Raw genomic sequence first — 57446 nt, forward strand, 5'->3', positions numbered from 1 at the left:
GACGCGGCTTTTGGACGTGGGCGGCGGCACCGGCGCCTTTGCCGAGGCCGCGGCCGAGGCAACGCCGGGCCTTGCCGTCACGCTCTTCGATCTGCCCAAGGTCATCGACGCGGCGCGCACAAGGCTTGCGGGAAGGGCGGACAGGATCATGCTGGCCGAAGGGTCGTTCCGCGATGACCCTCTGCCCGGCGACGCCGACGCCATCAGCCTGATCCGCGTGCTTTATGACCACCGCGACGACACTGTGCGTGCGCTTCTGGCAAAATGCCACGATGCGCTGCCCAAGGGCGGCCGCCTGATCGTGTCCGAACCGATGTCCGGCGGGGCGAGGCCTGACCCGGCGGGCGACGTCTATTTCGCGTTCTACTGCATGGCGATGGGCACCGGCACGGTGCGCAGTCAGGTCCGCATCGCCGCGCTGTGCCGCGAGGCGGGGTTCGACCGGGTGCAGACGCCGAGGGCCCGCCGGCCCTTTGTGACGTCGGTCGTGATCGCCCGGAAAAACTGACAACTTGTCGCAGCAAGGTGTCCATTTTCATTGACACATTGATATGTAACTTTAAACTGACACTTGAATTGTCAGAAACAAGCGACAGTCGGAATAGTCCGCCCGAAGAGATGCGGACCCAAGCGAGGGGAGGACCGAAATCATGCAAACAGACGCCGTTCTCCTGCGTGGACCCCGCGATCTGGCGCTGTCGCGCGTTGCGCTGAAGGACCCCGGACCGGACGATCTGGTGGTCGACATCAGGCATTCGGGAATTTCCACCGGTACGGAAAAACTCTTTTGGAGCGGGGATATGCCGCCGTTTCCCGGCATGGGCTATCCTCTGGTCCCCGGATACGAAGCCGCCGGCGAGGTGGTCGAGGCCGGGCCGAACACCGGCTATGCGCCGGGCGATCATGTCTTTGTGCCGGGGGCCAATTGTTATGACGGGGCCTTCGGACTTTTCGGCGGAGCTGCCGCGCGAATCGTCACCGACCAGACTCGTGTCACGCGAATCGATCCGGGCCACGGGGCCGAGGGCGCGCTGCTGGCGCTGGCCGCGACGGCGCGCCATGCCATGGCCGGGCTCGACAAGGCGGTTCCCGACCTCATCGTCGGACACGGCGTTCTGGGGCGTCTTCTGGCCCGGCTGACCATCGCCGCCGGGGCCGCGCCGCCCACGGTCTGGGAGATCGACGCCGATCGCGCGCAGGGGGCCGAGGGCTATGCCGTCATCCATCCCGATGACGACCCGCGCCGCGACTATCGCGCGATCTATGACGCCAGCGGAAATGGCGCGCTGCTGAATGATCTGGTGGGGCGCATCGCCAAGGGTGGCGAGATCGTGCTGGCGGGGTTTTACACCGCACCCCTGCAATTCGCCTTTCCGCCCGCCTTCATGAAAGAGGCACGGTTCCGCATCGCCGCCGAATGGGCGCGCGAGGACCTGACCGCGACACGGGCGCTGGTGGAAAACGGGGCGCTGCGGCTCGACGGTTTGATCACGCATCAGGCCAAAGCAGGCAATGCGGCCACGGCCTATCGGACTGCGTTCGAGGACCCGGCCTGCCTGAAAATGATTTTGAACTGGGAGAGTCCTTCGTGAAAGACGAAGTTGAAAAAGGCCGCGCGGATGCGCGCGAGGTGCCGAACCTCAAGGATTTCGACCAGCGGCTGCGGGACGAGGCAAACGAAGACCTCGCTGACGTTTTGCCCGCCGAGGCGACCAAGAAAACCCAGATCATCGCGATCTACGGCAAGGGCGGGATCGGCAAGTCGTTCACGCTTGCCAACCTCAGTCACATGATGGCCGAGCAGGGCAAGCGCGTGCTGCTGATCGGCTGCGACCCGAAATCCGACACCACCTCGCTGCTCTTCGGCGGCAAGGCCTGCCCGACGATCATCGAGACCTCGACCCGCAAGAAGCTGGCGGGGGAAGAGGTCAAGATCGGCGACGTGTGCTTCAAGCGCGGCGGCGTCTTCGCGATGGAGCTGGGCGGGCCTGAAGTCGGCCGCGGCTGCGGCGGGCGCGGAATCATCCACGGGTTCGAACTGCTTGAAAAGCTGGGCTTCCATGACTGGGATTTCGATTTCGTCCTGCTGGATTTTCTGGGCGACGTGGTCTGCGGCGGCTTTGGCCTGCCGATCGCGCGGGACATGGCGCAGAAGGTGATCCTGGTCGCGTCGAACGATCTGCAGTCGCTCTATGTGGCCAACAACGTGTGTTCGGCGGTGGAATATTTCCGCAGGCTGGGCGGCAACGTCGGCGTTGCGGGTCTTGTGGTCAACAAGGACGACCATTCCGGGGAGGCGCAGGCCTTTGCCGAGGCGGTCAACATCCCCATTCTGGCGTCGATCCCGCAGGACGACGACCTGCGCAAGAAATCCGCCAATTACCAGATCGTCGGCACCGATGCCTCGCCCTGGGGCGCGCTGTTCGCCGAGCTGGGCATGAACGTGGCCGAGGCCCCGCCGGTGCGCCCCGCGCCGCTGAGCCAGGACGGGCTGCTGGAGCTTTTCGACGGGTCGGAGACCGGCGCGGGCGTGGTGCTGGAGCCTGCCACTGACACGGATATGCGCGGCAAGAACGCGGAGCCGAAGGAGTCGCTTGAGGTGATCTACGACGACGCCTGACGGCAAGCCCCGGGGCGCTGCCCCGGACCCCGGAGTATTTGGACCAAGAAGAAGAGACGGACTTGAGCAAAGAAACCACATACGACGAGACGGCAGAGGTGGATGTCATCCGCGGCGAAGCGCGCGCGGAGACGCCGGACCTGCCGGATATGGCGGATGGGTTGGGTTGTCATTCCGGGTCCGAAATGGAGAAGGCCGCGCGGCTGGCGGGTAATTCCGAGATGCTGGACCAGTTCGCCCGGGATTATCCGGTGGGGCCCCATGACAAGCCGCAATCCATGTGCCCGGCCTTTGGGTCGTTGCGCGTGGGGCTTCGGATGAAGCGGGTCGCGACGGTGCTGTCGGGATCCGCATGCTGCGTTTATGGGCTGACCTTCGTGTCGCATTTCTATGGCGCGCGGCGGTCGGTGGGATACGTGCCGTTCAATTCCGAGACGCTGGTCACCGGCAAGCTTTTCGAGGACATCCGGGATTCGGTGCATGAGATGGCCGATCCGGACCGGTTCGACGCCATTGTGGTGACCAACCTGTGCGTGCCGACCGCGTCGGGCGTGCCGCTCCGGCTCTTGCCCGATGAGATCAACGGGGTGCGGATCGTGGGCATCGACGTGCCCGGGTTCGGCATTCCCACCCATGCCGAGGCGAAGGACGTTCTGGCGGGCGCGATGCTGAATTACGCCCGGCAGGAGATCCAGGCCGGACCGGTGGCGGCCCCCGAGGGCGGCAAGTCCGATCGTCCGACAGTGGCGCTTCTGGGTGAGATGTTCCCGGCCGATCCGATGATGATCGGCGCGATGCTGGCCCCGATGGGGCTGGCGGCAGGGCCGGTGGTGCCCTGCCGGGAATGGCGGGAATTGTACGCCGCTTTGGACAGCTCCGTCGTGGCGGCGATCCACCCGTTCTACACCGCGGCGGTGCGAGAGTTTCAGGCGGCGGGGCGGCCGGTCGTAGGGTCGGCACCCGTGGGCCATGACGGTACGGCGGATTGGCTGAAGGCTATCGGCGAGGCGCATGGGGTGCCCGCCAGTCAGGTCGCGGCGGCGCAGAACGCTTTCCTCCCGGCGATCAGGGGAGCGCTTGCCGCGGCCCCCGTGAAGGGCACGATTACCCTTTCGGGTTACGAGGGCAGCGAATTGCTGGTGGCGCGGCTGCTGGTCGAAAGCGGGGCGGATGTGCGCTATGTCGGCACCGCCTGCCCGCGCACGCCGTGGTCCGAACCGGACCGCGACTGGCTGGAGGCGAAGGGGATCAAGGTCACTTATCGCGCGTCGCTCGAGGACGATTGCGCGGCGATGGAGGCGGTCCGGCCGGACCTGGCCATCGGCACCACACCAGTGGTGCAGAAGGCCAAGGAGCTGGGCATCCCAGGGCTGTATTACACCAACCTGATCTCGGCGCGGCCGCTGATGGGGCCGGCCGGCGCTGGCTCTTTGGCCGAGGTGGTGAACGCGGCCATCGCGGGCAAGGACCGGATGGATCACATGAAGGCGTTTTTCGACGGTGTGGGCACGGGCGATACCGCCGGCATCTGGGAAGGCGATCCGAACCTGCGTCCGGATTTCCGCGCGCAACATCAGAAGAAACTGGAGAAACGGGCGCGCGCCGCCAAGGCGGAGCAGATGATATGACTTGTCTGTCGCAAAACGGTGCGCCTGAAGGCGCACCCTACGGGGCCGGGCGCAACAGCGTAGGGTGCGCCTTCAGGCGCACCGCATGGGGCGCATCATGCTGATCCAGGATCATGACCGCGCCGGCGGCTATTGGGGGGCTGTCTATGCCTTCTGCGCCGTCAAGGGCCTGCAGGTCGTGATCGACGGGCCGGTCGGCTGCGAGAACCTGCCGGTCACCTCCGTACTGCATTACACCGATGCGCTTCCCCCGCATGAGCTTCCGATCGTGGTCACTGGCCTCGGAGAGGAAGAGCTGGGTCGGGAGGGGACCGAAGGCGCGATGAAACGCGCCTGGGGTGTGCTCGACCCAGCTTTGCCGGCCGTCGTGGTGACGGGCTCTATCGCCGAGATGATCGGCGGGGGCGTCACGCCGCAGGGCACCAATATTCAGCGCTTTCTGCCGCGCACCATCGACGAGGATCAATGGGAAGCCGCGGACCGGGCGATGACCTGGATCTTCACCGAATTCGGCATGACCAAGGGCCGGATGCCGCCCGAGAAGAAACGCGAAGAGGGCGCAAAGCCCCGCGTCAACATCCTCGGGCCGATGTACGGCACCTTCAACATGCCCAGCGATCTGCACGAGATCCGCCGTCTGGTCGAAGGCATCGGGGCCGAGGTCAACATGGTCATGCCGCTGGGCGCGCATCTGGCCGAGATGCGCAACCTCGTGAATGCCGATGCGAACGTCTGCATGTACCGCGAATTCGGGCGCGGGCTCTGCGAATGTCTGGGCAAGCCTTATCTTCAGGCCCCGATCGGGGTCGAGTCGACAACGAAATTCCTGCGCAAGCTGGGCGATATGCTGGGGCTCGACCCCGGGCCGTTCATTCAGCGTGAAAAGCATTCGACGCTGAAACCGGTGTGGGATCTGTGGCGCAGCGTGACGCAGGATTTCTTTGCGACCGCCAGTTTCGGCATCGTGGCCAACGAAACCTATGCCCGCGGCATCCGCAATTATCTGGAAAACGACCTGGGTCTGCCTTGCGCCTTCGCCGTGGCCCGCGTGGCCGGCGCCAAGACCAACAACGACGAAGTGCGCCACCTGGTGCATACCAAACGGCCGCTGATCCTGATGGGGTCGATCAACGAAAAGATGTACCTGGCCGAGATGCAGGCCGGGCACGGCCCGCAGCCTGCCTTCATTCCGGCCAGCTTCCCGGGCGCCGCCATCCGGCGGCACACCGGCACGCCGATGATGGGCTACGCCGGTGCGACATACCTGCTGCAAGAGGTGTGTAACGGGCTCTTCGACGCGCTCTTCCACATCCTGCCGCTGGGCAGCCAGATGGACGCGGGCGAGGCGACGCTGACGCCGCTGCGCCGGGATTTCCCCTGGGATGCCGATGCCCAGGCCGAGCTGGACCGCATCGTCGCCCAGCACCCGGTGCTGACCCGCATTTCCGCAGCCAAGAACCTGCGCGACGCCGCCGAGGCAGCCGCGCTGAAACAGGGGGCCGAACGTGTCGTGATCGAGACGGTACAGGCCCTGACGACTTCAAAGGGAGGACCCGCAAAATGACGGACTTTACCTCAAACGACCCGCGCCCCCGGCACCACGCCAAGCGCGGGATGGAGTTCACGGTGTACTTCAGCATCATCTTCGCCCTCGCGATCCCCTTCGCGATGGTGGGCTGGATGCTGGACGTGTTCCAGAAGCAGACGCTCATGCTGCACGGCCCTCTGGCCCGTGCCTGGGCCGAGGCCGACCGGATCACACCGCTTATCTTCTCGGCCTGACCGCCGGGAGCCCGAAACTGCCCGCCCGGGGAAACCCGGGCGGGCAGGCCTGCGGGGCGCGAGCCCCAAAGGACCCAGCCGCAGGGGTTGCGGCGTCAGCAAGTACATTCCGGAGGAAAGTTCATGGCTGATAATACCGACCTGTCGTTCACAGGTCTTACCGACGAGCAGGCCCAGGAGCTGCATTCCGTCTACATGAGCGGCCTTTGGCTGTTCTCGGCGGTTGCGGTGGTCGCACACCTTGCGACCTTCATCTGGCGTCCGTGGTTCTGAGGAGACATAGAAAATGGCAAAGTTCTACAAGATCTGGCTCGTCTTCGACCCCCGTCGCGTGTTCGTGGCGCAGGGTGTCTTCCTTTTCCTGCTGGCAGCAATGATCCACATGGTCGTTCTTTCGAACGGTGTGAACTGGTTCGAAACAGCCGCCGCCGCAGGCATGTAACCACGCGCCCTCTGGGCCGTGGCCGCATGGCCAAAGAGCAAAGCTGCGGGCAGCCTTACGCGCAAGCCGGGTTGCCCGCGGCAAACCAGAACACATTGAAATGACGGTCGTCGTCCGCAGGGACGCGCGCCGCCAAACGCGGAGATCAAGAAGATGGCCTTGCTCAGCTTCGAGAAAAAATATCGCGTCCGCGGAGGGACGCTGATCGGCGGCGATCTGTTCGACTTCTGGGTTGGGCCCTTTTACGTGGGCTTCTTCGGGGTCACGACCGCCTTCTTCGCCTTGTTGGGAACGCTTCTGATCATATGGGGCGCGGCGCATCAGGGCACATTCAACCCTTGGCTCATCAACATCGCGCCGCCGGACCTGTCCTATGGCCTGGGCATGGCGCCGCTGATGGAAGGGGGGCTTTGGCAGATCATCACCATCTGCGCGACCGCCGCCTTCATCAGCTGGGCGCTGCGCGAGGTCGAGATTTGCCGCAAGCTGGGTATGGGGTATCACGTGCCCTTCGCCTTCAGCTTTGCGATCCTGGCCTATGTGACGCTGGTGATCTTCCGCCCGCTGCTGATGGGCGCTTGGGGGCACGGCTTTCCGTATGGCATCTTCAGCCACCTCGATTGGGTCAGCAACACCGGCTATGCCTATCTGCACTTCCACTACAACCCGGCGCATATGCTGGCGGTGACGCTGTTCTTCACCACCACGCTGGCGCTGGCGCTGCATGGGGGTCTGATCCTGTCGGCCGCGAACCCCGAGAAGGGCGAGGAAATGAAGACGCCCGATCACGAGGACACGTTCTTTCGCGATTTCATCGGCTATTCGGTCGGCACGCTCGGCATCCACCGTGTCGGGTTCCTGCTGGCCATCAACGCCGTCTTCTTTAGCGCCGTCTGCATCATCATCTCGGGGCCCGTCTGGACGAAGGGCTGGCCGGAATGGTGGAACTGGTGGCTTGAACTGCCCATCTGGGGCCAGAATGTGGGGATGTGATCATGAGCGGATTTCCTGAATATCAGAACATCTTCACCCAGGTGCAGGTCCAGGGCCCGCCCGAGTGGGGCATGGACGACAGCGGCAACGCCAAGGCCGAACGCGGCACAAAGGCAAGCTTTTCCACCCTGATCGGGTGGCTGGGCAACGCGCAGCTGGGTCCGGTCTATCTGGGCTGGACCGGGCTGATCTCGATCCTTACCGGGATCCTGGCGCTGAACATCATCGGGCTCAACATGCTGGCGCAGGTCAACTGGTCGATCCCCGAGTTCATCCGCCAGCTGTTCTGGCTGGCGCTGGAACCGCCGAGCCCGGAATACGGCCTGCGGATGCCGCCGCTCTACGACGGCGGCTGGTACATCATCGCCAGCTTCTTTTTGCTGGTCAGCGTGATGACCTGGTGGGCGCGGACCTGGTTGCTGGCGGCCGAGCACAAGCTGGGCAAGCACATCTTCTGGGCCTTCGGATCGGCGATCTGGCTGTTCCTGGTGCTGGGCCTCTTCCGCCCCATCCTGATGGGATCGTGGTCCGAGGCGGTGCCCTACGGCATCTTCCCGCATCTCGACTGGACCACGGCGTTCAGCATCCGGTACGGCAACCTCTACTACAACCCGTTCCACGCGCTTTCGATCGTCTTCCTCTACGGGTCGGTGCTGCTCTTTGCGATGCATGGGGCGACGATCCTGGCGGTCACCCGCTACGGCGGCGACCGCGAGCTCGAGCAGATCGTCGACCGGGGCACCGCCTCGGAACGCGCGGCGCTGTTCTGGCGCTGGACCATGGGCTTCAACGCCACGATGGAGGGCATTCACCGCTGGGCGTGGTGGTTCGCGGTCCTGACCCCGATCACGGGCGGCATCGGCATCCTGCTGACCGGCACGGTCGTGGACAACTGGTTCATCTGGGCACAGGAGCATCACTTCGCTCCGATGTATGACGGCAGCTTTGGCTACGAAGCATACGGGTCCTATGAAGCCTTCATTGGCAAGGAGAACTGATATGCTTCCCCAATGGTTCAACAATTGGAACAGGGATAACCCGACCGACATCTACGGCCCGGCGATCCTTGTGGGGGCCCTCGGGGCGGCGGTCATCGTGGTGGCGGCACTGGTCAGCTTTGGCCAGCCCTACGCCACCGACAGCCTGCAGACCGGCCCGCGCGGCACCGGCATGTCGGTGCCCGAGTTCCAGGCCGATCTGGCCACGCCGGACCCGTCCATCGAGGCGCTTTACACCGAAGCGCCCTACATCCCCGAAGGCGGAGAGCCGCTGGCCAAGGACGTCTATCAGAACGTCCAGGTTCTGGGCGATCTGACCGAGGACAACTTCAACCGGGTGATGGGCGCGATCACGCAATGGGTGGCGCCCGAGCAGGGCTGCGCCTATTGCCACGGCGATGTCGACCTTGCGGAATACGGGTCGGACGACCTTTATACCAAGGTCGTGGCGCGCAGCATGATCCAGATGACCCAGAACATAAACGAGGGCTGGGACGGGCATGTGAACGCCAACAAGCAGGTGGGTGTGACCTGTTACACCTGCCACCGCGGCGAGAACGTGCCAAGCGACATCTGGTTCCGGATCACCCCCGTGCACTCTCGTGCCGCCGAGGGCTGGTCGGCCAACCAGAACCGCGTCACGGCGCAGAGCCAGTATACCTCGCTGCCGTCAGACGCGCTCGAGGCCTATCTGCTGAACGGCGAGGTGATCGGGGTTCACGATCTCGAGGCGCATGTCGACACCAAACCCTACGAGGAAGGCTACCCGACCTGGCAGAACGCCGAGCGGACCTTCAGCCTGATGAACTACGTCAGCAACTCGCTCGGGGTGAACTGTGTCTTCTGCCACAACACCCGCGCGTTCTATGACGGGGCGCAGGTGACGCCGCAGTGGGGCACGGAATCGCTGGGCATCGCCATGGTGAATGAGCTGAACAACGACTGGCTCGTGCCGCTCAAGGACACCTATCCGCCCGAACGGCTGGGTCCGGTCTATGCCGACGCGCCCAAGGCGGCGTGCAAGACCTGCCACAAGGGCTATCAGCAGCCGCTGCAGGGCACCAACGTGATCGCCGACTGGCCGGAACTGGCCACAACCGGCGCGCCCGTTTACGAATGACGGCCCGGGGCGGGGCCCATGTCCCGCCCCGGGTATCGCCAGATTCGGGCCCGTGCATTTCCCATGAACGGTCCGGATGTCGGGGTCACAACACCCCGGTTCCCTTCCTGTTGGCTACAGGAAACTGGCGTCACGTTCAGGCACCCCCCGTGCGAACGTGACGCCTTTTTACCCTCTGGGGGGAGGAATTGACATGACGCATCCCGACACACCCCATCTGGACCGCGTGGCCGGCCCTGCCGACCTTCGGCAAATGGACGACCGCACGCTGGCCCGCGTCGCCGACGAGCTGCGATCCGAGGTGATTTCGGCGGTGTCCGAGACCGGCGGCCATTTGGGATCGTCCCTGGGCGTCGTCGAGCTGAGCGTCGCGATCCACGCGGTGTTCAACACGCCGATGGACAAGCTGATCTGGGATGTGGGCCATCAATGCTATCCGCACAAGATCCTGACCGGACGGCGCGACCGCATCCGCACCTTGCGGCAAAAGGGGGGACTTAGCGGGTTCACCAAGCGATCCGAGTCGCAATTCGATCCGTTCGGGGCGGCGCATAGCTCGACCTCGATTTCCGCCGCGCTGGGCTTTGCCGTTGGCCGCGACATGGGTCAGCCGACGGGCGACGCCATCGCCGTGATCGGCGACGGTTCGATCAGCGCTGGAATGGCCTACGAGGCGCTGAACAACGCCGGTCACGAGGGGCGGCGCCTCTTCGTGATCCTGAACGACAACGAGATGAGCATCGCCCCGCCAGTCGGCGCGATGAGCACCTACCTGTCGCGGCTTTACGCCAACGAGCCGCTGGCCAAGATGAAGAGCCTGGCCGAGGGTTTTGAGGCGGCGCTGCCGCAGCCGATGCGCGATGGGGCCAAGCGCGCGCGTCAGCTGGTGACGGGGGCTATTCAGGGGTCGGGGACGCTGTTCGAAGAGCTCGGTTTCGAATATATCGGCCCGATCAACGGGCACGACATGGGCCAGCTCTTGCCGGTTTTGCGCGCGGCACGTGCGCGGGCGACGGGCCCGGTTCTGATCCACGTCTGCACGGTCAAGGGCAAGGGATTTGCGCCGGCCGAGAACAGCTCGGACCGAGGGCACGGCGTGGCGAAATTCGACCCTGTTACAGGGCAACAAGCCAAATCCAAGCCCAATGCACCCAGCTATACATCGGTATTCGGGCAGGCGCTGACGGACGAGGCGGCGCGCGATCCGTCGATCATGGCGGTGACCGCCGCGATGCCGTCGGGCACCGGTGTGAACATTCTGGCCGACAGGTTCCCTGCCCGCGTCTTCGACGTTGGCATTGCAGAACAGCACGGGGTGACCTTTGCCGCCGGGATGGCCGCCAGCGGGCTCAAGCCCTTCTGCGCGATCTATTCGACCTTCCTGCAGCGCGGGTACGACCAGGTGGTGCACGACGTGGCCCTTCAGGGACTGCCGGTGCGCTTCGCCATCGACCGTGCGGGGCTGGTGGGGGCCGATGGCGCGACCCATGCGGGGGCGTTCGACCTGGCCTATCTGTGCAACCTGCCGGGCTTTACCGTCATGGCCGCGTCGGACGAGGCCGAGCTGGTGCATATGGTCGCCACCGCCGCCGCGCATGACAGCGGGCCCATCGCGTTCCGCTATCCGCGCGGAAGCGGCACCGGTGTGGCGCTGCCGGAGCGGGGCGAGGTTCTCGAGATCGGCAAGGGACGTGTGCTGCAGGAGGGGTCGGACGTGGCGATCCTGTCGCTGGGCGCGCATCTGGACGAATGCAAGGCCGCGGCGGGGATGCTGGAGGCGGAGGGCGTGTCTGTGACCATTGCCGATGCGCGCTTTGCCAAGCCGCTCGATACGGACTTGATCCTGCGGTTGGCGCGCCGTCACAAGGCGCTGATCACCGTGGAACAGGGCGCGCGCGGCGGGTTCGGGGCGATGGTGCTGCACGAGCTGGCCGCGCAGGGCGCGCTGGACATGGGCCTGTGCATCCGGACCATGACCCTGCCGGACCGGTTCATCGAACAGGCGAGCCCCGACGACATGTATGCGGATGCGGGTCTGACCCGGCTCGATATCGCCGATACCGTACGCCAGACGTTGGGGCTGGAGCGGAAGGTGGTTCAGTTCCGGCCTTGATCCGTCGTCGAGATCCGAAGGTGCGCGCCTATGGCGCGCGCTTTTGGTTTTGCGTTCAAGGCACGCGGCCTTTGGGGGCGCTGCCCCCAAACCCCCGGGATATTTCTGGATCAGTGAAGATCAGGCGCGGGCGAGCAGGGTGTCGCCGAAGATGCGCTGGGCGTAGGTGTCGAGATAGATGCGCAGCCAGGGGGTGAAGTCCGACGGGCTGTCCTTGACGCGTTGCAGCAGCGCCGGGTAGGCGATCCATTCGGTCGCCATGACTTCGTCAGGGTCGGGGGCGATCTGCAGGTTTTTCGCGGCCTCGGCGACGAAGATGTCGACGACCTCGTGTTCGATCAGCCCGCCGCCCACGTCGGCACGGTATTCCACGCGGTCGCGGTAGTCGGGGCTGAGCCCGGCGATGCCCAGTTCCTCGTCGAGCCGGCGGTTGGCGCAGTCGAGGCTGGATTCGTCCCATTCGGGATGGGTGCAGCAGGTGTTCGCCCAGAGGCCCGGGGTATGGTATTTGCCCAGCGCGCGCTGTTGGATCAGGACCTTGTCACCGCGGGTGACGAAGACTGACACGGCCTTGTGTTTCAGCCCGCGCTGGTGCGCCTCGAGCTTTTCCACCGGGGTCAGTGTGCCGTCGATCCAGGCGGGGATGAGGATGGTCATACGTAAGTCTCGCGTACAAGGCCGGTCAGGTGGCCGAGGTTCTTGATGCCGATGCGGATATGGGCCATCGGGCGGGCCTTGACCAGTTTCTTGTTCATATAGGCCTCGAACGTCAGGCGCTGCACGTCGATATCGTGGCACAGGCTGACGAAGCGTTCGCGGCGGCTGTCGGATTTGTAATAGGCGTCCTGCATCTGGCCGAGCACGCGGAAGACCGTTTTATGTTCGCGCATGAAAAGGCGGCGGGCCAGGGCCAGATCGGTGATCCGCCCGCTGGCCAGCGTTGCGGCGCAGGCGGAGGCGGCGGCGCGTCCGCCGACCATGGCGTAGTAGATGCCCTCGCCCGAACTGGGGGCGACGACGCCGGCAGCATCGCCGGCCAGCACCACGTCGCGGGCATTGTCCCAGAAGCGCAGGGGTTTCAGCGGGATGGGCGCGCCTTCGCGGCGGAGCGTCTCGCACGCCGCGAGGCCCGAGGCGGCGCGCAGGTCTGCGGTGGCCTGCTTGAGGTCGACGGAGGGCACATAGGTGCCCATGCCGACCGAGGCCGACGACCCGTGCGGGAACACCCAGCCGTAGAAATCGGGCGAGATCGCGCCGTCGTAGATCACGTCGCAGCGCATTGGATCGTAGCGATCCGTCTTGTCGGGCGCCGCGATGATCTCGTGATAGGCGAAGACCAGCGGGGTCTTGCCGCCGCCCGGAATTTCCTGCGCCGCCACGCGGGACTTGGCCCCGTCGGCACCGATGACAAGCCGGGTTTCGAGCCGCGCCTCCTCGCCGGTGGCCTTGTCGCGGTACACGACCCAGCGGCGTTTGTCCTGGCGGTCGATGCGCAGGAAGGTCCCGGTGAAACGCTCGGCCCCGGCGGCCTTGGACCGGTCGCGCAGGAAAGGGTCGAAATCCTTGCGGTCGACCATGCCGACAAAGCCGTTCTCGATGGGGATGTCGACCGTGCGCCCGGTGGGCGAGATCATGCGCGCAGTGTTGACCTTGGCCACGAGCTGATCGTCGGTGATGTGGAAATCCTGCATCAGCCGGGGCGGGATCGCGCCGCCGCAGGGCTTGATGCGGCCTTCGCGGTCGATCAGCGCGACGCGGTGGCCCGAACGCGCCAGATCCTCGGCGGCAGTGGCGCCTGAAGGGCCTCCGCCCACAACGACAACATCGAACATGTTCATTCTCCTGGCACGAGATCGGGACTGGTTGCGGGCCGGCCGTCCATGATGCGGGCGGCCATGTAGGCGGCGGTGAGAAAGAGGGCGGCCTCGGCCAGGAACACCGTGCCGAAGGCCGGCGCGTCGGGCAGGGCGGTGCGCATCAGGTCAACGGCGCCGGCGCCCAAGAGGCCGCCGAAACCGGCGGCGATGGCCTGCGCCGCGCCCCAAAGGCCCATGCGCGTGCCTTCGCGTTTCTCGCGCCCCTGACCGGCCAGCGCCATCATCGAGCCGATGGCGGCGACCGCGAAGACTCCGTTGAAGAAACCGAGGCTGACGGTGGCGGCGCTCAGGGCCATCTTCGACCCTGTTCCGCCCAAAGACGCGATCGCCACAAGGCAGAGAGCCGAGCCCAGGCAGCCTATCACGACCCAGTTGCGCAGGCTGCCAAAGCGCAGCCCGGTGGCGGCGATGCCCACGACCAGCATTCCGATAAACACACCGCCGTTCTGCATCCCGGAAAGCTGGGTGCTTTCCCCGGGTGAAAAGCCGAAGACGAGCCCGGCATAGGGTTCGAGGATCAGTTCCTGCATGAAATAGGCGGTCATCGACAGGAAGACGAAGATGGTGAAGACGCGCGCGGCGGGTTCGCGCCAGACCTCGGCCAGCCCTTCGCGGAAGGGGACGGGTTCGGGCTCGGGCGTGGCGATGATGCCGTGCTCGATCCGCCATGTGGCGACGAGGGCGAGCGCCAGGGCGCCGGAGGCGACGATGCCGACGACGCGCAAGAGAACAGCGGGCGAATATGGGTCGAGGAAGGCGCCGACGACGCCCGCGGTCATCGCAATGCCGAAGATCATCATCAGCCACGTGATGGTCGCGGCGGCCGCGCGGCGGTGCGGGGCGGTGGCGGTGGCCAGAAGCGCCAGCACAGACGTGCCCGCCGCCCCCGCACCGAGCCCGATCATGGCATAGGCCAGCACCGACAGGGCGATGCCCCAGATGCGGCTCTGTTCCAGCGCAACGACGCCGCAGGCGGCCAGAAAGCCGCCAAGCGCCAGCACCGCCATGCCCCGGTGAATCCAGCGCGTGCGATTGCCGCCGGTGTCGGACAGGAAACCCCAATTGGGCCGGGTGATCTGGATGCCGTAGTGCAGACCGACCAGCAGGCCGGGCAGCAGCGCGGGCAGGGCAAGCTCGACCACCATCAGGCGGTTCAGCGTCGAGGTGGTCAGCACGACGATGGCGCCCAGCGCCATCTGCACCAGGCCCAGACGAACGATTGAAAGCCAGCCGAGGGTCATATCGCCCCCAATCCGCGCAATGCGAATGCGGCGATCATCATGCCCGAGATATACATCAGCACCCCGGTGCCGTTGTACCACGGCGCCTTGGCGCGCGGGTCGCGCAGCATGACCGACATGGCCCAGCCCTGGCCCAGCAGCAGCACCAGAATCGCCGCGGCATGATAGGGCAGCGACCAGCTGGCCAGCGCCAGAACCACGGCGATCTGCGGCACGGCCATTACCGCGCAGGCGACCCGCGCCGCGCGGTCGGGTCCCATCGTGACGGGCAGCGAGTTCACGCCCATCTGGCGGTCGCCCTCCAGCGCCTTGAAATCGTTGAGCGTCATGATCCCGTGCGCGCCGATCCCGTACAGCACCGCAACCAGAACGATCCGCATGTCCGGCAGCGCCTGTGCCAGAACGGCGGCGCCGGTGAACCACGGCAGGGTCTCATAGCTGAGCCCGACGAGCCCCGGCCCCCACCATCCCGACCGCTTCAGGCGCACCGGTTCGGCGGAATAGGCCCAGGCGGCCAGAACGCCGAAACAGGTGGCGGTAAAGCCCCAGGTCCCGAGAGAGGATCCCACAATCAGCGACAGACCCGACATCGCCAAGGCGATCCAGAGCCCCCAGCGCCCCGGGATGCGCCCAGAGGGGATCGGGCGGTCGGGTTCGTTGATGGCGTCCACATGGCGGTCGCACCAGTCGTTCGCCGCCTGGCTCATGCCGCAGACGATGGGGCCGGCCAGGATCACGCCCAGAACCGCCAACGCCCAGTGATCGGCGAAAGACGCGCCCGACGACACCATTCCGCAGAGATAGGCCCACATCGGCGGGAACCACGTGACCGGCTTGATCAGGCGGAGCATCGCTGCGGGTTCGGGATAGCGGCGTGATTGTAAACTTATGCTGACACTCATGTGTCAACTAGACACGACAATTCGAGTCGGCGCAAGCGTCACGCACGGGAGGGCGGCGTTGGCCGCGCCCTATGACCCGTCTTCGGAATCGCGGCTGAGCAGGCCGTATTTGCGCAGTTTGACGTAAAGGCTCTGCCGCGAGAGGCCCAGCATTTCGGCCGCAGCCACCCGGTTGTTGCGGGTCAGGTTGACGGCGGTCTCGATGCACATCTTTTCGACCACGTCGGTGGTTTCCGACACGATCTCTTTCAGCGAGGCCGACCCGACCAGTTCCATCACGTTGCGGCTGGATTCCTCGGACGTCTGAATCGGCTGCTTGCGGATCGCATCGACCCGGCTGGCGTCGCGGATGACGAAACCAAGCTCGGGTTCGCTGCGGTCGTTGAGATAGGTCACCGACAATTCCACCGCGGTCTTGGCGCCGAAATCGTTCATCACCTTGGTCGAATACATCCGCATATGCCCGGCACGGCGGGCGTTTTCGATCAGCACCGACATGTCGATCTGACCCCGGCCGAGGTATTCCGACAGGTTGCGCCCCTTCACATCCACCAGATGCGCGGCATCCACCAGATCGAGGAAGCTGTCGTTGCAGGTCTGGATGACGCCGGTGATCGAGGTAAAGACCATCGCGTCAGAGCCCCTCTTGAACAGAACACCCAGGTTGACGCTGAGATCGTCGTGTTGGGCGGCGGTGTCGGTCAGCAGGTTCAGACGGCAGATGAGAATGCGTTCGCCCGCGGCGCGGAACACGTTGGGCGTGATGACGGCGCGCTGCCGGTTGCGCTTGGTCTGCACCTCCAGCCCGGCGGTGGTTTCCGAGATCGACGTGTTGATCAGCCCTTCGACGAATTCCTCGCGCCGGCGGTCGCGGAACTCTTGCGCGAAGGACGATTCGATCAGATCCTCGCGGGTCGAGCCCAGCAGGCTCGCCGCCGGTTCGTTGAGGTCCTTGATCCGCCCGTCGCCGACCGACACGAAGACGATCGGGTCGCGCACCGTGCGCAGCAGCAGCCGATAGCGCGCATCGAATTCGCGCCGTGCTTCATAGCCCTGCTCCAGCGACATCTGCGCCTGCACCAGTTGCTGCTGGGTCTCGGCGATGGGGCGCAGATCACGCCCCAGCATCAGGATCGACCCTTCGGATCCGAAAGGATGAAAGCTGTAGCGGATCGGGAATTCCCAGACCGCATTGTCGGAATGGTTCAGCTCGACGCTCCTGGCAGGGTCCATGCCCTTGAGGAACCTGGCGTGCATGGCGTCGAATTTCGGGATGCTCTCGGTGGTCAGGAATTCGTGGATCGACCGGCCTTCCCAATGATCCAGCTTACCGAAGGATGTGTCGTTCTTGTTCAGCAGAACCGACAGGATCACGCCGTTTTGGGAAATCACCAGAGCGATATCCGACGCCGCGGAAATGATGCTCGAAAGGATTTCCGGTTCTATCAGGGGAACGGAGCCGTTGCTCCAGAAGCTGGATCCGGTGCTGTTCATCTACCGGACCACTGACTTTTTCTTATGTCTCTTCTTGTCACAGAGCTTGAAAGCCACCTTCACGTCATCCGTCACCAGGTCGACGCCGGTCTTCTCCTTTACGCGGTCCGCAAGATCGAGAACGAGCCCGCCCAGCGCAAGCGGGGGCGGCGCGTCCAATCCGGTTTTGATCCCTTGTACCATCTTGGCGATGGTTTCAAGCGCATCGGTCCGCGAGCAGGAAAACATGACCAGATCGTATGGCTCATCGGCCATAGAGGCAAGAAGGGACCGGATGTCCGGACCAAAGAGAATCCGCACCGACGCGCCCAGACGGCGCAGCTGAGCGGTGGCCACATGCGGCCCCAGGGTGTGCGTGTCGCCGGCCTGAAGCACCATCAGCACGTTGATGTCGTCGCCGTCTTCGGAAAGCTTGGCCGCCCAGGGCGGGGCCAGCAGCGTCAGAAGCCCCTGCAGGCGCGCGGTCGCGATGGTGACCTTGGCAAAGCTGATGATGTCGTCGCACCACATGTCGCCCAGCACACGCGCGGCCTGCGGGATATAGATATCGACGATCTGATTGGCGCAAAGCCGGTTGTCCTTGAGATCGTGCAGCAGCATGTCCGCATTGAAGGCGCCGTCGCGCAGAGAGGATTCGACCAGCTTGTGCACGACGCTGGCACGTATGGTGCTCGCGCCTTCGTCGGCCTTTTCGCTCAGGACCGAAATCACGGCCGACGCCAATGCCGAAACGTCAGGACGCACATCGGCTTCTAGCGCACGATCGTCGCTGCTATTGTCGTTTGCCATGTCAAACCCTCGCGTCTTCGCGGCAAGGCTCTCCAAGCGAGAGACCCGCGCGTAAAGACACGCCTCATTGTCTTTGACGAGGTCGAAAATGTCAAAAGGAATTGACACTGGGTTCGAACACGGTTCCAACCTGTTGGCCATAAGGCGGAAAATCTCTTGTAAATCAGATAATTTAAAAAGACAGGTGTCATGTCAGCAAACATTGACACAGGCGAAAGTGTCAGATTCTACGGTGTAAGTTTTAATTGACACTTTTGCGGACGGAGCGTTACGCTCGCCGGTACTGTCAGTACGGAATCACACATGACCGACATGCCGCACGAAGCCCCGCAGGGGGTTTTGCTCTATACGCCAGAAGAGCGCGCCCGCAGGGACAGCACCGTCTGGACCCTGATCCAGGGCATTCTGGCGCCGCTGCAGTTCGTCGCGTTCCTCGTCTCGCTTATACTGGTCGTTCGCTACCTGGCCACGGGCGCCGGATATGAGGCGGCGACGCTGTCGATCCTTGTGAAGACCGGCTTTCTCTACGTCATCATGATCACCGGCGCGATCTGGGAAAAGGTCGTCTTTGGCCAGTATCTCTTTGCGCCCGCCTTCTTCTGGGAAGACGTGTTCTCATTCGGCGTGATCGCCCTTCACACCGCTTATGTCTGGGCGCTCTGGACCCATGCGCTGTCGCCCGTGGGCGAAATGGGGCTCGCGCTGGCGGCCTACGCGGCCTACGTCTTCAACGCCGGGCAATTCCTGTGGAAACTGCGCATGGCGCGGCTCCAGCAGGGGGCGGTGGCATGAACGACCGTTTCACGCCTCCGACCGCGCAGGGCTGCGCCAACGCCCCGGTCCTGAAAGAGCGCGGCCAGCACGAGGTGTTCTGCGGCCTGACCGGCATCATCTGGCTGCATCGCAAGATGCAGGATGCGTTCTTCCTGGTGGTCGGCTCGCGCACCTGTGCGCATCTTCTGCAATCCGCCGCCGGCGTGATGATCTTCGCCGAACCGCGCTTCGCCACCGCCGTGCTAGAGGAAACCGATCTCGCCGGGCTGGCCGATGCCCAGACCGAGCTCGACCGCGTGGTGACAGAGCTTCTCACCCGCCGCCCGGACATCCGGCAGCTTTTTCTCGTGGGCTCCTGCCCGTCTGAGGTCATCAAGCTGGACCTCGCCAAGGCCGCCGAACGGATGAGCGCGCAATTCGCGCCGCGGGTCCGGGTGCTGAACTACTCCGGCTCGGGGATCGAGACGACGTTCACCCAGGGCGAAGATGCCTGCCTTGCGGCGATGGTGCCGGTCCTGCCCCAGACCGAGGCGCGCGAACTGCTGCTGGTCGGCGCGCTGCCCGACGTGGTCGAGGAACAGGCCATCGGCCTGCTCGAGGCGATGGGCGTGGGGCCGATCCGCGTGCTGCCGGCGCAAAGCGTCGATGCCGAATACGGCATCGGGTCGAACACGCAATACGCCCTGACGCAGCCTTTCCTGACCGACACGCACGAGGCGCTGCAGCGCCGGGGCGCGCAGCACATCGCCGCCCCCTTCCCCTTCGGCGAAGAGGGCACCACGGCCTGGCTGCGCGCCATCGCCACGGAATTCGGCGTCAGCGAGGCGCTTTTCGATCAGGTCACCGCCGCGCCGCGCGCCCGCGCCCGCAAGGCGATCTCGCAGGCCGCCGAGGCGCTGCGCGACAAGTCGGTCTTCTTCTTCCCCGACAGCCAGCTGGAAATCCCGCTGGCGCGCTTCCTGACCCGCGAATGCGGCATGACCGCCATCGAGGTAGGCGCGCCCTTCATCCACCGCGCAGTCATGACGCCGGATCTGACGATGCTGGATCAGGGCCCCACGCTGGCCGAAGGCCAGGACGTCGATAAGCAGCTCGACCGTTGCCGCGCCGCGCGTCCCGATCTTACGATCTGCGGCCTCGGCCTCGCCAACCCGCTCGAGGCCGAAGGACTGACCACCAAATGGGCCATCGAACTGGTCTTCACCCCGGTCCATTTCTACGAACAGGCGGGCGATCTCGCCGGTCTCTTCTCGCGCCCGCTGCGCCGCAGACGGATCCTCCATCCGGAGGCCGCGGAATGATGCTTCTTCTTGGCGGAAATACTCCACGGGGGTGCGGGGGTGTGAAACCCCCGCTCCGGCGCCGGCCATGAAGCTGACGGTCTGGACATACGAGGGCCCGCCCCATGTCGGCGCCATGCGCGTCGCCACCGGAATGACCGGTCTGCATTACGTGCTGCACGCGCCGCAGGGCGACACCTATGCCGATCTGCTCTTCACGATGATCGAGCGGCGCAACCACCGCCCGCCGGTGACCTACACCACCTTCCAGGCCCGCGATCTGGGCAGTGACACGGCGCATCTTTTCAAGGACGCCTGCTTGGCCGCCTACGATCGCTTCCGGCCCGAGGCGATCATCGTCGGGGCCTCGTGCACCGCCGAGCTGATCCAGGACGATCCCGGCGGCATGTCCGAAACCCTCGGCCTGCCGGTGCCGGTCATCCCGCTGGAGCTGCCCAGCTATCAGCGCAAGGAAAACTTCGGCGCGGACGAGACGTTCTATCAGATCGTCAAGGCGCTGGCTAAGCCGATGCCGCGCACCGAACGCGTGACCGCCAACCTGATCGGCCCCACCGGCCTCGGCTTCCGGCACCGCGACGACATCACCGAGCTCACCGGCCTGCTGATGGAGATGGGGATCGAGGTCAACGTGGTCGCCCCGATGACCGCCAGCCCGTCGGATATCGCCCGGCTGGGCCAGGCGCATTTCAACGTTCTGATGTATCCCGAAACCGCCGAAACCGCCGCCCGCTGGATGGAGCGGGAACTGGGCCAGCTGTTCACAAAGACCGTCCCCATCGGCGTCGGCGCAACCCGCGACTTCGTCGCCGAGGTGGCGCAGCTGGCTGGTGTCGCGCCAAAGCTGGACGACAGCCGCCTGCGGTTGCCCTGGTACTCGGCCAGCGTCGACAGCACCTATCTGACCGGCAAGCGGGTTTTCCTCTTTGGCGACGGCACGCATGTCGCCGCCTGCGCCCGCATCGCGCGCGACGAGATGGGGTTCGAGGTGGTGGGCCTGGGCTGCTACAACCGCGAGCAGGCCCGCAACATCCGCGCGGTCGCGCGGGATTTCGGCGTCGAGCCGCTGGTCACCGACGATTACCTGGAAGTCGAGCGCCGGATCGAAGAGCTGGCGCCGGAACTGATTCTCGGCACCCAGATGGAGCGGCACATCGGCAAGCGGCTGGGTATCCCCTGCGCCGTGATCTCGGCCCCGGTGCATGTGCAGGATTTCCCCGCGCGCTACAGCCCGCAGATGGGGATCGAGGGCGCGAACGTCATCTTCGACACCTGGGTGCATCCACTGGTCATGGGGCTGGAAGAGCATCTTCTGACCATGTTCCGCGAGGATTTCGAATTTCACGACGAGGCCGGGGCGAGCCATCACGGCGGCGCCGCCCGGCCCCGGGCCGAGGAGGGGGGCCAGCCCCCCGCGCCTGCGGCGCCCCCCCGGAGTATTTCCGCCAAGAAGAAGCAGGAAGAGGGCGCTTCGTCGATCGAGGTGATCTGGCTTCCGGCCGCCGAGAAGGAGTTGAAGAAGATCCCGTTCTTCGTGCGCGGCAAGGCGCGGCGCAACACCGAGACGTTCGCGGCCGAGCGCGGGGTCGCCGAGATCAGCGTCGATACGCTTTACGAGGCGAAGGCCCATTATGCGCGATAGCTTCGGCGATATCCGGGCGTACAACATCGCCATCATCACGCTGGACAGCCATGCGGCGGGCCCGGTGGCGCGGGCCTCGGCGCGGCTGGCGCGGGAGTTTCCGGGGCTGAGCATCACGGTTCATGCCGCCGCCACCTGGGGCGAGACGCCCGAGGCGCTGGCCGAGGCCCGACAGGCCATCGCCGGTGCGGACATGATCGTCGCGAACCTGCTCTTTCTGGAAGAACACATCACGCCGATCCTCGACGATCTGAAGGCTGTGCGCGACCGGGTCGACGGGCTGATCGGCGTGATCGCCGATGCCGAGATCGTCAAGCTGACAAAGCTGGGCAAGCTCGACATGCAGGCGCCCGCCTCTGGCATGATGAAGCTGATGAAGCGGCTGCGCGGCTCGTCCAAGCCGTCGACGGAATCCGGCGCCAAGAAAATGGCGCAGCTGCGCCGCCTGCCGAAGATGCTGCGGCTGATCCCGGGCAAGGCGCAGGATCTGCGCAGCTGGTTTCTGGTCATGCAATACTGGCTGGGCGGGTCGGACGACAATATCGAGGCGATGGTGCGCTACCTGCTGAGCAGATATGCCAAGGGCCGGGCCGAGTGGCTGGGCGCCGAGGCGCCGCTGCCGCTGGAATATCCCGACACCGGGCTTTACCACCCCGACCTGCCGGGGCGCATCACCACGGATGTCGCCGATCTGCCGCAGCGGGCGGATTGCGTTGCCACGGTGGGTCTGGTGATGATGCGGTCCTATGTGCTCTCGTCGGACACTGCGCATTACGACGGTGTCATCCGCGCGCTCGAGGCGCGGGGGCTGCGGGTGCTGCCCGCTTTTGCCGGAGGGCTGGATGCGCGGCCCGCGGTGGACGCCTATTTCCGCGATGAACACGGGCCGAAGATCGACGCGCTGGTGTCGCTGACCGGGTTCAGCCTTGTGGGGGGACCCGCGTACAACGACAACGCCGCCGCGATCAAGACGCTCAAGGCGCTCGACATTCCGTATGTCGCGGCGCACCCGCTTGAATTTCAGTCGCTGGGCCAGTGGGCGCGCAGCCCGCAGGGGCTGGGTCCGATCGAGACCACCATGCTGATCGCATTGCCCGAGCTGGACGGGGCCACCAACCCGACGGTTTTCGGCGGACGTCTGGATGCGGGCGGCTGTCAGGGCTGCGCGCATATGTGCGCGCTGGGCGAGGACACCAAGGAGATGGTGCCCTGCCACGAGCGGGTCGACAGCCTGGCCGAGAAGGTCGTGCGTCTGGCCAGCCTGCGGCGCAAGCAAAACGCGGACAAAAACGTCGGCATCGTGCTGTTCGGCTTTCCGCCCAACGCAGGCGCGGCCGGAACGGCGGCCTATCTGAGCGTCTTCGAAAGCCTCTGGAACACTTTGCAGGCGATGCAGGCGCAGGGTTATGATGTCGAGCTGCCCGACAGTGTCGAGGCATTGCGCGAGGCGGTGCTGGGCGGCAACGCGCGGCAATACGGGCAAGAGGCGAATGTCGCCGCCCATGTGGATGCCGAAACCATCGTGCGCACCACCCCGTCGCTCAAGGCCATCGAGGCGGTCTGGGGTCCGGCCCCGGGGCGCGTGCAATCGGACGGGCGCGGCGTGTTCGTGCTTGGCCGGCAGTTGGGCAAGGTCTTTGTCGGGCTGCAGCCGGCCTTCGGTTACGAAGGCGATCCGATGCGTCTGCTGTTCGAGCGCGGCTTTGCGCCGACCCATGCCTTCGCGACGTTCTATCTGTGGCTGAAACATCAGTTCGAGGCCGATGTGATCCTGCATTTCGGGATGCATGGCGCGCTGGAATTCATGCCGGGCAAGCAGGCCGGGCTGGGCGCGACCGACTGGCCCGACCGGCTGATCGGCGAGATGCCGAACGTCTATCTTTATGCCTCGAACAACCCGTCCGAGGCGTCGTTGGCCAAGCGCCGGTCTGGCGCCGTGACAGTCACCCATCTGACGCCGCCGCTGGCACAGTCGGGGCTCTACAAGGGGTTGGCCGAGCTCAAGGACAGTCTGACCCGCTGGCGCGAGGGCAACGGCGACGATCCCGACCGGCCGGAGCTGGCCGCGCTGATCGCCGAGCAGGCCGAGGCGGTCGATCTGGATGGACGCGATCCCGATACGCTTTGGCTGAAGCTGCTGGAGACCGAGGAGTCGCTGATCCCGGACGGGCTGCATGTGCTGGGTCAGGGGTTCTCGGATGCGGCGCGGGCCGAGTATCTGGGGCTGATCGAGGGTGCGGATGACGAGACGAAGGCGCGGGTCGACCGGCTTTTGCAGGAAGATCACGAGATCCCCGCGCTGATGCGGGCGCTGTCGGGGCGTTACATCGCGCCGGTGGCGGGGGGCGATCTGATCCGGTCCACGGATGTGCTGCCCACCGGGCGCAACATCCATGCGTTCGATCCGTTCCGCATGCCGACCGAGTTTGCCTGCCGCGACGGCGCGCGCCAGGCGCAGCTGTTGCTGGAGACCCATGCAAGCCTGCCGCGCACCGTGGCGCTGGTGCTGTGGGGATCGGACAATATCAAGAGCGACGGCGCGCCGTTGGCGCAGGCGCTGGCGCTGATCGGGGCGAAACCGCGGTTCGACAGTTTCGGGCGCATCTCGGGTGCCGATCTGGTGCCGCTGGAGGAGCTGGGCCGGCCGCGGATCGACGTGGTGATGACCTTGTCGGGGATCTTCCGCGATCTTTTGCCCCTGCAGACCCGGATGCTGGCTGAGGCCGCGCTGAAGGCGGCCGAGGCGGACGAGCCGGCCGAGATGAACTTTATCCGCGCTCATGCGCTGGCCTATGTCGAAGAGCATGGCTGCGACATGGCCACCGCCGCGCTGCGGGTCTTTTCCAATGCCGAAGGGGCCTATGGGTCGAACGTGAACGCGCTGGTCGATTCCTCGGCCTTTGGCGAAGAGGACGAGCTGGCCGACGCCTATGAGGCGCGCAAGAGCTTTGCTTACGGCGTGAACGGCAAGGCCAGCGCCAATGCGGCGCTGTTGCAGACGCAGCTGAAGACCGTCGATGTGGCCTATCAGAACCTCGAGTCGGTCGAGCTGGGGGTGACGACGGTCGATCACTACTTCGACACGCTCGGGGGCATTTCGCGCGCGGTGAAGCGTGCGCGCGGTGGTGACGAGGCGGCGATCTATATCAGCGATACCACACGCGGGGCGGGCAAGATGCGCAGTCTGGCGGATCAGGTGGCGCTGGAGACGCGGTCGCGGTCGCTGAACCCCAAGTGGTTCGAGGGGATGCTTAAACACGGGGCCGAGGGCGTCCGCCAGATCGAGGCGCAGGTGACCAACACGATGGGATGGTCGGCGACCACCGGGAAGGTGGATCCCTGGGTCTATCAGCGGATCTCGGAAACTTTCGTGCTGGATGCCGAGATGCGCGACCGGCTGGCCGCGCTGAACCCCACTGCGTCGAGCCGGATGGCGAACCGTCTGCTCGAGGCGCATGACCGCAATTACTGGCAGCCCGACGCCGCCACGCTGGCGGCCCTGCAGGACGCCGCGGACGCGCTGGAAGACCGGGTCGAGGGGATTGCGGCGGAATGACCGGGTGTTGCGCATATGACTTTTGCCGGAGCGGGGGGCCAGCCCCCCGCACCCCCCGGGATATTTACGGATCAGTGAAACAGGGGCGATCCGCGCCTGTCGATTGGAGGATTTCATGAGCCCACTGGATACCAAGCTGCCGCCCGCCGCCCGCGCCAACATGCGCGAGGCCGCCGGTCTGGAGGCACGCGGGCTGGGGGCGCCGCCGGTGCTGAAAGGTCAGGATGGCGAAGGATCGGTGCAGGTGCATCAGGACGCCTCGATGAAGATCGAGGGGGCCAAGGTGTTTTCGGTCTACGGCAAGGGCGGGATCGGCAAATCGACCACCAGCTCGAACCTGTCGGCGGCGTTTTCCAAGCTTGGCAAGCGGGTTCTGCAGATCGGCTGCGACCCCAAGCACGACAGCACCTTTACCCTGACAGGCCAGTTGCAGCCCACCGTGATCGACATTCTGAAGGAGGTCGATTTCCACGCCGAGGAGCTACGCCCCGAGGATTTCGTGACCGAAGGCTGGAACGGTGTGCAATGCATCGAGGCGGGCGGGCCGCCCGCCGGAACGGGCTGCGGCGGCTATGTGGTGGGTCAGACGGTGAAGCTCTTGAAGCAGCATCATCTGCTGGAGGACACCGACGTGGTGATCTTCGACGTGCTGGGCGACGTGGTCTGCGGCGGGTTCGCGGCGCCTTTGCAGCATGCGGACAAGGCGGTGATCGTCACCGCTAACGATTTCGACAGCATCTATGCGATGAACCGGATCATCGCCGCCGTGCAGGCCAAGTCGGCAAACTACAAGGTGCGGCTGGCGGGCTGCATCGCCAACCGGTCGAAGGCCACCGACGAGGTGGACCGGTTCTGCGACACCGTCGGATTCAAGCGGATTGCACATATGCCCGATTACGACGCGATCCGGCGCTCGCGGCTGAAGAAGAAGACGCTCTTCGAGATGCCCGACGAGCAGGACATCGTCGAGGCGCGCAAGGAATACGTCCGGTTGGCCGAGGCGCTGTGGAACAGCACGGACGCCCTGGCGCCCGCGCCGCTGCCTGACCGCGAGATCTTTGAATTGCTGGGGTTCGACTGACGTGAGCTATGACGCCACCAGAAACCGGGTCGAGGATTATTTCGACCGCAGCGCCACCAAGGTCTGGGAGCGTCTGACCTCGGACGCGCCGGTATCGCGCATTCGCGCGACTGTGCGCGCCGGCCGCGACCGGATGCGCGCGCGGATGCTGGAGGCGCTGCCCGCCGATCTGACGGGGATGCGGGTGCTGGATGCCGGGTGCGGGCCCGGTGTGGCGACGATCGAGCTTGCACGGCGCGGGGCCGAGGTGGTGGCGGCGGATATCTCGCCGGCGCTGGTGCGCATCGCCGAGGACCGCCTGCCAGAGGCGCTGCGGCCGAGGGTGACCTTTGCCGAGGGCGACATGCTGTCGGCGCATCTGGGCAGTTTCGACCATGTCTTTGCGATGGACAGCCTGATCTATTACCGCGCCGACGATATCCGTGCGGCGCTGGGCGCGTTTGCCGAGCGGACCAGCGGCAGCGTCGTCTTTACGGTCGCGCCGCGCACGCGGCTTCTGATGGCGATGTGGTACGCGGGCAAGATGTTCCCGCGCGCCGACCGGTCGCCGGTGATGATCCCGCATGCGCCGGCTGCTTTGCAGCGCCATGTGGCGGACATCGGCCAGCTGAGCGACCTGGGGCGCGTCGCCAGCGGCTTTTACATCAGCCACGCGCTGGAGTTCCGGGGATGATCCTGCGTCAGTCCCATATCAGGCAACTGGGCGCGCGGATGCTGCCCTTCTCGGACGCGGCGTCTGAGGGTTTGCCGTTGGGGCAATTGCTGCGGCTGGCGCTCTTTCAGGTGTCGGTGGGCATGGCGGGCGTCATGCTGTTGGGCACGCTGAACCGGGTGATGATCGTCGAGCTTTCTGTGCCGGCGGTGCTGGTGGCGATCATGGTGGCGCTGCCGGTGCTGATCGCGCCGTTCCGGGCGCTTCTGGGCTTCAAGTCCGACAATTACCGCAGCGCCATCGGCTGGAAGCGCATTCCCTACCTTTGGTTTGGCACGCTCTGGCAGATGGGCGGGCTGGCGATCATGCCGTCGTGCCTGCTGGTGCTGGGCGGCGACGTGGTGCACGACGTGCCCTTCGCGGGCGAGGTGCTGGCGGGGCTGGCCTTTGTCATGACCGGGCTCGGGATGCACATGACCCAGACCGCCGGTCTGGCGCTGGCCGCCGACCGCGCGACCGAGGAAACGCGGCCCCGGGTCGTCGCGCTGCTTTACGTGATGTTCCTGATCGGGATGGGCCTTTCGGCGATCGTGATCGGCTGGCTGCTGCGCGATTTCAGCGGGCTTTTGCTGATCAAGGTGGTGCAGGGGACGGCGGTGGCGACGGTCGTTCTGAACGTGATCGCGCTTTGGAAACAAGAGCGCGTCCGTCCCATGAGCGCCGAGGAACGCGCCGCGCCTCAGCCGACCTTCCAGGACGCCTGGCGCGATCTGATGGCGGGCGGCATGGCCGGGCGGCTGCTGGCGGTGGTGTTCCTGGGCACGATGGCCTTCAACATGCAGGACGTGCTGCTGGAGCCTTATGGCGGCGAGATCCTAGGGCTGAGCGTTTCGGCGACAACGCTGTTGACGGCCACATGGGCCGCGGGCGCGCTGGTGGGCTTTGCGCTGGCGGCGCGCTGGCTGGCGGGGGGTATCAACCCCTACCGCATGGCGGCGCGCGGATTGCTGGCAGGGCTGGCCGCGTTCAGCGCGGTGATCTTCGCCAGCCCGATGGGATCGGAAACCTTGTTCTTTGTCGGGGCCGGGCTGATCGGCTTTGGCGGCGGGCTTTTTGCAGTGTCGACGCTGACCGCGGCGATGACGATGCCGGACACCGGCCTGGCGGGCAAAGGTCTGGCGCTGGGTGCCTGGGGTGCCGCGCAGGCAACAGCGGCGGGGGTGTCGACCCTGATCGGCGGCGCGCTGCGCGACGGGGTGAACTCGATCGTCGTGACCGGCGCCTGGGGCCCCGCGCTCAACGATCCGGCCACGGGTTATTCCGTGGTGTACCACACCGAGATCGGGCTTTTGTTCGTGACCCTCGTGGCCCTTGGCCCGCTGGTCACCCGCGCCCGCATCCAACCGCAATCGAAAAAGAAACCGACAGGGCTGGGCCTTGCCGATTTCCCTACATGACCAAGGCCCCAAAAGGAGGGACGACCCATGACCGAAGACTATATCGTAGGAAATCTGGACGTGGCCAGCATCGCGCTCTGGCTGTTCTTCTTCTTCTTCGTGGCGCTTGTGATCTGGATCCAGCGGGAAAACCAGCGCGAGGGCTATCCGCTTCTGGATGAGGACGGCACTCAGGCCGATGCGGGCGGTGTCTTTCCGAACCCTGCCGACAAGACTTTCATCCTGCCGCATGGCCGGGGCGAGGTGACGGTGCCCTCGGGGCAGAACCCGGAACGCGACGATATCGACGGCAAGTTGACGCGTAGCCACGAATCCGGGGGGTTCCCGTGGGATCCGGCGGGCGACGGTCTGGCGGACGGCGTGGGACCGGCGTCCTGGGCGGCGCGCAAGGATGTGCCCGAACTTGACGGCAAGGGGCACCCCAAGATCGTGCCAATGTCGGCGACCGAGAATTTCCACGTCGCCGCGGGCCGCGACCCGCGCGGTCTGCCCGTGGTGGCCGCCGATGGCGCGATCGTGGGCAAGATCACCGATATGTGGCTAGACGAGCCCGAGCAGATGGTGCGCTACCTCGAGATCGAGCTCGATGGCGATTACGGCGAGGGCTCGCGCCTGGTGCCGCTGACGTTGGCCCGCATCTGGGGCAACCAGGTCAAGGTCAAGTCGCTCAACGGCGAGAACTTTGCCGGGGTGCCGAAGACCGCCGCGCCGCGTCAGGTAACCAAGCTCGAAGAGGACAAGATCTGCGCCTATTACGGCGGCGGTCCCCTGTTCGCCACGGGTGACCGGCTGACGCCGGTGATCTGATCCAAAGACAGCGCCACGGGGGGACGAAACCGATGCCACATGACGACTTTGAAATCGAACCGGTCCGGGGTCTGCCGGAACTGCCGCCAGAGGGGGAGCATATCCTCTGGCAGGGCAGCCCGAACTGGTGGCAGCTCAGCTGGGAATCGCTGAGCCTGCCCTGGGTGGCCGGGTACTTCGTCTTCCTCGCGGCGTGGCGCTTTGTGTCGGTGATCGACCTGATGCCCGTCGGGCAGGCGCTGGGTGCATCGGTGCCGTTCCTGATCCTGGGCGGAATCGTGCTGGCGCTGTTGATGCTGGTGGGGCTCATTCAGGCCAGATCGACGGTCTACACGGTGACCAACCGCCGGGTCGCGATGCGGATCGGGGCGGCGCTGAATGTGACGCTGAACCTGCCCTATACGCAGATTCGCAATGCGGAACTTGCGCTGCGCCGGAACGGAACCGGGACCATCGCCTTCGAGACCATGGGCGATCTGCGTATGAGCTATCTGGTCTGCTGGCCGCATGTCCGGCCCTGGGTGATGCGCCGCACGCAGCCCGCGCTGCGCTGCATTCCCGATGCCGAACGGGTGGCCGGCATGATCGCCGAGGCCGCGCAGGCCCGGGTGTCGATGCCGCAGGTGGCCCGGTCGGCGGGTCCCGCGGACAGCGCCGCGGTTGCGGCGGAATAGGGGCGGACGATGTCGGACACAACCAACCCCCCGCGCATCCACGCGCAAGACCGCGAACTGGTCCCGCGTGTGCTGGTCCGCCTGATGACCAGCCTGGTGATCCTGTGCCTGATCATGGTCAGCGCGCATGTCTGGACCGGGCAGCCCAAGGACGCCGTTCCGCCGAAAAGCGACATCGTGATGGAGCGCGTGCTGTTCCTGCAAGGGGACATGTCCGGTGCCGCGCGGGTGCTGGATGCCAACGGCAGCCTGATCGCCGATCTCAGCCCTGAGGAGGGCGGCTTTCTGTCGGGGATCTGGCGGGTGCTCCAGCGCGAGCGCACCAAGGCGCGGGTGGGTCTGGATGGCTCGATCCGCGTCACGGCCATGGAAAACGGCCGGATGGCGATCACCGATCCGTCAACCGGGTGGAGCGCCGACCTCATGGGGTTCGGTCAGGACAACGCAGCGGCCTTCGCCAAGCTTCTGCTCAACTGAGGCCCCGGCCTCGTATCGAAAGGGAACCGAGATGGGATTACTGACGAAAGAGATCGAGCGGGCGCCCTGCACCGTCGAGATCAGCCACAAATTCGAGAGCCTGCACGCCCATGTGCGCTTTAACAACGGGGCGGTGATCTATCCCGGTGACGAGGTGCAGGTCAAAGGCCCCGAGATCATGGCCCCCTTCGGTGAGATCGTGTCGGAGGACCGCGAGGCCGTGATCATCCGCGCCAGCAAGCTCGAACAGCTCTGGACCCGCCTGACCGGCGATTTCGAGGTCATGGAGCTGTGTGAATTTTCCTTCTCCGAGGAGGTGACGCTATGAACGTCCAGAACACTCCGCTGCACACCGCCGATGCGACCACGGTCGAAGAAGGCCTGGCGATCCAGGAAGAGCAGGCCAAGTTCGACAGCAAGGCCGCGACCGAAGTGGCGATGCAGAACACCCTGCTGACCCCGCGCTTTTACACCACCGATTTCGACGAGCTCGACGCGATCGACGTCAGCTCGGTGCGCGAGGATTGGGACAAGCTGATCGATCAGATGGTCAGCGACCCCAACAAGGGCCATTTCCGCAAGAACGAGGACTGGGACAAGGTCGATTGGGAGGGTATGGACCCGGCCCTGAAGAAGGAATTCATCGATTTCCTGATCTCGTCCTGCACTGCCGAGTTTTCGGGCTGCGTGCTGTACAAAGAGATGAAACGGCGCGGCAACAACAAGGACATCACCCAGCTTTTCCAGCTGATGGCGCGGGACGAGGCGCGGCACGCGGGCTTTATCAATGATGCGCTGCGCGAGGCGGGCGTGGCGGTGAACCTCGGCTTTCTGACGCAGAAGAAGAAGTACACATATTTCCGGCCCAAGTTCATCTATTACGCCACTTACCTCAGCGAAAAGATCGGTTATGCGCGCTATATCACGATCTTCCGCCATCTCGAGGCGCATCCCGAACACCGTTTCCACCCGATCTTCAAGTGGTTTCAGGAATGGTGCAACGATGAGTTCAGCCACGGCGAGGCCTTTGCCCTGCTGATGAAGACCGACCCCAAGCTGACGCAGGGGCGGAACGTGCTCTGGATCAAGTTCTTCCTGACCGCGGTCTACGCGACGATGTACGTGCGCGACCACCAGCGGCCGGAGTTCCACAAGGCGCTGGGTGTCGATCCGGACTGGTATGCGCATGAGGTGTTCACCAAGACCTCGAAGCTGAGCGAGCAGATCTTTCCGATCACGCTGGATATCGACCATCCGCGCTGGCAGCCGACGCTGGAAAGGCTGCAGGCCGCCAACGTGCAGATCGCCCGCGCCAAGGAACGCGGCGGCGTCGCGGGCAAGCTGGCCGAAATCGCTGGATCGGCCAAGGCGGCGCTGGCCTTTGCGGCGCTCTACACGATCCCGGCGCATAAGCACCGGGTGCCGGAAAGCACGCGGCTGGAGCCGGTCTATTGATCGGTTTCGCCGCCTTTGGCGACGACCGGAGTGGGGGCCAGCCCCCACACCCCCGGAGTATTTTTGCCAAGAAGAAGGGGTGAAGAGGCGTGATGACTGACCCATGGATCGCGGCCCTTGTGGCGCTTTTTCTCTGGTGGTTTTCCACCGGGGCGATCCTGATGGTCGTCAAATATGCCGACCGGCGCGGGCCGCGCTCCGGGCGCATCGCGACGCTGGCGGCGCTGCCGATGCTGGCGGCGGGGCTTTACGCCATCTGGGCGAGCGCCGGCGTTGGGAGCGTGGGGGCGGTCTATCACGCCTTTCTGGGCGCGCTTGCGGTCTGGGGCTGGATCGAGCTGGCCTTTCTGACCGGGGTCGTCACCGGGCCCAATGCGCATGTCTGTCCCGACCGCGCCCCGGAATGGGAGCGGTTCATTCGGGCCTGGGGCACCATCGCCTATCACGAGATGGCGCTGGTCGCGGTGCTGATCGGGCTTTGGCTGTCCAGCGAGGGGGCGGCGAACACCTATGGGTTCTGGACCTTTGCGGTGCTCTTCTTTGCGCGCATCTCGGCCAAGCTGAACCTGTTTCTGGGCGTGCCCAAGATCAACACCGAATTCCTGCCGAAGGCGCTGGCGCATCTGCCCAGCCATTTCCGCCTTGCGCCGATGAACTGGCTTTTCCCGATTTCGATCACCGCGCTTTCCTTTGCGGTGGCTTGCTGGCTGGAGCGGATTTTTTCCGCCACGGCCCCTGCGGATGTGGTGGGGTTTTCCCTGCTGGCCGCGATGACGGCCCTTGCTCTGCTCGAGCATTGGTTCATGGTCCTGCCTTTGCCGGACGAGAAACTCTGGCGCTGGATGCTGCCCGCGCCCAAGACACAATCACAAGAAAGACGACCGGAGGACGCCCATGGACTTTGACAGCCTGTTCAACGCCCAGCTCGATGCCCTGAAAGACGAGGGTAATTACCGTATCTTTGCCGAGCTCGAGCGCAAATGCGGTGGCTTTCCGCGCGCGCGCAGCCACGACGCGGACGCGCCAGACGAGGTGACGGTCTGGTGTTCGAACGATTATCTGGGGATGGGTCAGAACCCCAAGGTCGTGGCGGCGATGAAAGCGGCCATCGACAGCTGCGGCGTCGGCGCGGGGGGGACGCGCAACATCTCGGGCACCAACCACCAGCACAAGCTGCTGGAGGCGGAGCTGGCCGGTCTGCATGGCAAGGAGGCGGCGCTGCTTTTCACCAGCGGCTACGTGTCGAACTGGGCGGCGCTGTCGACCCTGGGCAGCCGTCTGCCCGACGCGGTGATCCTGTCGGACGAGCTTAACCATGCCAGCATGATCGAGGGCATCCGCCACGCGCGCTGCAAGAAGGTGATCTGGAAGCACAACGATCCCGAGGATCTGGACCGTAAGCTGGCGGCGCTGCCGTCGAACTGCACCAAGATCGTCGCCTTCGAATCGGTCTATTCGATGGACGGCGACATCTGCCCGATGAAGGAAATCGTCGAGGTGGCCGAAAAGCACGGCGCGATGACGTATCTCGATGAGGTGCACGCGGTGGGGCTTTATGGCCCGCGCGGCGGCGGGATCAGCGAACGCGAAGGGCTGGCCGACCGGATCACGCTGATCGAGGGCACGCTGGGCAAGGCTTATGGCGTGGTCGGTGGCTATATTTCGGGCAGCGAGGCCATGTGCGATTTCGTGCGCAGCTTTGCCAGCGGCTTCATCTTCACCACGGCGCTGCCGCCGGCGGTTGCGGTGGCGGCGCGCACCTCGATCGCGCATCTCAAGACGAGCACGGCAGAGCGGATGCGTCAGCGTGACCGCGTTGCCTATCTGCGCAAGCGGCTCGACCAGCTGGGCATCCCGCATCTGGACAACGACAGCCATATCATCCCGGTGATGATCAAGGATCCGGTGAAATGCCGGATGCTGGCGGACATCCTGATGCAGGATTACGGGATCTATGTTCAGCCGATCAATTACCCAACCGTGCCAAAGGGGACGGAGCGGCTGCGCTTTACGCCGGGGCCTCTGCACAGCGACGGCGATATCGAACATCTTGTGTTGGCCCTGTCGACTCTCTGGAAGCAATGCGCAATCGCGCATGCGGTGGCCTAGGGGCAGTTCCAAGGAACTTTCGCCGGAACCTGACCGTTGATTGTTTGCGCATCGCGCTATGTCTTTGACGATGCAGACAAATGGGAGAGAGACCATGAAACTCAAGATCGTTACGGCGCTTGCTGCCGCGGCCTTCGCCTCCGGCGCCTACGCGGAAAGCCATGGCGGCGGCGATGCCGACGCCGGGGCCAAGGAATTCAACAAGTGCAAATCCTGCCACATGATCGTTGCCGATGACGGTACCGATATCGTCAAGGGCGGACGGACGGGCCCGAACCTTTACGGTGTGATCGGGCGCCAGGCCGGGAGCGTCGAAGGCTTCCGCTATGGCGACGACCTGGTCGCGGCGGGCGAGGCCGGGCTGGTCTGGGACGAGGAGACCTTTGTCGCCTATGTGCAGGACCCGCGCGGTTTCCTGCAGGAGTATCTGGATGACAGCGGCGCGCGTTCCAAGATGTCGTTCCGACTGCGCAGCGGCATGGAAGACGTCTATGCCTATCTCGTGTCGGTGGGACCCGAGATGTAAGTTCCGATCACCGGACGGCCGGCCCGTATAGCGGCCGGCCTCGTGATGCAGACATCATGAAAAAGGCGCGCCCGGTCGGCGCGCCTTTTTCGTTCCGCGATGCGGGTGATGTCACAGAGCGTCGATCCGTGCGGTCAGACCTAGCGCGGTGCCCAGCAAGCCGATGATTGTCCGCGCAGCGGTGACGGGGGATTCGGTGGCCAGGACCGTATCCTGCGGATGGATCAGGAACTTGCGCGCGGCAAAGAGCCCGTCCGCGCTGGTCAGGTCGAACGTGAACACGACCTGTTGCAGGTCGGGCCCGGCGGCACCGGCGGCAACTGCCGAGGCCGGGTATTCGCGCAGCACCAGAACGCCCTTGGGATCGGCGCGGTTTTCCGCCAGCCCGCCCATCAGCGACAACGCCTCGAGCGCGGTGATCTGCTCTTGCGGGAAATAGATCAGGTTCTCGACACCCGAGGCCCCGAGCGCGGTAAAGCTGCGGTCGTCCTCTTCGACGATGACCTTGTCGCCGGGCCGCAGCGTGGTGTTGCGTTTGCCCGAGGAATAGAGCTCTTCGGCGGAGACCTGATAGGTGTTGCCGCCGCGGATGAGTTTGACGCGCGGGTTGCGCAGGGCCGGCGTGATGCCGCCGCCGGCGGCCAGCAGGCTGAGCACGGTGTAATTGCGGCCGGGCATGGGGAAGGACCCGGGGGTGCGGACGCCGTCGACCAGATCGACCGAATTGCCCTGCCCCTGCTGCACGGACAATTGCACCTGCGCGGAGGGGGCGATCATCTCGAGCTGGGATTGGATTTTGGCGCGGGCGCTGGCGGGGGTCATGCCGCGGATGAAGACCTCGTCGATATAGGGGACGAAGATCGCGCCGTTGCCGCCCACCTCGAGACCGGACATCACGGCGGCCTTCTGTGCCGCGTTGGTCAGAAGCGAGTTTTCCTGGCTGTCCCAGATCGTCAGATCCACCCTGTCGCCGGTGCTGATGACGGTCGAGGACGGGGCATGCGACGCACCGATCCAGTGGAAATGCCCGTGCCAGCCGGTCGCGGGCCAGGACGCGATGTCGGGAATGTTTTCGCGGGTCACCTCGACGACCTGAAAGCTGGGCGCTTCGGCTTGCGATTCCGATGTGACCTCGGATTGCAGTGCGGCCCCGCGCGGCAGGCTGCAGGCGGCTACGAGAAACAAGGCAAAAACAGCCATGATGGCGCGTTGCGATCTGGACACGACGTTTCCCCCCAGAAGCGTATGTGGTGTTGCCGGCTTTTCTAGCCGCAACTTGCGGTGATAGACAGAGCCGAATGTCGTTTTCCTTGCAAAGGTCTTAAGACGTGTCGTCAAGATCGCAACACCGGCGTGTCCTGCTGCTTGGGGCGAGCGGAAAGCTTGGCCGTCTGGCGCGTGCGGTCTGGCATGCGGCTGCGCCGGAAAGGCTTGAGATCGTTCCGGTTTTTCGGCAGATGGCAGAAGTGCCCGGTGCCGTGGTCTGGTCGCCGGACCAGACCGAGCGGCTATTGCCCCCAGCCGATGCCGTTCTGGCCCTTTGGGGGGGCGTACCGGGGGCTGGGCAGGATCTTGCCGTCAACGCGGATCTGGCGCTGCGGGCCGATGCGGTGGCGCGTGCGGTGGGCGCGGATCGTGTGCTGCATTGCTCCAGCGCGGCGGTCTATCGTCCGGCGGCCGAGCCATTGACGGAAGACACGCCGACCGATCCGCAATCCCCCTACGGACGGGCCAAGGCAGAGATGGAGGCCACTATCGCCGCCCTGCCGGATCGCGGCGTCCGGCAGATCGTTCTGCGGATCGGTAACGTGATGGGCGCGGATAGCCTCGGGGCGTCGTTGCGCAAGGGCGGGGGGATCACTTTGGACCGCTTTGCAGACGAAACCGGCCCGCGCCGCAGCTACATTGCCGCCAGCGATTTCGCGGCGGCTCTGGCGGTGCTGTCCGCCGCGCCGCTGGAAACGGTGCCCGAGGTTCTGAACATCGCGGCACCCAAAGCGACGGCCATGGCCGACATCGCCCGCGCCGCTGGGCACGATGTGGCGTGGCGCGACGCCCCCGAAGCCGCGGTGCCGCTTGTGGCGCTGGACACCGGGCGGCTGGCGCGCCTCTGCCCCTTGCCAATCTCCGCCGCTGACGCGACATACCTTGCCGGGGATGCACGACGTTGGGAGCACGCGCTGTGAGGCTGGACAAACGCCTGTTCGATCTGGTCTGCGCGCTGGGGCTGTCGGTGCTGCTGGCGCCGCTGATCCTTTGGGTGATCGCGTTGATCCTGATCCGCGACGGGCGTCCGGTGCTCTACCTGTCGGAGCGGATGAAAACCCCGACCGAGGGGTTCAACCTGTGGAAGTTCCGCACGATGACGGTGGTGACGCAGGACAGCGGCGTGTCGGGGGGCGACAAGGCCGCGCGGATCACCGAGACCGGGGCGTTCCTGCGCAAGTACCGGCTGGATGAGCTGCCGCAGCTGTGGAACATCCTGCGCGGGGACATCGGCTTTGTCGGGCCGCGCCCGCCGCTGCGCCGCTATGTCGAGCTGTTCCCCGAGGTTTACGCCGAGGTGCTGAAATCGCGGCCGGGAATCACTGGGCTGGCGACGCTGGCCTTTCACCGCACCGAAGAGCGCCTGCTGGCGCAGACGAAGACGCCCGCCGAGACCGAAGAGGTCTATTGCCGCCGCTGCGTGCCGCGCAAGGCCAGGCTGGACCTGATCTATGCGCGCGACCACAATCTGTGCCGGGATTTCCGGCTGATGTGCGCCACGGTGTTTCGGGGTATCGACCTGCACAACCGCCGCTGATCAGCGGCGGACGGCCTGCAACGCCAGAATGCCGGTCGCCTCGCCCAGGAACTGGCGCGCGGCCAGGATGTATCCGTCGCCCGCCACGATATAGCCGTTGGTGAACTCGCCATCCTCGCCTGTACAGGCCGCCGTCACGATCCGGCCGGTCTGGTTGACCGCCCCCAGCGCAAACGGCGCGCTGGCGCCGGGCGACACGGTGCAGGTGTAGCTTTCGGTCACGGTCTGGTTGTCGGGGGTCAGAAAGCGCATCACATAGGGCGCGGTGCCCGGGCTGCGGGCGCTGACCAGCCGCAGCAGGGCGGTCGCATCCGACGACATCAGATCGCCGCCCAGCCCGCGCGTGCCGGTGACCATCCCGCCGCGGGTGATAAAGGTCTGACGGTCGCGGGTGGCGAAGGTGCGGTAAGGGCCGTTACGCTCGATCTCGACGACCAGGGCCTGCGACTTGCGGTCCTCGGCATTGACCAGGGCCAGAGGCCGGTCGGTGCGCTGCAGGGTTGCGGCGATGTCCGCCTCGGTCACGCCCGACCCGCCACCGGTGGCGTTGGGCGTCACGAGCCCCTTGAGGATGTCGCGGTAGATGGTCAGGGTCTGGGCGGAATCGGTATCGCTTCCGCAGCCCGACAGAAGGCCCGCCGCCACGACCAGACCGGCGGCGATCCGGCTTTTGATCCGCATGCTCATCTCCAGAACTTCCCCCAGGATTTCGCCAGCTCGGGCTGGTGATAATCGCGCACCTGATTGTAAAGCCGCCCGCTGACGCGCAGCCGCGCGCCGCCGTCGCGGGTCAGCGACCGGACGGTGATGGTATTGGCCCGGCGCGAGGGCTCGCCCGTGCCCCATTCCAGCGGAATGCGCACCCGGATTCCCTTGTCGAACGAGCCTTCGCCGAAATCGTCGAAGGGCACGTCGGTGAAAGTGGCGAAGGCGCCGATCCGCCAGCCGTTGGCGAATTCGCGATCCAGCGACAGGGTCGCGCCATAGTCGCCGGCCAGGTAGCGGCCCACGTCGAGCTGCCCGTGGAAGCCCCGGCCCAGATCGTAATATGCCGACACGTGGCCGTTCAGTTCGGGGATCGTGCCGGTGGCCGTGGTGTTGGATTGCAGCCCGAAGAGCTGGTCGTAATCGCGGCGGCGCACATAGTTCACCTCGGCCCCGAGAGCGAGGCGGCTGTCGACCGGCTTCCACAGCACTTCTGCCGAGGCGCCGGCGTACATCTCTTCGAGATATCCGACCGTCAGCCGGCTGTAGAGGTTCTTGCCGGGCCGCGCGTACCACGCCGCCGTCAGCCGTTCGATGGCCGGATCGCCCTCGTCGGCATAGCGGGCGTAATCGGTGCGGACGGCCGGAAGCTCGGTATCGGGTTCGCGGTCCACGTCATCCAGATTTCCGATGAGCCGCTTGGTGATCGCACCGGACAGCACGAGGTTCGGCGTGAGTTCGTAATCCGCGCTCAGCCGCGCGCCCAGATCGGCGCGGACCGGGTTGTCTGGATCGAAGGCGCTGATGGCCAGATAGGGCGACAGGCTCCAGTTGAAGCGCGGATAGAGATCCTTGTCGTAGCCGGGATCGCGGCCATAAGCGTCGAGGATGCTGGTGCGCGCCAGCATGTCGACCGCGGCGGCGTTCTCGAGGTTTTCGACATCCGACCGGCGCATCCGCACGGCCGACATCGGGATCCCTTTTTCGACCGGCACTATGACGAATTCCTCGACCGAGGGCGGCATGGTCCGGGTCAGGATACGCGCCGTCCGCCCGATCGCCTGCGCCGGCATGGCGAATTTGGTGTTGCGGATGCGCAGCGTCGCGCTGGTGGGTTGCAGATCGAGGCTTTCCAGCTTGATCCCGTCCTCGTCCAGCAGCTTGGCCAGCGACGCCTTGCTGTTCGGCCCGGTCTTGCCGTCCACCGTCCAGCCCAGATCGGCGGCGGTTCCGGCGGCGCGGCGCTTGACCGGCTGTGGCGCGGGCTCGATCCCGCCGGGGCTGCCCTTGGTGCGGGGGTTCGTGCTTAGCGTCAGCTGAACGCCGACCTCCTCGCCGTAAAGGTGGTAGAACGACAGCTGCGTGCCGTTCTTGAAGTGGTAATCGACGCCGAGATTAACCTGCGAGCTGCCGTCGAATTCGCCGACATCGCGTTCCTGGTCGTAATTGTCCGACGAATATTCGACCTTGAAGGTCAGCCGGTCGTTGAGCGAATAGCTGACGCCGCCGAACGGGGCGACATCGCCGCGGAACCAGCGATCATAGGTGGGAACGCCGCCTTCGCCCAGGATCTCCTCGGGCCGGGTGCCGGTGCTGGTGAAGGCGCCCGAGGTCGCAAGCCGCCCCCAGCCCAGACCGCCGGTGACGCGCAGTCCCGGAAACAGCTCTTTGGTGGCGACAATGTATTCGCCGCCGTAAAGCCCGGTGCCGATGAAATCCTGCAGGCCGATGGCCACCGCCGGGCGGTACTGCCCCTCGAACAAAAGCTGGTATTTCAGATCGAAGCTGCGGTCGTAATACGGCCGGTCGATGCTGGCGGAGGTGACGAAGTCGCGCACCGCCGAATAGCGGAAGCTGCCCGACAGGCGCGGCGTGATCTGAAAGCTGAGCGTCGCGCGCGTGTTGTCGCCAAAGTTCGACACAGTCGCCGCCAGCGTCGCATCGGGCGCCGCATCGGCGCTGGGCATGTCGATCAGCCCCGGCAGTCCGTACATGTTGTAAGACGGCAGCGTGCCGTCGTTGGCCTGACCGGTCGCCGCCGAAAACGCCAGAATGGAACAGGTCGCCAGGCCAAGCCCGCGGATCCTGCGGCAGGAAACCATCAAGGGAAGATCGCGCCACGCCATGTGTTGAATTCCAGTCCTGTGTTCCGCTCGCTTTCCCGTTGCTAGATCAGATCACCGGCTCTGTCCATGCAGGGCGCGGACCCGCTGCCGCAATGTGGGATTCTGAGCACGACCCCGCGCATCGGCTTTTAACCCGACACTTTTAATCGTTAAGCCCTGCGTAAGGGTTCGCCCGCTATGCCTGTCCCCGGGTGAATGGAAAAGGTGGTGGAGATGGCCGCAGACAGCAATGTCGCGCCAGTCATCATCAAACGGAAAAAGGTCATTCAGGGCGGCGGGCACCATGGTGGGGCCTGGAAAGTCGCCATGTGATTTTGGTCCTTGCAGTCGTTGCGGTGCTTTTGCACCGATTTTCAGAATGCCGATCATGGCATGACGAGTGTCATTCTGACCTTTGCAGACAGTGGTCTTCGATCTGCGCCATCCGTCCGGATGCATGACCCACATGCACCGACGAAGTTTAATGGAGTGCTAAAAACCTCCAGCCCGGTCGTTCGCATTTGACACAATTCCCTCAGGCCCGCCGCTCGAGCCTGTGATCCGACATCTCAAGGATCGTGCTGCGCTGACCGTCGGCGGTATATGTATCCAGCGCCTTGCGCAGATGACGCAAGGTCGCCAGCCGTTCCGCCACCGAGCGCACACCGGCCAGCGCGTGGTCGAACAACTCCTGATTTCGGCGCAGTTTCTGCTGCACCGGGTCAAGATCCTCGGTCGTTCCGATCTCGCTTTGTTTCAGAGTGTCGATCAGGGCTTCCTTTTCCGCCATGAGATCGGAAATGCGATTCAGTTCGCCGCTCAGCAAGGCGAGCCGTTCCTCTTCAAGGATCGAATCGAGCGCATTCAACGTCGTTTTCAGTATGTCCCTTGTCATTTCCGGCTCTCCTTCAAGGCATTGAAAATCATCTCGGCAAGGCCGATTCCGCCGGCCTCCACCATCTGTCGCGCCTGTTCGTGCTGCAAAAACGAGCCGAAATGCATCTCTCCGGCACCGCCGCCGAAGGAGTCGCTGACTTTTCCAAGCCCTGCGGATTTCAGCATTTCCGCAAGAAACCCGGTTTCGAGTTCTTGCGCAGCCTTCAACAATACTGGATCGGGCGGGGCCGGGGCGGCGGATTGAAATGGGGGAATTTCCATCGGTTGCTCCTATTCGAGTCACTTTTTCGGATTGGACTGGATAGCGGTAAACAACTGGTAAGGATGTTCCACTTATGTTCGATTCACGGACAGAATCCCGGAGCCGCCATGCTGAACATCCTGACAACGCTCTTTACGAATGGAACCGAGCCGCAAGCGCGCCCTGAGACGGCGAATGATGCTGACGGCAGCGGTTTCGAAGAGGTTTTCGCAAATCTCTCAGCGCTTGTGGAAGTAGAAAACCCGGCCGATGGGAAGGCCGTGCCTTCCGACGTCCGCATTCTCGAAACCGGTTCCTCGCAGACACAGGTGCGGGTCGATGGCACTGAGTCGGTCGCACCTGCCGGTTCCGCGCCACCGGATGTCGCGACCGAACTGGCGGAAAACAACGTGCCTCCCCGACCGGACGCATCTTGGGGCGGCGACGAAGACGCCGAACCAAGGCAAGTGCTCATTGGTTCGACCGGAGCCGGCGCGGACGTTTCGGTGCAGCGCATGGCTGATCTTCCGGCAATGGAACGATCTGCTCCCCCCTCCGCGCCACATGCTGTTTTCAATCTGATCGAAGGGCGGTCAGACGCGTCCGGCGGCGACAACCGTGCGAACGGGTCCGTCATCGGCAAGACTGAAGGATCCGGGGTTGCCGTTTCTCTTGTCGTCCAAAACGTTCCCAAGGATCCCACGGCCAAGGCGCCGCCAAATCATAAAGTTGAACCGGCGATCATCCCGCCGGTTTCGCGCCGCGTCCTTCGCCCCGATGTGGCGGACGCGCCCGGGAGAATGACCGGCCTGCCGGCGGCGGTATCGCCCGCGGCCCAAGTCCCGCCTGCCCCGGCGGGGACGCGGCCGCCTGGAGCGGTCGTTCCCGATTTGCCGGTGTCCGCAGAAAGGCCGAAAGACACTGATCTTCTGCCGCATGACACCCGTCAGGAATTGACCCTCAGACCGTCGGTGTCGGTGCAGAAACGGTTGCAGAACACTGCTTCGGGGGGGGTGGTGGGTTCAGCTGTAACGGCCCGGAACGATCACGCGCCCGTAAACAGAGAGGGTCTTGCGATTTCGCCCAGCCCTCCCCCTGATGTCCGGGTGCCTCAAGCCGGCAAGGTTTCCACAGAACCGTCGGGCGATGACCACCTGCGCAGACCTCGTCTGGCGCCATCGGAGGTCGCGGGCTCATTATCCAACCGCTCAACCCTGCCGCTTCGGGCCGGAGGTACGACAGAAGAGCAAGTGCCGATCCGTGCCGACAAACCGATTGTCTCTGTGACCGCGGTGGAGAGCCGGATGAACGCCGGTATCGGGGCGCAGCCGGCATCTTTGGTTGCGCCGCCGGCGGTTCCGGACTTGCCGAAATCCGTGCCAGGTGTCGAACGGTCAGTTTCGAGGTCTATAGCGCGTGAGGTTTTTTCACCCCGGACCGGATTTGATTTGCCGACCGGTAATGCCCGCGATGTGGTGCCAACGGACATCAAGCCCTTAAAAGCGCCGCCTGCGCCTGTCGAGGCATTCGGGCGGGTGTCGAAATCCCCGATCCCGATGGCGCCTGACTGGGAAGGCGGGTCGCCAGCGGGGGGCACAACTTTCCAAAGCGACATGAAAAGCGATGCAACCTGGCGCATCCAATCCCGATCACCTTTGGATGGCATGCCCGTTGTGGCGGACAAACCCTTGCGGACGCGGGATGAACCGATGCACGACCGTCCCTCCCGGGGCGATCTTGCCACCCCACGACCGGGCGCCGCTTCCGCCCCGCGGCCTCAATCGCCTTCCAACGCAGTCTATCGAGCGCCACAGCCAGGCATTTATTTGGATTTTACCGAGCGATCTGTGCACCACGTCGTTTCGGACGTCGTCGGGCATGAGGGCGAGCTTTCTGCCGGGGCAGTGGGGCCCGATCCAAGGTTCGTGGCGTCGGCGGGCGGTACGGCAAACATTCAGGGACCAACCCACCGCCATGACCCCGTTGGCGTCGTTCGGCAGATTGCCGAGGCTGTGAGCCGAACACGGGACGCAGAGGTCGAGTTGCGATTGAATCCCTATGAACTCGGCCGCATCCGCATGAACATGACACCTCTGGAACAGGGGATCGTGGTGTCTGTCAGCGCCGAGCGGGCCGAGACGCTCGACCTGCTGCGCCGCAACATCGAGCAGCTGGCACGCGATTTGATGGACATGGGATACGACAACCCGACATTCGAATTCGCCGATGATGCTTCGGGGAGGGATAGGCCGTCTCGTGCGCCCTCCCTTTCCGAACCTGCCCCGATCGACACGGCCGCCGCCGAACAAAAGCCCGTCGGCAGCACCGACGGCGGCCTTGACCTCAGAATATAGGAGCCTTCGATGGAAATCGCCCAATCCCCGCCCCCCACGTCCAATGCCGCCAACGGCGGTCCGCAGACCGGGCAAAGCAAGTCTGCGATCAGCTCGGACTTCGAGACCTTTCTGCGAATGCTGACCGTTCAGATGCAGAACCAGGACCCGCTGAACCCGGTCGATTCGCAGGATTTCGCCGTGCAACTGGCCACATTCTCGACGGTCGAACAGGCCGTGGTGACAAACGATCTGCTTCGCGACATCGGCACACAGTTGAACGGTAACGTCATGCAGCAACTGGCCGGTTGGGTCGGGATGGAGGCGCTCGCGCGGGGCCCGGTCCGCTTCGAGGGCAGCCCGATCACCGTCCGTCCGGACTTTGCCGATGGGGCGGACCGTGCCGATCTGGTGGTGCGAAACGAGGCGGGCGAAGTGATGCAGCGAATCCCGATCGACCAGACGGAGGAAGTTGTCACATGGGCTGGTGTGGACGATCGCGGCACGCCGCTCCCTGACGGAGTCTACCGATTCGACGTCGAAAGCTTTGCCGAGGATACGCTGATCGAATCCAAGATTGCGGCGGTCTACAGCCGGATCGAAGAGGCCCGCGCCGAGGGCAATGACATTCTTCTGCGACTCTCGGATGGCGGCGAGGTTCTGTCCGATCTGGTCGGTGGAGTGCGCGCCGCTCAGCGCTGACCGTCAAAATATGTTCAGCTTGACGACCAAGAGCCCGATCAGAACCGCGCATGCTGCGCCGAACGCCCCCCAGATCACGCGATCCAGCCAGCGGTTGTAAGGCGCCGGGGGCGGCGTCTGCGACTGGCGGATCAGCGCGGCCTCGACCAAACCGGGAAGCCGCGGGCCATAGCGTGCCAGCACCAACGCGGTCTTGCCGAGATCGCGCGCAACGGCGCGCGGCCCCAGCGAGGTCTTGATATAATCCTCGACCACGGGCTGCGCGACCTTCCAGATATTCATCTTCGGGTTCAGCGACCGGGACACGCCCTCGACCACGACCATGGTGCGCTGCAAGAGAATCAGTTCGGTCCGGGTTTCCATCCCGAACCGTTCGGTGACCTCGAACAGATAAGTCAGCAGCTTGCCCATCGAGATGCGCGTCGCATCCATGCCGAAGATGGGCTCGCCCACGGCCCGCAGGGCGCGGGCGAATTCGTCGACATCGCGGTCGGGCGGGACATAGCCGGCCTCGAAATGCACCTCGGCGACGCGTTTGTAATCGCGTCGGATGAAGCCATAAAGGATCTCGGCATAGACCCGGCGGGTGTATTCGTCGATATGCCCCATGATCCCGAAATCATAGGCGATGATGTCGCCGTTCGGCGCCACCTTCAGGTTGCCCTGATGCATGTCGGCGTGAAAGAACCCGTCGCGCAAGGCGTGGTTGAGAAAGAGCTGCAGCACCCGCTCCGACAGCGCCACGCGGTCGTGGCCCGCCGCATCCAGCGCCGCGTTGTCGCCCAGGGCCGTGCCCTCGGCCCAGCCGAGCGTCATCACCCGGCGGCCGGACAGCATCCACTTGACCTCGGGCAGTTGAAAGCCCGCATCCTCGCGCGTGTTCGCCGCGAATTCACCTGCGGACGAGGATTCCAGCCGCAGGTCCAGCTCGCCCATGACGACGCCTTCGAAATGCGCGATCACATCCATCGGGCGCAGGCGGCGCGACGATGGTGACAGCCATTCGACCATCCTGGCGGCCAGATAGAAGGCGTCGATATCCTTGCGGAAGGCCTTTTCGATACCGGGCCGAAGCACCTTGACCGCGACGGTCTCGCCGGTCCCGGTCAGACGTGCCTTGTGCACTTGCGCGATCGAGGCGGCGGCGACGGGCTCGCTGAAATCCGAGAAGACTTCGTCAACCGGCTGACCGAGCTCTCGCGTTACCTCGGCCTTGGCGGCCTCGACGGGAAAGGGGGGCAGCTTGTCCTGCAGGATGCGCAGATGCTGGGCCATTTCGTCGCCCACCACGTCGGGACGGGTCGAAAGCACCTGACCGAACTTGATATAGGCGGGGCCGAGAGCGGTCAGGGCACGTGTCGCCGGCGGCATGGAAGGATCGCCCTCGAACCCCAGCCATTTGAACGGCCATCCCAGCACCCGGGCGGCGATCCGCAGCGGGCGCGGCGCGTCGAAGGCATCCAGCACGACGCCCATCGCGCCGGTACGTTCCAGCGTGGCGCCCGTGCGGACCAGCCGCCAGATGTTGTGTGGCCCGCGCACCTAGATCTTCCACCCCGAATGCAGGCAAGCGACGCCCATGGTCAGGTTCCGGTATTTGGCCTGTTCGAACCCTGCCGCGCGGATCATGCCCAGGAAAGTCTCCTGATCCGGGAAACGCCGAATCGATTCGACCAGGTACTGATAGCTGTCGCGGTCCCCGGCAATCACCTGGCCCATGCGCGGAATTATGTTGAAGGAATAAAGGTCATAGACCTTTTGCATCATCTCGTTGGGGATCTGGCTGAATTCCAGCACCATCAGCCGCCCGCCGGGGCGCAGCACCCGAAAGGCCTCGGCCAGAGCGTCCTGCGGGCGGGTGACGTTCCGGATGCCGAAGCTGATGGTGTAGACGTCGAAGGTATTGTCGGGGAAGGGAAGGGCCATCGCGTCGCCCACCACCCAGTCGAGACTGTCGGCCATCGCCCCCGCCTCGGCGCGCTTGCGGCCTTCGACCAGCATCGGCTCGGTCAGGTCCAGCACCGTTGCGTGGCCGTGCCCCGCGCGCTTGAGAAACCGGAACGAGATGTCGCCGGTGCCCCCCGCCACGTCCAGCAGCCGCTGACCGCTGCGTGGGGCCAGCCAATCCATCATCGCGTCTTTCCAGACCCGGTGGATGCCCAGCGACATCGCGTCGTTCATGACATCATATTTCGACGCGACCGAGTTAAAGACCCCCTGAACGCGCCCGGCCTTTTCGTCCTCGGGCACCTCGGAAAAGCCGAAATGCGTTGTTTTCGTGGTGTCTTCGGTCATGGGTCTTGTGGTTCCTTCGGTTGCAACACCTTATAGAGCCCGCGTGCGCCGATACAATGCGCCCCACCTGCAAGGACCGCCCCAAATGCCCGAATTGCCCGAAGTCGAGACAGTCCGTCGCGGTCTGACCCCGGCGATGGAGGGCGAGGTGATCGCCCGGGCCGACGTCAACCGGCCCGATTTGCGCTGGCCCTTCCCCGAGAACATGGCCGAGAGGCTGACGGGGAAACGGGTTCTGCGGCTGAGGCGGCGGTCGAAATACATCCTCGGCGATCTGTCCTCGGGCGAGACGCTGTTGATCCATCTGGGCATGTCCGGGCGGATGCTGATTTCGGGCGATCCGCTGGGGCAGTTCGTGCACGATCATCCCGCGCCGGAAAAGCACGACCATGTGGTGTTTCACATGGCCAACGGCGCCCGCGTCACCTTCAACGATCCCCGGCGTTTCGGCGCGATGGATCTGATGCCGACCGACGGGGCCGAGGCGCATCCGCTGCTGGCGGCGCTGGGGCCCGAACCGCTGGGGAACGCCTTCAGCGAATCGCATCTGGTGGCGGCGCTGAAGGGGCGCAACACGCCGGTGAAGTCCGCGCTGCTGGATCAGAAGATCGTCGCGGGATTGGGCAATATATATGTCTGCGAGTCGCTTTTTCGGGCCCGTATCCACCCCGCGCGCAAGGCCGGTCGCATTTCGGCGGCCCGCGCCGGGGCACTGGTTCCGATCATTCGCCAGGTGCTGACCGAGGCCATCGACGCAGGCGGGTCGAGCCTCAGGGATTTCCGCCAAGCCGATGGCGAACTTGGATATTTTCAGCACAATTTTGATGTGTACGGGCGTGAGGGCGCGCCCTGCAGGACCCCCGGATGCACCGACACCGTGCGCCGGATCGTGCAATCGGGGCGGTCGTCTTTCTATTGCCCGACCTGTCAAAGATAGCTTGAACCGCACGCGGCAGATGGTAAGGCTGGGCACCTGACGGAAACGACCGGAGCCTCTTGTCATGGCCTTTGAGACGATCATCGTCGAAGTAGAAGACCACGTCGCAACCATTAAACTGAATCGCCCCGATGCCCTGAACGCCCTGAACACCCAGCTTCTGGGCGAACTGGCCGAGGCGTTGAAAGAGGCCGATCGGAACGAAAAGGTGCGCTGCATTATCCTGACCGGCTCGTCCAAGGCCTTTGCCGCGGGCGCCGACATCAAGGAGATGTCGCAGAAGACCTTTGTCGACATGTTCATGACGGATTTCTTCGGCACAGAGGCCGACGCGATCAGCAAGGTGCGCAAGCCGATCATCGCGGCGGTGGCGGGATACGCGTTGGGCGGCGGCTGCGAGCTGGCGATGATGTGCGATTTCATCATCGCGGCGGACAATGCGAAATTCGGCCAGCCCGAGATCAACCTCGGCGTCGTGGCAGGAATCGGCGGAACTCAGCGTCTGACGCGGGTCGCCGGCAAGTCCAAATCGATGGACATGCACCTGACCGGCCGCTTTATGGAGGCTGACGAGGCCGAGCGCGCGGGGCTTGTCAGCCGCGTGGTGCCGGCCAAGCAGCTGATGGACGAGGCCCAGCAGGCCGCCGCGAAGATCGCCGAGAAATCGGTCCTGACCTCGATGGCGGTGAAAGAGGCGGTCAACCGCGCCTACGAGACGACCCTGAGCGAAGGGCTGCTCTTCGAACGGCGGCTGTTTCATTCGATGTTCGCCACCGAGGACCAGTCCGAGGGTATGTCGGCTTTCCTGGAGAAGCGCACGGCGCAGTTCCGCGACCGCTGAACCTGGGTCCATTTTGGGCTTTGCATCGCGGCGGAATCTGTCTATATGCCGCCCGATATGCGCGTGATGCCCGCTCTGGCAAGAATCGATCCGGCGGATTGGCCCGGTTCAGAGTGGCATTGCGCCGACCCAACATGAACCGACACAAGACGGGAACGATCACATGGCAAATTCGCCCCAGGCCAAGAAGCGCGCACGCCAGAACGAAAAGCGCTTCGCCATCAACAAGGCGCGCCGTTCGCGCATCCGCACCTTCCTTCGCAAGGTCGAAGAGGCGATCGCCTCTGGCGACAAGGACGCCGCAACCGTAGCCCTGCGCGCGGCCCAGCCCGAACTGATGCGTGGCGTCACCAAGGGCGTGTTCCACAAGAACACCGCATCGCGCAAAATGTCGCGTCTGGCCTCGCGGGTCAAAGCGCTCGGCTGACCGCCCTGCGATTTACGCACATTTTACGCTAGTGATGAAAGACACCACAACCTGTGGTGTCTTTTTTGCATTTTTGGCACGGTTTTCAGAGGCCAGAGATTCTTTTCCGCGATCATGCGAGTCAAGATCAAAGGTCAGTTGCCGGACATATTCAAAGGTTGATAGTTTCAGCCTGCGAGTCACATCGCCTTGGGGGGACAGGCAGGCAGATCAGACCCATTCTGCGTGGGGATGAAACGCTTTTCCGGCCTTGGTCGGAAGGAACGAAGTTACGTCTTCGGCCGGTCCATTTTTATTGCACGGAGCAGTCTGTGCACACGGTCAGCTTCGGGATGGGACGCCGAAGCCGTGTGTCAGGCGGATCCACGTTGGCGGGGATCCGTCAAACCTGCGTTTGCGGGGCTGAAAAGTTGTGCCAGGGGTTGTGACCGATGCGAGGCTGCTCTCGCTTGGGTATCGGTAAGGACGGAATGGGGACACATGACACAAGAGCAATGGGGCGCGTTGCAAGCAGGTTTGGAAAAGACGCTCGGGCAAAACAATTTCAAGACCTGGATCAAACCGCTTGAGTTCGGAGGCATGGACGGCTCTGTTGCCGTGATTCATGTGCCGACGAATTTTCTGGGGACCTATGTGTCGCAGAATTACGGCGACCTGCTGCTTAACAAGATCGCCGCGATCAACTCGGATGTCCGCCGCATTCAGTTCAAGGTCGCCAACGGCATCCAGCCGCAGACCCGTCCGCGCGCGGCCGCCGAACCGGCGCAGTCCAATGGCGATAGCCTGGTCAGCGCCCCGCTGGACCGTCGCTTTACTTTCGACACCTTCGTTGTCGGCAAGCCTAACGAACTGGCCCATGCCGCGGCGCGCCGCGTCGCCGAGGGCGGGCCGGTCACGTTCAACCCGCTCTTTCTTTATGGCGGCGTCGGGCTCGGCAAGACGCACCTGATGCACGCCATCGCCTGGGAACTGACCCAGCGCAATCCACACCTCAGCGTGCTTTATCTGTCCGCCGAACAATTCATGTACCGCTTCGTGCAGGCTCTGCGCGACCGCCGGATGATGGACTTCAAAGAGCTGTTCCGCTCGGTCGACGTGCTGATGGTCGACGACGTTCAGTTCATCGCAGGCAAGGACAGCACCCAGGAAGAGTTCTTTCACACGTTCAACGCCCTCGTGGACCAGAACAAGCAGATCATCATTTCCGCAGACCGTGCCCCGGACGAGATCAAGGACCTTGAGAACCGCATCCGCAGCCGTCTGCAATCGGGTCTGGTGGTCGATCTGCACCCCACCGATTACGAGCTGCGTCTGGGGATCCTGCAATCCAAGGTCGGCACCCAGAAGGCGCAATATCCCGATCTCGAGATTGACGACGGCGTTCTGGAATTTCTCGCGCATCGCATCTCGACCAACGTCCGTGTTCTTGAGGGCGCGCTGACCCGGCTATTCGCCTTTGCGTCGCTGGTCGGCAAGCCGATCAATCTGGAACTGACGCAGGATTGCCTGGCGGACGTGCTGCGCGCGTCGGACCGCAAGATCTCGATCGAGGAGATTCAGCGCAAGGTCGCGGATCACTACAACATCCGGCTGAGCGACATCATCGGGCCCAAGCGCCTGCGCGCCTTTGCGCGCCCGCGTCAGGTGGCGATGTATCTCTGCAAGCAGATGACCAGCCGGTCGCTGCCCGAGATCGGGCGTCGGTTCGGCGGGCGCGATCACACCACGGTCATGCACGGGGTCAGGCGGATCGAAGAGCTGCGGATGCAGGACGGTCAGATGGACGAAGACCTCGAACTGCTGCGCCGCGCGCTCGAAGCCTGAGTCCCGCGCACAACAGATGCCATCGGGGCCGCGGTCAGGCGGCCCCGGGCACTTGACGCCCTCGCGAAAGCGTCTCACAAAACCTTGAAAAACGGGCTTGGAGTGCATCGGGCAACCGGCTAGTCTGCCCGTCCGGATTGCGGAGGCATTGGCGATGAAGATCAGTATCGAACGGGGCGCGCTGCTTAGGGCCGTGTCCCAGGCGCAATCGGTGGTCGAACGGCGCAACACGATCCCGATCTTGGCCAACGTGCTGATCGAGGCCGAGGGCGACAGCGTCAGCTTTCGCGCCACCGATCTGGACATCGAGGTGCTGGACAAGGCCCCCGCACAGGTCGAGCGCGCCGGCGCGACGACCGTGTCCGCGGTCACGTTGCACGAAATCGTCCGCAAGCTGCCGGACGGGGCGCTGGTCAACCTGTCCGAAGACAGCGCGGCGGGCCGGCTGACGGTGGCGGCGGGGCGGTCGAATTTCTCGCTCGCGACGCTGCCGAAAGAGGATTTCCCGGTGATGGCCTCGTCGGAATATTCCTCGAATTTCTCGGCCAAGGCGACCGTTCTGCGGCGGCTCTTCGACAAGGCCAAGTTCGCGATTTCAAACGAGGAAACGCGTTATTACCTGAACGGCGTCTATATGCATGTGGCCGATGGCGAGGATGGCAAGGCGCTGCGCTGCGTGGCCACCGACGGCCACCGCCTGGCCCGGATCGACGCACCGCTGCCCGAGGGCGCCGAGGGCATGCCAGGCGTGATCGTGCCGCGCAAGACCGTGGGCGAGCTGCGCAAGCTGCTCGACGATGACGACATGCAGATCGCGGTGTCGGTGTCGGAAACCAAGGTGCGCTTTGCGACGCCCGATATCACCCTGACCTCGAAGGTGATCGACGGAACCTTCCCCGATTACACCCGCGTCATTCCGACAGGCAACACCCGCCGGATGGAGGTCGACGCGTCGGAATTCGCCAAGGCGGTGGACCGTGTGGCGACGGTGAGCTCGGAACGGTCGCGCGCGGTCAAGCTGGCGCTGGACGAGGACCGGCTGATCCTGTCGGTCAACGCCCCCGACAGCGGCGCCGCCGAAGAAGAGCTGGCCGTGGCCTATGGCGACGACGCGCTGGAGATCGGTTTCAACGCCAAATACCTGCTGGAAATCGCCAGCCAGGTGGACCGGGAAAACGCGGTGTTCCTGTTCAACTCGTCCGGTGACCCCACGCTGATGCGCGAAGGCAACGACACCAGCGCGGTCTATGTCGTCATGCCGATGCGGGTGTGACCGCGGACAGGAGCCTCCGGCGGGAGTATTTTTGCCAAGAAGAAGCAGGGGGAGGGCGCCATTGTACCTGTCGCACCTGACCCTGTCGCATTTCCGCTCGCATCTGCGGGCGCGGGTCGCGGTGGATGCGCGGCCGGTGGCGATCTATGGCCCGAACGGCGCAGGCAAGACCAACCTCATCGAGGCAGTGTCGCTGTTTTCGCCTGGCCGGGGGCTGCGTCGGGCGTCGGCGGCCGAAATGACGCGCCGGCCCGAGGCGCTGGGGTGGAAGATCACCGGCGAGGTGCATGGGGCGGACGGCGTGCACGAGGTGGCCTTTCAGTCCGAGGGCGGTGCGGCGCGGAGCGTTCAGATCGACGGCAAGGCGGCGTCGCAGACGGCGCTGGGGCGGATCGCGCGGGTGCTGTGGCTGATCCCGTCGATGGACCGGCTCTGGATCGAGGGAGCCGAGGGGCGGCGGAGGTTTCTGGACCGGATGACCCTGTCGTTTTTTCCCGATCACGCTCAGGCGGCGCTGGATTACGAGAAGGCCATGCGCGAGCGGAACCGGCTGCTGAAGGACCAGGTGCGCGACGCGCATTGGTATGCCGCGCTGGAGGCGCAGATGGCGCGCGCCGGGGCGGTGCTGCACGCCAACCGGAGCGCCGCGCTGGAGCGGCTCGCCCAGGCACAGGAAGGGGCGGAGACGCAGTTTCCCAGTGCCGAGCTCGATCTGGTGCAGACCGAGGGCACGATGCCCGAATCCGAGGCCGATCTGCGCGAGGCCTTGCAGGAAAGCCGGTTCCGCGATTTGGCTGCCGGGCGCACGCTGGTGGGCCCGCACCGGTCCGACATCCATGGCGTCTTTGCCGCCAAGGGGGTGCCTGCAGCCGATTGCTCGACCGGTGAGCAGAAGGCGCTCTTGATTTCGCTGATCCTGGCCAATGCCCGGGCCCTGGCGGCGGATATCGGCAGCGCGCCGATCCTGCTGCTCGATGAGGTCGCAGCACATCTGGACGCAGGCCGCCGCGCCGCGCTTTACGACGAGATCTGCGCGTTGGGGGCGCAGGCCTGGATGACGGGTACGGGGCCGGAATTGTTCGAGGATCTGGGCGCGCGCGCGCAGCGGATCGAGGTGACCGAGGAGGCCGGACAGTCAGTGGTGCATATGCGGGCGTAGGCCCCCCAAATCTTGTGCCATTTGCGTGACATCCCCTGCCGAAATGCCTATAAACACAGTCAAAATGACAAAGGATGACGGCATGTCCGATCCCGCAGGCAAACCCGAAGAATACGGCGCAGATTCCATCAAGGTTCTCAAGGGCTTGGAGGCAGTGCGCAAGCGCCCCGGCATGTATATCGGCGACACCGATGACGGGTCGGGTCTGCACCACATGGTCTACGAGGTCGTGGACAACGGCATCGACGAGGCGCTGGCCGGTCATGCCGACTTTGTTCGGGTGAAAATCCATGCCGACAATTCGGTGTCCGTGCGCGACAACGGGCGGGGCATTCCGGTCGACATCCACGAGGAAGAGGGCGTTTCGGCGGCCGAGGTCATCATGACCCAGCTGCACGCCGGCGGAAAATTCGACCAGAACAGCTATAAGGTGTCGGGCGGTCTGCACGGCGTCGGCGTGTCGGTGGTGAACGCACTTTCGGTCTGGCTGGAACTGCGCATCTGGCGCAACGGCAAGGAATATTACTGCAAGTTCAGCCATGGCGACACCGTCGAACACCTGCGCGAGGTTGGCGATGCGGACGGCGAGCAGGGCACCGAGGTGCGGTTTCTCGCCTCGACCGGCACGTTCAGCAACCTAGATTTCGACTTCCACACGCTGGAAAAGCGCCTGCGCGAGCTCGCGTTCCTGAACTCCGGCGTGCGCATCATTCTCGTGGACGAACGCCCCGCCGAGCCGCTGAAGACCGAGCTGTTCTTCGAAGGCGGCGTGCGCGAATTCGTCAAATACCTCGACCGGTCCAAGCAGCCGGTCATGCCCGAGCCGATCTACATGATCGGCGAGCGTGACGGGATCGGTGTGGAAATCGCCATGTGGTGGAATGACAGCTATCACGAAACCGTCCTGCCCTTTACCAACAACATCCCGCAGCGCGACGGCGGCACGCATATGGCGGGCTTTCGCGGCGCGTTGACCCGCACGATCAACAGCTACGCCCAGTCGAGCGGCATCGCGAAGAAGGAGAAGGTCAGCTTTACCGGCGACGATGCGCGCGAGGGGCTGACCTGCGTGCTGTCGGTCAAGGTGCCCGATCCGAAATTCTCGAGCCAGACCAAGGACAAGCTGGTTTCCTCCGAGGTGCGACCGGCGGTCGAAAGCCTGATGAACGAAAAGCTGGCCGAGTGGTTCGAAGAGAACCCGAACGAGGCCAAGGTCATCGTCGGCAAGATCATCGAGGCCGCGCTGGCCCGCGAGGCCGCCCGCAAGGCGCGCGAGCTGACCCGGCGCAAGAACCCGATGGACATCAATTTCCTGGCCAGCAAGCTCAAGGATTGTTCCAACAAGGACCCCTCAAAGACCGAGCTTTTCCTGGTCGAGGGCGACAGCGCCGGCGGTTCGGCCCAGACCGGGCGCGACCGCAGCACCCAGGCCATTCTGCCGCTCAAGGGCAAGATCCTGAACGTCGAGCGGGCGCGCTTCGACCGGATGCTCGCCAGCCAGGAAATCGGAAACCTGGTGATGGCGCTGGGCACCGGGATCGGTCGGGATGAATTCAACATCGCCAAGCTGCGCTATCACAAGATCATCATCATGACCGACGCCGACGTCGACGGCGCGCATATCCGGACGCTCTTGCTGACGTTCTTCTACCGGCAGATGCCCGAGCTGATCGAGAACGGCCATCTCTACATCGCGCAGCCGCCGCTTTACAAAGTCAGCCGGGGCAAGTCCGAGGTCTATCTAAAAGACCAGGCCGCGATGGACGATTACCTGATCCAGCAAGGGATCGAGGGCGCGCGGCTGAAGCAGGGCAACGGCGAAGAGATCATCGGCCAGGATCTGGCCCGCGTCGTCGACGAGGCGCGCCAGCTGAAACGCGTGCTGGACGCGTTCCCGACGCACTACCCCCGTCACATCTTGGAACAGGCGGCGATTGCCGGGGCCTTCGTTCCGGGCGCGGTGGATGCGGACCTGCAAGGCGTGGCCGACAAGGTGGCCGAGCGGCTGGATCAGATCGCGCTGGAATACGAGCGCGGCTGGACCGGGCGCATCACTCAGGATCGCGGCATCCGTCTGGCACGGATCCTGCGCGGCGTCGAAGAGGTGCGCACGCTGGACGGCCCCATGCTCCGCTCGGGCGAGGCGCGCAAAACCGGCAGTTTCACGCAAAGCCTTCAGGCGGTCTATAATCTGCCTGCCACGCTGGAACGCCGCGACCGCAGCCAGTTGATCCACGGGCCGCTCGACCTGCTGGAGGCCATTCTGGAAGAGGGCGAAAAGGGCCTGTCGCTGCAGCGCTACAAGGGACTGGGCGAGATGAACCCGGGCCAGCTTTGGGAAACCACGCTGGACCCCAACGCGCGGACCCTGCTGCGGGTGGACATCGACGACATGACCGAGGCGGACGATCTGTTTACCAAGCTGATGGGCGACGTGGTCGAACCGCGCCGCGAGTTCATCCAGCAAAACGCGCTGAGCGTCGAGAATCTCGATTTCTGATCGCGGTCAGCCCTGCCAGTCGGCAGGGCCGATGCGATGTTTTTTAAGCCGCGAATAAAAGGTCGTCGTCGGCACGCCCAGCAATTCCGCGGCGCCGCCGGGGCCCGAGACGCGGCCGTGCGTGTCTTTCAGGCAGGCGATCAGGTTGGCACGGATCTCTTGCTGAATCTCGGCCTCTGTCTTGACGTTGGGGTTGCTTGACAGGGCCTCGGGTCGCGACTCGCCGATCTCGACGATCAGCTTGCCACTTTGTGATACGATTGCCGCGCGCTCGATCACGTTGCGCAATTCGCGCACGTTGCCGGGCCAGGAATAGGCCAGCAGCCGCTGCATGACGCCTTCGGTGATGATCGGCTTGCGTCGGTTCAGGCGTTTGCAGGCCATGTCGAGCATATGCGCCGTCAGTTCGGGAATGTCCTCGTGCCGTTCGCGCAGCGGGTGGCAAAGGATCGGAAAGACGTTGAGCGCCAGATAGAGGTCGTCCCGCATCTGCCCCGCGCTGACCGCGCGTTCCAGATTGGTGGTCGAGGCGGCGATCACGCGGATGTCGATATGGCGCGCGCGGGTGTCGCCCAGCCGCGTCACCTCGCGGGTCTGAAGCGCGTTCAAAAGCCGCCCCTGCTGGTCCAGCGGCAGTTCCTCGACATCGTCGAGAAACAGCGTGCCGCCATGCGCCAGTTCCAGCTTGCCGGGCTTGTCGCGCAAAGCGCCCTGAAAAGCCCCCCGCATCTGGCCGAAAAGCTCGGCCTCGATCGCATCGGGCGACACCGAGCTGCATTTGAAATGGATCAGCGGACGGCGGCGGCGCGGGCTTTCGTTGTGAATGGCCGTCGCCACCAGCGCCTTGCCGGTGCCGGTTTCGCCGGAAATCAGGACCGTCGCCTCGGTCTGCGCCACCAGGTCGATCTTGGCCAGAACCTGCCGGATCGACGGGCTGGACCCGATGATGTCGTGATGCGCGCGTTCGGATGTGATCTGTTCCTGCAGATAGGCGTTTTCCTGTTCCAGCCGGTCGCGCAGATCGGCGACCTGCTCCATCGCCTCGCGCAGCTTGCGCTCGCTTTCCTTGCGCTCGGTGATGTCGCGAAAGATCACCACGGCCCCGGCCAGCACCTTTTGATCGTAGATCGGGGTCGACACATATTCGACCTGGATCGGCTTGCCGTCCTTGCGCCAGAACACCTCGTTCTCGATGCGGTTGACCTGCTCGAAGCGGAAGGACCGGTAGATCGGGCAATCGTGCGACGGGTAGATCTCGCCGCTCAGATGGTGGTGGTGGATCATCGAATGGATGTCGCGGCCCAGCAGATCCTCGGTCGTCCAGCCCAGCATTTCCTGCGCGGCGCGGTTGACGAAGGTGGTCTTGCCCTCGGCGTTGACGCCGTAGATGCCCTCGCCGGCTGCGTTCAGGATCAGCTGGTTCTGGCGTTCGAGTTCGGCAAAGAAGCTTTCCGCGCGCTTCCATTCGGTCAGCCCGGCGCGCTGCAGATCCGAGGCCTCGGCCAGCCGCGTGCGGCGGTCGAGCGCGTCGAGGTCGAGAAAGGTCAGCACCAAAAGACCGGTCTGATCGGGCACCGGACGGCCGCTGATCTCGAGCTTCAGCGGCTCGCCGGCGCCGTCGCGCATCGCGACGCCCCGGGTCCAGCCGGTGCCACGGTGGTCGATTTCCTCGACGAAGACGACGAAATCGGGCAGCGCCTTTCCCAGCAGCGCGGAAAACCGCGGCGGGTCCTCTGGGTCGATGCCGAACAGCTGTGCGGCCTCGTCGTTCATGGTGACGATCCGGTCGTCGGCGGTGTCCAGCAGCAGCGCGGCCTGCGGCAGCGCGACCAAAAGGGAATCGGGGGCGGTGATCCTGTCCAGCATGAGGTCACATTAACCGCTGCGCCGCAGCATA

The 57446-nt window shown here is 64.7% G+C and carries 52 protein-coding genes and 1 pseudogene (1 of these 53 only partly in view); 39 read left to right on the forward strand and 14 right to left on the reverse strand.

The annotated features are described in order from the left end of the window. The 12 genes from RXV88_RS06595 to dxs all read left to right on the forward strand — a co-directional run. Positions 1–508, forward strand: the 3' end of a protein-coding gene (locus RXV88_RS06595; protein WP_316291457.1) for a methyltransferase. The gene continues 620 nt to the left of window position 1, outside the view; the window shows 508 of its 1128 coding nt (coding positions 621–1128); its start codon lies beyond the left edge, outside the window; its stop codon occupies positions 506–508. Between the two features lie 142 nt (positions 509–650). Next, a complete protein-coding gene (gene bchC / locus RXV88_RS06600) occupies positions 651–1592 on the forward strand; it encodes a chlorophyll synthesis pathway protein BchC (RefSeq protein WP_316291337.1) in 942 nt (313 codons plus the stop codon). Continuing rightward, positions 1589–2620 (forward strand): chlorophyllide a reductase iron protein subunit X, encoded by a 1032-nt coding sequence (locus RXV88_RS06605; protein WP_316291340.1) that lies wholly within the window; start codon positions 1589–1591, stop codon positions 2618–2620. The genes bchC and RXV88_RS06605 overlap by 4 nt, the downstream gene beginning before the upstream one ends. A 62-nt stretch (positions 2621–2682) precedes the next feature. Next, positions 2683–4248, forward strand: a complete 1566-nt coding sequence (gene bchY / locus RXV88_RS06610; RefSeq protein ID WP_316291342.1) for a chlorophyllide a reductase subunit Y — start codon at positions 2683–2685, stop codon at positions 4246–4248. A gap of 97 nt (positions 4249–4345) precedes the next feature. Beyond that, the gene (gene bchZ / locus RXV88_RS06615; protein WP_316291459.1) at positions 4346–5812 is read left to right on the forward strand and encodes a chlorophyllide a reductase subunit Z; all 1467 of its coding nucleotides are present in this window, start codon (positions 4346–4348) and stop codon (positions 5810–5812) included. Then, the gene (gene pufQ / locus RXV88_RS06620; RefSeq protein WP_316291344.1) at positions 5809–6030 is read left to right on the forward strand and encodes a cytochrome PufQ; all 222 of its coding nucleotides are present in this window, start codon (positions 5809–5811) and stop codon (positions 6028–6030) included. The genes bchZ and pufQ overlap by 4 nt, the downstream gene beginning before the upstream one ends. 123 nt (positions 6031–6153) lie before the next feature. Then, positions 6154–6303 carry a light-harvesting antenna LH1, beta subunit gene (gene pufB, locus RXV88_RS06625; protein ID WP_072778079.1) on the forward strand — a complete coding sequence of 50 codons (150 nt, stop codon included), beginning with the start codon at positions 6154–6156 and terminating at the stop codon, positions 6301–6303. A gap of 13 nt (positions 6304–6316) precedes the next feature. Further along, positions 6317–6472 (forward strand): light-harvesting antenna LH1, alpha subunit, encoded by a 156-nt coding sequence (gene pufA / locus RXV88_RS06630; RefSeq protein ID WP_316291349.1) that lies wholly within the window; start codon positions 6317–6319, stop codon positions 6470–6472. Positions 6473–6625: 153 nt separating this feature from the next. After that, a complete protein-coding gene (gene pufL / locus RXV88_RS06635) occupies positions 6626–7465 on the forward strand; it encodes a photosynthetic reaction center subunit L (protein ID WP_316291351.1) in 840 nt (279 codons plus the stop codon). Between the two features lie 2 nt (positions 7466–7467). Continuing rightward, the gene (gene pufM, locus RXV88_RS06640; RefSeq protein WP_316291354.1) at positions 7468–8463 is read left to right on the forward strand and encodes a photosynthetic reaction center subunit M; all 996 of its coding nucleotides are present in this window, start codon (positions 7468–7470) and stop codon (positions 8461–8463) included. A 1-nt stretch (position 8464) separates the two neighbouring features. Continuing rightward, positions 8465–9583, forward strand: coding sequence for a photosynthetic reaction center cytochrome PufC (gene pufC / locus RXV88_RS06645; protein ID WP_316291356.1), 1119 nt, complete (start codon positions 8465–8467; stop codon positions 9581–9583). A 193-nt stretch (positions 9584–9776) separates the two neighbouring features. Further along, positions 9777–11696 carry a 1-deoxy-D-xylulose-5-phosphate synthase gene (gene dxs / locus RXV88_RS06650; RefSeq protein ID WP_316291358.1) on the forward strand — a complete coding sequence of 640 codons (1920 nt, stop codon included), beginning with the start codon at positions 9777–9779 and terminating at the stop codon, positions 11694–11696. A 120-nt stretch (positions 11697–11816) separates the two neighbouring features. Here the strand turns inward: dxs and idi are convergent, their stop codons facing one another. The 6 genes from idi to RXV88_RS06680 all read right to left on the reverse strand — a co-directional run bounded on the left by idi (position 11817) and on the right by RXV88_RS06680 (position 18140). Beyond that, positions 11817–12353, reverse strand: a complete 537-nt coding sequence (gene idi, locus RXV88_RS06655) for an isopentenyl-diphosphate Delta-isomerase (RefSeq protein WP_316291360.1) — start codon at positions 12351–12353, stop codon at positions 11817–11819. Continuing rightward, positions 12350–13528 (reverse strand): geranylgeranyl diphosphate reductase, encoded by a 1179-nt coding sequence (locus RXV88_RS06660; protein WP_316291362.1) that lies wholly within the window; start codon positions 13526–13528, stop codon positions 12350–12352. The genes idi and RXV88_RS06660 overlap by 4 nt, the downstream gene beginning before the upstream one ends. Positions 13529–13530: 2 nt before the next feature. Further along, positions 13531–14814, reverse strand: coding sequence for a BCD family MFS transporter (locus RXV88_RS06665; RefSeq protein ID WP_316291364.1), 1284 nt, complete (start codon positions 14812–14814; stop codon positions 13531–13533). Then, the gene (chlG, locus tag RXV88_RS06670) at positions 14811–15716 is read right to left on the reverse strand and encodes a chlorophyll synthase ChlG (protein WP_316291365.1); all 906 of its coding nucleotides are present in this window, start codon (positions 15714–15716) and stop codon (positions 14811–14813) included. Before chlG ends, RXV88_RS06665 begins: the two co-directional genes overlap by 4 nt. 69 nt (positions 15717–15785) lie before the next feature. After that, positions 15786–17210: a transcriptional regulator PpsR gene (gene ppsR, locus RXV88_RS06675; protein WP_316291368.1), complete on the reverse strand. Its 1425-nt coding sequence runs from the start codon at positions 17208–17210 to the stop codon at positions 15786–15788. Beyond that, positions 17211–18140 carry a hypothetical protein gene (locus tag RXV88_RS06680; RefSeq protein WP_316291370.1) on the reverse strand — a complete coding sequence of 310 codons (930 nt, stop codon included), beginning with the start codon at positions 18138–18140 and terminating at the stop codon, positions 17211–17213. A 162-nt stretch (positions 18141–18302) separates the two neighbouring features. Between RXV88_RS06680 and bchF the strand changes: the two genes are divergently transcribed. The 15 genes from bchF to RXV88_RS06755 all read left to right on the forward strand — a co-directional run bounded on the left by bchF (position 18303) and on the right by RXV88_RS06755 (position 34507). Next, the gene (gene bchF, locus RXV88_RS06685) at positions 18303–18791 is read left to right on the forward strand and encodes a 2-vinyl bacteriochlorophyllide hydratase (RefSeq protein WP_316291372.1); all 489 of its coding nucleotides are present in this window, start codon (positions 18303–18305) and stop codon (positions 18789–18791) included. Continuing rightward, a complete protein-coding gene (locus tag RXV88_RS06690) occupies positions 18788–20074 on the forward strand; it encodes a ferredoxin:protochlorophyllide reductase (ATP-dependent) subunit N (RefSeq protein ID WP_316291373.1) in 1287 nt (428 codons plus the stop codon). The genes bchF and RXV88_RS06690 overlap by 4 nt, the downstream gene beginning before the upstream one ends. A gap of 67 nt (positions 20075–20141) precedes the next feature. Next, positions 20142–21713 carry a ferredoxin:protochlorophyllide reductase (ATP-dependent) subunit B gene (bchB, locus tag RXV88_RS06695; protein ID WP_316291375.1) on the forward strand — a complete coding sequence of 524 codons (1572 nt, stop codon included), beginning with the start codon at positions 20142–20144 and terminating at the stop codon, positions 21711–21713. Then, the gene (locus tag RXV88_RS06700) at positions 21703–25269 is read left to right on the forward strand and encodes a magnesium chelatase subunit H (RefSeq protein ID WP_316291377.1); all 3567 of its coding nucleotides are present in this window, start codon (positions 21703–21705) and stop codon (positions 25267–25269) included. Before bchB ends, RXV88_RS06700 begins: the two co-directional genes overlap by 11 nt. Positions 25270–25429: 160 nt before the next feature. Further along, on the forward strand, positions 25430–26350 hold the full coding sequence (gene bchL, locus RXV88_RS06705; RefSeq protein ID WP_316291460.1) for a ferredoxin:protochlorophyllide reductase (ATP-dependent) iron-sulfur ATP-binding protein: 921 nt from the start codon (positions 25430–25432) through the stop codon (positions 26348–26350). 1 nt (position 26351) lies between these two features. After that, positions 26352–27023, forward strand: coding sequence for a magnesium protoporphyrin IX methyltransferase (gene bchM / locus RXV88_RS06710; RefSeq protein WP_316291379.1), 672 nt, complete (start codon positions 26352–26354; stop codon positions 27021–27023). Beyond that, positions 27020–28459: a PucC family protein gene (locus tag RXV88_RS06715; protein WP_316291381.1), complete on the forward strand. Its 1440-nt coding sequence runs from the start codon at positions 27020–27022 to the stop codon at positions 28457–28459. Before bchM ends, RXV88_RS06715 begins: the two co-directional genes overlap by 4 nt. Positions 28460–28486: 27 nt before the next feature. Further along, positions 28487–29266, forward strand: a complete 780-nt coding sequence (gene puhA / locus RXV88_RS06720) for a photosynthetic reaction center subunit H (protein ID WP_316291383.1) — start codon at positions 28487–28489, stop codon at positions 29264–29266. 32 nt (positions 29267–29298) lie between these two features. Beyond that, entirely contained in the window at positions 29299–29940 is a 642-nt protein-coding gene (gene puhB / locus RXV88_RS06725; RefSeq protein WP_316291385.1) for a photosynthetic complex putative assembly protein PuhB, read from the forward strand. A gap of 9 nt (positions 29941–29949) precedes the next feature. Beyond that, a complete protein-coding gene (gene puhC, locus RXV88_RS06730) occupies positions 29950–30417 on the forward strand; it encodes a photosynthetic complex assembly protein PuhC (protein WP_316291386.1) in 468 nt (155 codons plus the stop codon). 31 nt (positions 30418–30448) lie between these two features. Beyond that, the gene (locus RXV88_RS06735; protein ID WP_316291388.1) at positions 30449–30745 is read left to right on the forward strand and encodes a hypothetical protein; all 297 of its coding nucleotides are present in this window, start codon (positions 30449–30451) and stop codon (positions 30743–30745) included. Next, positions 30742–31872 (forward strand): magnesium-protoporphyrin IX monomethyl ester (oxidative) cyclase, encoded by a 1131-nt coding sequence (gene acsF, locus RXV88_RS06740; RefSeq protein WP_316291389.1) that lies wholly within the window; start codon positions 30742–30744, stop codon positions 31870–31872. Before RXV88_RS06735 ends, acsF begins: the two co-directional genes overlap by 4 nt. A 92-nt stretch (positions 31873–31964) precedes the next feature. After that, entirely contained in the window at positions 31965–32777 is an 813-nt protein-coding gene (gene puhE / locus RXV88_RS06745) for a putative photosynthetic complex assembly protein PuhE (protein WP_316291391.1), read from the forward strand. After that, a complete protein-coding gene (hemA, locus tag RXV88_RS06750) occupies positions 32767–33981 on the forward strand; it encodes a 5-aminolevulinate synthase (protein WP_316291392.1) in 1215 nt (404 codons plus the stop codon). The genes puhE and hemA overlap by 11 nt, the downstream gene beginning before the upstream one ends. 94 nt (positions 33982–34075) lie before the next feature. Beyond that, entirely contained in the window at positions 34076–34507 is a 432-nt protein-coding gene (locus tag RXV88_RS06755) for a cytochrome C (RefSeq protein WP_316291394.1), read from the forward strand. A 111-nt stretch (positions 34508–34618) separates the two neighbouring features. Here the strand turns inward: RXV88_RS06755 and RXV88_RS06760 are convergent, their stop codons facing one another. Further along, a complete protein-coding gene (locus RXV88_RS06760) occupies positions 34619–35707 on the reverse strand; it encodes a polysaccharide biosynthesis/export family protein (RefSeq protein WP_316291395.1) in 1089 nt (362 codons plus the stop codon). A gap of 128 nt (positions 35708–35835) precedes the next feature. Between RXV88_RS06760 and RXV88_RS06765 the strand changes: the two genes are divergently transcribed. Then, a complete protein-coding gene (locus tag RXV88_RS06765; protein ID WP_316291396.1) occupies positions 35836–36693 on the forward strand; it encodes an NAD-dependent epimerase/dehydratase family protein in 858 nt (285 codons plus the stop codon). After that, entirely contained in the window at positions 36690–37310 is a 621-nt protein-coding gene (locus tag RXV88_RS06770) for a sugar transferase (protein ID WP_316291398.1), read from the forward strand. Before RXV88_RS06765 ends, RXV88_RS06770 begins: the two co-directional genes overlap by 4 nt. On the opposite strand, the gene RXV88_RS06775 is transcribed toward RXV88_RS06770, so the two are convergent. Both RXV88_RS06775 and RXV88_RS06780 read right to left on the reverse strand, forming a co-directional pair. Next, positions 37311–37991 carry a YjbF family lipoprotein gene (locus tag RXV88_RS06775; protein WP_316291399.1) on the reverse strand — a complete coding sequence of 227 codons (681 nt, stop codon included), beginning with the start codon at positions 37989–37991 and terminating at the stop codon, positions 37311–37313. It abuts the gene before it with no gap. A 2-nt stretch (positions 37992–37993) separates the two neighbouring features. Further along, positions 37994–40141 (reverse strand): YjbH domain-containing protein, encoded by a 2148-nt coding sequence (locus tag RXV88_RS06780; RefSeq protein ID WP_316291400.1) that lies wholly within the window; start codon positions 40139–40141, stop codon positions 37994–37996. A gap of 213 nt (positions 40142–40354) precedes the next feature. Between RXV88_RS06780 and RXV88_RS06785 the strand changes: the two are divergent. Then, positions 40355–40447: pseudogene (locus tag RXV88_RS06785) on the forward strand (chemotaxis protein MotB); the annotation flags it as partial. 208 nt (positions 40448–40655) lie between these two features. Here the strand turns inward: RXV88_RS06785 and RXV88_RS06790 are convergent. After that, positions 40656–41015, reverse strand: coding sequence for a flagellar protein FlgN (locus tag RXV88_RS06790; protein WP_316291402.1), 360 nt, complete (start codon positions 41013–41015; stop codon positions 40656–40658). Further along, positions 41012–41278: a rod-binding protein gene (locus tag RXV88_RS06795; protein ID WP_316291404.1), complete on the reverse strand. Its 267-nt coding sequence runs from the start codon at positions 41276–41278 to the stop codon at positions 41012–41014. Before RXV88_RS06795 ends, RXV88_RS06790 begins: the two co-directional genes overlap by 4 nt. 108 nt (positions 41279–41386) lie before the next feature. Between RXV88_RS06795 and RXV88_RS06800 the strand changes: the two genes are divergently transcribed. Together RXV88_RS06800 and RXV88_RS06805 are read left to right on the forward strand one after the other, a co-directional pair. Continuing rightward, on the forward strand, positions 41387–43612 hold the full coding sequence (locus RXV88_RS06800) for a flagellar hook-length control protein FliK (RefSeq protein WP_316291406.1): 2226 nt from the start codon (positions 41387–41389) through the stop codon (positions 43610–43612). A 9-nt stretch (positions 43613–43621) separates the two neighbouring features. Further along, positions 43622–44293 (forward strand): flagellar hook capping FlgD N-terminal domain-containing protein, encoded by a 672-nt coding sequence (locus tag RXV88_RS06805; protein WP_316291407.1) that lies wholly within the window; start codon positions 43622–43624, stop codon positions 44291–44293. Between the two features lie 3 nt (positions 44294–44296). Here RXV88_RS06805 and ubiB read toward each other — a convergent pair whose 3' ends face one another. Beyond that, positions 44297–45835 (reverse strand): 2-polyprenylphenol 6-hydroxylase, encoded by a 1539-nt coding sequence (gene ubiB, locus RXV88_RS06810; RefSeq protein WP_316291408.1) that lies wholly within the window; start codon positions 45833–45835, stop codon positions 44297–44299. Then, positions 45836–46588: a bifunctional demethylmenaquinone methyltransferase/2-methoxy-6-polyprenyl-1,4-benzoquinol methylase UbiE gene (ubiE, locus tag RXV88_RS06815; RefSeq protein WP_316291411.1), complete on the reverse strand. Its 753-nt coding sequence runs from the start codon at positions 46586–46588 to the stop codon at positions 45836–45838. Positions 46589–46673: 85 nt separating this feature from the next. On the opposite strand from ubiE, the gene mutM reads away from it, so the two are divergent. The 7 genes from mutM to gyrB all read left to right on the forward strand — a co-directional run bounded on the left by mutM (position 46674) and on the right by gyrB (position 55549). Further along, positions 46674–47525 carry a bifunctional DNA-formamidopyrimidine glycosylase/DNA-(apurinic or apyrimidinic site) lyase gene (mutM, locus tag RXV88_RS06820; protein WP_316291412.1) on the forward strand — a complete coding sequence of 284 codons (852 nt, stop codon included), beginning with the start codon at positions 46674–46676 and terminating at the stop codon, positions 47523–47525. A gap of 64 nt (positions 47526–47589) precedes the next feature. Beyond that, complete coding sequence (locus RXV88_RS06825; RefSeq protein ID WP_316291413.1) at positions 47590–48366, forward strand: enoyl-CoA hydratase; 777 nt, start codon at positions 47590–47592, stop codon at positions 48364–48366. Between the two features lie 163 nt (positions 48367–48529). After that, positions 48530–48793 carry a 30S ribosomal protein S20 gene (rpsT, locus tag RXV88_RS06830; protein WP_316291415.1) on the forward strand — a complete coding sequence of 88 codons (264 nt, stop codon included), beginning with the start codon at positions 48530–48532 and terminating at the stop codon, positions 48791–48793. A 480-nt stretch (positions 48794–49273) separates the two neighbouring features. Then, positions 49274–50617, forward strand: coding sequence for a chromosomal replication initiator protein DnaA (dnaA, locus tag RXV88_RS06835; RefSeq protein ID WP_316291418.1), 1344 nt, complete (start codon positions 49274–49276; stop codon positions 50615–50617). 154 nt (positions 50618–50771) lie between these two features. Next, complete coding sequence (gene dnaN, locus RXV88_RS06840) at positions 50772–51890, forward strand: DNA polymerase III subunit beta (RefSeq protein WP_316291419.1); 1119 nt, start codon at positions 50772–50774, stop codon at positions 51888–51890. Between the two features lie 61 nt (positions 51891–51951). Next, positions 51952–53049: a DNA replication/repair protein RecF gene (gene recF, locus RXV88_RS06845; RefSeq protein ID WP_316291421.1), complete on the forward strand. Its 1098-nt coding sequence runs from the start codon at positions 51952–51954 to the stop codon at positions 53047–53049. An 82-nt stretch (positions 53050–53131) separates the two neighbouring features. Next, positions 53132–55549 carry a DNA topoisomerase (ATP-hydrolyzing) subunit B gene (gyrB, locus tag RXV88_RS06850; protein ID WP_316291422.1) on the forward strand — a complete coding sequence of 806 codons (2418 nt, stop codon included), beginning with the start codon at positions 53132–53134 and terminating at the stop codon, positions 55547–55549. Positions 55550–55555: 6 nt separating this feature from the next. Here the strand turns inward: gyrB and RXV88_RS06855 are convergent, their stop codons facing one another. After that, positions 55556–57415 (reverse strand): sigma 54-interacting transcriptional regulator, encoded by a 1860-nt coding sequence (locus tag RXV88_RS06855; RefSeq protein WP_316291423.1) that lies wholly within the window; start codon positions 57413–57415, stop codon positions 55556–55558. Positions 57416–57446: the final 31 nt, after the last annotated feature.

It is taken from the genome of Aestuariicoccus sp. MJ-SS9 (genome assembly GCF_032586235.1).
GTDB lineage: Bacteria > Pseudomonadota > Alphaproteobacteria > Rhodobacterales > Rhodobacteraceae > Aestuariicoccus.

Bases quoted from the DNA above. Each gene is read 5' to 3' on its own strand.
- bchC (WP_316291337.1), top strand. From the start codon at position 651: ATGCAAACAGACGCCGTTCTCCTGCGTGGACCCCGCGATCTGGCGCTG.
- bchZ (WP_316291459.1), top strand. From the start codon at position 4,346: ATGCTGATCCAGGATCATGACCGCGCCGGCGGCTATTGGGGGGCTGTC.
- pufQ (WP_316291344.1), top strand. From the start codon at position 5,809: ATGACGGACTTTACCTCAAACGACCCGCGCCCCCGGCACCACGCCAAG.
- pufB (WP_072778079.1), top strand. From the start codon at position 6,154: ATGGCTGATAATACCGACCTGTCGTTCACAGGTCTTACCGACGAGCAG.
- pufA (WP_316291349.1), top strand. From the start codon at position 6,317: ATGGCAAAGTTCTACAAGATCTGGCTCGTCTTCGACCCCCGTCGCGTG.
- pufL (WP_316291351.1), top strand. From the start codon at position 6,626: ATGGCCTTGCTCAGCTTCGAGAAAAAATATCGCGTCCGCGGAGGGACG.
- pufM (WP_316291354.1), top strand. From the start codon at position 7,468: ATGAGCGGATTTCCTGAATATCAGAACATCTTCACCCAGGTGCAGGTC.
- pufC (WP_316291356.1), top strand. From the start codon at position 8,465: ATGCTTCCCCAATGGTTCAACAATTGGAACAGGGATAACCCGACCGAC.
- dxs (WP_316291358.1), top strand. From the start codon at position 9,777: ATGACGCATCCCGACACACCCCATCTGGACCGCGTGGCCGGCCCTGCC.
- idi (WP_316291360.1), bottom strand. From the start codon at position 12,353: ATGACCATCCTCATCCCCGCCTGGATCGACGGCACACTGACCCCGGTG.
- RXV88_RS06660 (WP_316291362.1), bottom strand. From the start codon at position 13,528: ATGTTCGATGTTGTCGTTGTGGGCGGAGGCCCTTCAGGCGCCACTGCC.
- RXV88_RS06665 (WP_316291364.1), bottom strand. From the start codon at position 14,814: ATGACCCTCGGCTGGCTTTCAATCGTTCGTCTGGGCCTGGTGCAGATG.
- chlG (WP_316291365.1), bottom strand. From the start codon at position 15,716: ATGAGTGTCAGCATAAGTTTACAATCACGCCGCTATCCCGAACCCGCA.
- ppsR (WP_316291368.1), bottom strand. From the start codon at position 17,210: ATGAACAGCACCGGATCCAGCTTCTGGAGCAACGGCTCCGTTCCCCTG.
- RXV88_RS06680 (WP_316291370.1), bottom strand. From the start codon at position 18,140: ATGGCCAACAGGTTGGAACCGTGTTCGAACCCAGTGTCAATTCCTTTT.
- bchF (WP_316291372.1), top strand. From the start codon at position 18,303: ATGACCGACATGCCGCACGAAGCCCCGCAGGGGGTTTTGCTCTATACG.
- RXV88_RS06690 (WP_316291373.1), top strand. From the start codon at position 18,788: ATGAACGACCGTTTCACGCCTCCGACCGCGCAGGGCTGCGCCAACGCC.
- bchB (WP_316291375.1), top strand. From the start codon at position 20,142: ATGAAGCTGACGGTCTGGACATACGAGGGCCCGCCCCATGTCGGCGCC.
- RXV88_RS06700 (WP_316291377.1), top strand. From the start codon at position 21,703: ATGCGCGATAGCTTCGGCGATATCCGGGCGTACAACATCGCCATCATC.
- bchL (WP_316291460.1), top strand. From the start codon at position 25,430: ATGCGCGAGGCCGCCGGTCTGGAGGCACGCGGGCTGGGGGCGCCGCCG.
- RXV88_RS06715 (WP_316291381.1), top strand. From the start codon at position 27,020: ATGATCCTGCGTCAGTCCCATATCAGGCAACTGGGCGCGCGGATGCTG.
- puhA (WP_316291383.1), top strand. From the start codon at position 28,487: ATGACCGAAGACTATATCGTAGGAAATCTGGACGTGGCCAGCATCGCG.
- puhB (WP_316291385.1), top strand. From the start codon at position 29,299: ATGCCACATGACGACTTTGAAATCGAACCGGTCCGGGGTCTGCCGGAA.
- puhC (WP_316291386.1), top strand. From the start codon at position 29,950: ATGTCGGACACAACCAACCCCCCGCGCATCCACGCGCAAGACCGCGAA.
- RXV88_RS06735 (WP_316291388.1), top strand. From the start codon at position 30,449: ATGGGATTACTGACGAAAGAGATCGAGCGGGCGCCCTGCACCGTCGAG.
- acsF (WP_316291389.1), top strand. From the start codon at position 30,742: ATGAACGTCCAGAACACTCCGCTGCACACCGCCGATGCGACCACGGTC.
- puhE (WP_316291391.1), top strand. From the start codon at position 31,965: ATGACTGACCCATGGATCGCGGCCCTTGTGGCGCTTTTTCTCTGGTGG.
- hemA (WP_316291392.1), top strand. From the start codon at position 32,767: ATGGACTTTGACAGCCTGTTCAACGCCCAGCTCGATGCCCTGAAAGAC.
- RXV88_RS06755 (WP_316291394.1), top strand. From the start codon at position 34,076: ATGAAACTCAAGATCGTTACGGCGCTTGCTGCCGCGGCCTTCGCCTCC.
- RXV88_RS06760 (WP_316291395.1), bottom strand. From the start codon at position 35,707: ATGGCTGTTTTTGCCTTGTTTCTCGTAGCCGCCTGCAGCCTGCCGCGC.
- RXV88_RS06775 (WP_316291399.1), bottom strand. From the start codon at position 37,991: ATGCGGATCAAAAGCCGGATCGCCGCCGGTCTGGTCGTGGCGGCGGGC.
- RXV88_RS06780 (WP_316291400.1), bottom strand. From the start codon at position 40,141: ATGGCGTGGCGCGATCTTCCCTTGATGGTTTCCTGCCGCAGGATCCGC.
- RXV88_RS06790 (WP_316291402.1), bottom strand. From the start codon at position 41,015: ATGACAAGGGACATACTGAAAACGACGTTGAATGCGCTCGATTCGATC.
- RXV88_RS06795 (WP_316291404.1), bottom strand. From the start codon at position 41,278: ATGGAAATTCCCCCATTTCAATCCGCCGCCCCGGCCCCGCCCGATCCA.
- RXV88_RS06800 (WP_316291406.1), top strand. From the start codon at position 41,387: ATGCTGAACATCCTGACAACGCTCTTTACGAATGGAACCGAGCCGCAA.
- RXV88_RS06805 (WP_316291407.1), top strand. From the start codon at position 43,622: ATGGAAATCGCCCAATCCCCGCCCCCCACGTCCAATGCCGCCAACGGC.
- ubiE (WP_316291411.1), bottom strand. From the start codon at position 46,588: ATGACCGAAGACACCACGAAAACAACGCATTTCGGCTTTTCCGAGGTG.
- mutM (WP_316291412.1), top strand. From the start codon at position 46,674: ATGCCCGAATTGCCCGAAGTCGAGACAGTCCGTCGCGGTCTGACCCCG.
- RXV88_RS06825 (WP_316291413.1), top strand. From the start codon at position 47,590: ATGGCCTTTGAGACGATCATCGTCGAAGTAGAAGACCACGTCGCAACC.
- rpsT (WP_316291415.1), top strand. From the start codon at position 48,530: ATGGCAAATTCGCCCCAGGCCAAGAAGCGCGCACGCCAGAACGAAAAG.
- dnaA (WP_316291418.1), top strand. From the start codon at position 49,274: ATGACACAAGAGCAATGGGGCGCGTTGCAAGCAGGTTTGGAAAAGACG.
- dnaN (WP_316291419.1), top strand. From the start codon at position 50,772: ATGAAGATCAGTATCGAACGGGGCGCGCTGCTTAGGGCCGTGTCCCAG.
- gyrB (WP_316291422.1), top strand. From the start codon at position 53,132: ATGTCCGATCCCGCAGGCAAACCCGAAGAATACGGCGCAGATTCCATC.
- RXV88_RS06855 (WP_316291423.1), bottom strand. From the start codon at position 57,415: ATGCTGGACAGGATCACCGCCCCCGATTCCCTTTTGGTCGCGCTGCCG.